The sequence below is a fragment of the Methylocystis borbori genome (assembly GCF_036576025.1).
GTDB classification, from domain to species: domain Bacteria; phylum Pseudomonadota; class Alphaproteobacteria; order Rhizobiales; family Beijerinckiaceae; genus Methylocystis; species Methylocystis borbori.
Genome location: NZ_JAZHYN010000017.1, coordinates 1 through 54,645 on the forward strand (window position 1 = coordinate 1; position 54,645 = coordinate 54,645).

Below are 54,645 nucleotides of genomic sequence, written 5' to 3' on the forward strand. Positions count from 1 at the left end.
GCGCGGCGCGCGCTCGGGGCTCGGCGCCGGCCTCTTCGAGCAGGGCGGCCTCATCGTCGACGGCGGGCGCGGGCCCAACACAGCGACGCCGCCCGTCATCGCCCGGGCGGAATTTCCGCAAGAATGGCGCGCGATCGTCGTCTGCGACCCGGAAAGCGTCGGCCTGCACGGAGCCGACGAGCGCGAGGCTTTCGCGGAGCTGCCGCCATTCGATCCCAGCGTGAGCGGCGAACTCTGCCGCCTCGTGCTGATGCAGGCGCTGCCGGCGCTCGCCGAGCGCGAGCTTGCGCCCTTCGGCGCGGCGGTGACGCGCATTCAGGAGATCGTCGGCGATTATTTCGCCCCGGCGCAGGGCGGGCGGCGCTTCGCCAGCGCCAAAGTGGGGGCGATCGTCGCGCGGCTCCTGGCGCTCGGCGCGACCGGCGGCGGCCAGACGTCCTGGGGGCCCACGGGCTTCGCCTTCGCGCAGAGCGAGGCGGAAGCGGCGCGCCTTCTCGCGCAAATCGGACCGGAGGCCCGCGCGCAGGGTCTCGACGTCTCGATCCGCCAGGGCCTCAATCGCGGCGCGAAGATCGACGCGGTTTATGGAAGAGTGGCGTGAGGAGACCGCACTCGCGCCGCAATTTCGTGGCGCCTTATGCGCCATGTCGAGCTTTTCGCTTCTTCGTCCCGCGCTCACTTGCGCATTTCTCGCCGGTTTCGCCGGCGTGGCCCCGGCGCAGGAAGCGCCCGCGAGCGGCGGCGCCTGGATCGGCCGCCTGTTCGACGCCGCGAAACTGCGCTCCGCCCCCGCGCCGACGCCTGATTTCGTGCACGATTCGCGGTCCGAACATCTCGAATACAGGGCCTTCGATGCGCCGGCCGACCGCAAGGCGGGGCGCAAGACCGCCGCCGAGCTAAGGGCGGACGGCGCCGGCCTCGACGCCGCCCTCGCGGAAAACCGCCGCAAGGCGGCGCGGGTCGCGACGCCCGACGCGCCCAAGAAATAACCAGTCCTGCATCGAGGGCTTGCTCGAAGGGCGCCGCGCGGTCGAAATAGGCCGATGCGCCGCTTTCCGCTCCTGGCCCTTTCGCTGATCCTCCCGCTGCTCGCGGCGGAGGGCGCCGCCGCGCAGGCGAGCCGCTCCGTCGTCGCGATGACGCTGACGCAGACCGATTACGGCGGCGGGCGCGTCTATCTCCCCATGCGCTTCGGCAATGTCGCCGGCGCGATGCGCCTCGATACCGGCGCCACCACGACGCGGCTGCGGCGCGCGCCCTGGAACAAGGATTTCCCCATCGTCGGCCAGAGCCGCTCCACCGGCGCCTTCGGCCAGACGACGCTTTGCGAGGACGTGGAGGCGGCAAATGTCGCGCTGAAGGCGAGCGAGGGAAACGACATTGCGCGCGGCAAATATGAGGTCGCGCGCTGCGCGGCGGACGACGGCGACGATCTCCTCGGCCTCGATTTTTTCAAGAACGCCCGCTTCACGATGGATTTCGTGCGCCGCGAGATGGTTTTCTTTGGGCCGCCGTTCGGCGGGAACCCCCGCCCCTTCCGCCGGCTCGGCCCGGAAAAGCGGCTCGTCGGCGTCGACTTTCGCTCAGGCGCCCTCACCGTCATCGGGCTCTTCGACACGGGCGCGGAAATCTGCGCCGTCGACCGCGCCTTTGTCCTGAAACACAGGCGGCTTTTTGCGCCGACGAAGGAGAGGATCGGCGCGAGCGAGGCGTCGGGACGGAAATTCGCGTCGCGCCTCTTCAAGATCAAGGAGATCGATCTCGGCGCCGGGCGCATCGCGCGCGACGTCTATGCGCTCGTCTATGACTTCGGCCCCTTGCGCGCGGCGCTCGGCCGCGAGACGAGCTTCATTCTCGGCTTCAACCTGCTCAGCCAATTCGCCTGGGAGCTGGATTTCCGCGCCGCCGACGCGCCGCTGTGGGACGCGCGCGGAAAGTAAAAGACGCGCGGCAAAGGCCCGGCATGGCGTTTGCCAGCACTCCCGAGACATGGGATGCTTGCCTTCGTCATGACCTCAGACGCTCCTCCCCCCGATTTCGCCCAGACGCATCCCGGCCTCAGCGTGCTGCGCATGGCCTCGCTCATCGCCGAGGGCGAGGAGGGGCCGGACGAGGAGACGCTCGATCTCCTCTTCGAGCAGGTCGAGGCCGGCCATCTCGTTGACGTGGCGCCCGCCGACATGTGGCCGGAGCTCACGCGCGGGCTGATGGGCCGCGCGCCGTCGAAAATGATCGCGACATTGCGCGACAGCGGCGCGCTTGCCTGCATCCTGCCCGAGGTCGTAGCGCTCTTTGGCGTGCCGCAGATTTCCGAAGCGCCCAACGATGTCGATATCGGCGAACATTTGCTGGAGTCGCTCGACGAGGCGGCAAGGCGCAATGCGCCGCTCGCGGTGCGTTTCGCGCTTCTCGTGATGAATGTCGGCAAGGCGGATTCGCCGCGCGAACATCTCCCCGCCCATTACAAGCATATCGAGCGCGGCGGTCCGCGCATCGAGGATATCGCCGCGCGCTTCGGCGCGCCGGAAGAATGCCGCGACCTCGCCATGCTGGCGCTCGCCGAATGCGAGCGCGTGCATCGCACCTCGAAAATGCGCGCGGGCCCCGTCGCCGCCATGCTGGAGCGGCTTGACGCTTTCGACAATCCCGCGCGTTTCGAGCGGCTGATGAGCGTCTGCACATGCGACTATTGCGCTTATGAGGGCCGCGCGGGACAGGCCTATCCGAAAGCGACGCTGCTGGAGATCGCCATCAAGGCCTGCGCCGATATTGAAGCGACGGATTCCGACGAGGAGCGATTGAACGCCCGCGCCGAAGCCATCGCGCGGGCCTTTCGCTCGGAGCGCTGGTCGAGCGAATTGGCGAGCGAATAACGGGCGCCGGCGATATTTCCTTTTCGTCAGTTCGGCGCGCCGCCCCCTCTCCCCGACCCGAAGTCGGCTGTTGCCGACTTCGGTCTTCGATGCGCAAGTCGGAAACATCCGACTTGCGACGGGGAGAGGTTTGTGCGCCCGCGCCGAAGTCATCGCGCGGGCCTTTCGTTCGGAGCGATGGTCGAGCGAATTGGCGTAGGGTTGCCTCTGAATAAAGGTCTGTATTGCGCCAAATTTGGACCTTCGAACGAGGTTCAATAGTGACAATTGTGGAGCGCTCAAGGCGTCTTTAAAATGCGATGACCACGCGTGCGTGCCTTATTTGTTAAAAATGATCGGGAGATCGAGAAATGCAGAACAGTCCTGTTTCTATTTCGATTTCTGGAACACATATACGTCCATGTAGATATCGAGTGATTTTTGTTTTTTAACTTTGCTATTCTTACAAGCCTTCAACGTCACGTTAAAGAGCGAGCGAGCAGCATGACCTCAGGACGCTGGCGCGCATATCACCTGGCCCGCGCCGCGCATAGACGTGTAGCCGGCGGCAATGATGCCAACGACACGACGAAACTCGCCAAGAGCGCCGATAATCTAGACGCCATACGCAAGAGTGTCGAAGACGCGACCTCGGTCAGCGCCGGCCTCTGGCTCTCGTATCTCTTCGTTTTGTTCTATTTCGCGGTGGCGGCCGGCGCGGTCACGCATACCGATCTGTTGCTGATGAACCCAGTCAAGCTGCCGTTCTTAAACATCGAGCTGCCGCTGCTCGCATTCTTCTTTCTCACGCCGTTGCTCTTCCTCGTCTTGTATGCGTACACGATGGTGCACTTCGTTCTTTTGGCGAAGAAGGCGCTTCGGTTTCACAACCGGCTCTATGACCAATTTCCGGGGGACGATGACCGAAGCATATCGATTCGCGATGGCCTGCGGCGGCAACTGCCAAGCAACATCTTCGTGCAGTTTCTCGCCGGACCGAGCGACGTTCGCAATGCCGGCTTTGGTCGTCTTCTGGAACTCATCGCTTGGACAACGTTGGTCCTTGGGCCAGTCACGCTTCTCTTGCTGCTCCAGATCCAATTCCTACCTTACCATGATGGCCTCATCACTTGGACGCAGCGCTGCGCTGTCATGGCTGATCTTTTGATCATCTGGTGGCTGTGGCCCAAAATTCTTGCCGGGAGCGGCGATTTGCGCGGATGGAGCTCATGGACGACATGGGCGAACGCTTCGATCGCACTCGTAGCGAGCGGGGCCACCTTTCTGTTCTCATGGACGGTCGCGACGTTCCCGGGCGAGTGGCAGGAGGCGCCTCTGAAATGGTTCGCTTTGATCGAGCCGGTGCGGATTAACGCAGCGATCTTCAATGGCGAAGTCAATGACATCACCCGGCGCCGCAACAGCTGGCTCTCGAACACACTCATCCTGCCAGGTTTTAGTCTCTATGAAGCGCGGAGGAGTGAATCGAAGGAGCATTCAATCGACTTGCGCGGCCGCCATCTTGAAGGCGCCATCTTCAGGGAAGCGAATTTCGGAGAGAAAGCCGATTTCACCGGGGCCTATCTTCAAGGGGCATCACTCACCAGTGCTCGGCTTCTCGGGGCATCGCTGGATAAAGCATTGCTCCATGGTGCGTCTCTTGAGGGAGCCCGACTACAAGGTGCGTCGTTCAAGGATGCCTGGCTACAAGGCGTGTCGCTTGAAGTCGCACACATAGAGGGCGCCACGTTCCTTAGAGCAGACCTTCAAGGCGCATCACTCGATATGGCGTTTGCTCAGGGCACATGGTTTAGGGGCACGCAACTTGAGGGCGCATCGTTTTGGTTCTCGAATCTTCAGGGGGCTTCGTTTGAAAATGCAGTTCTTATCGCCGTGGATTTCGAGAACTCCTATCTCTGGCGCAGCCAGTGGGGAGAGCCACGCGGCCCAGACGGCCTTCACACCCTGCGGGCCGACGGCGTGCACTGGAGCCCGATCGCAAACTACATGCTCGCGAGCGATTACGGAAACGAAATGCTCTCTTCCACAGGATACCTACCCTGGAGCGACGACTCATATGGATTGTTGAGAAAAGAGATTGAAAGCATTCCCGAGGGGGATCACCGGACCTGGGCGCTCAAGCGGATCAGCCAGCTCGATTGCCGCGACACGAGCCTCACTCCCCTTTGCAATCAGGCAACCTCGCCCCCGCCGAAAGTTTTCGTGAGTATCGTCGAGCCGCGGGAAGACGCCTTCTATCTGGCTTTCGCCGACGAAGTGGTCAGGCTCGTGTGTAACGATCCGCGGAAGCGAGAGTTCAGAGCTATGAGGATGGATCATGTGTCGCCGTTCGAGTTTAACGCGATCAACACTCTGCGCGGGCTGATAAGCTATCGATTCAATCGCTTCTTCTCCGAAAGGTCGAAACTCGTATCGCGCTTCCAGCAGCCCGATTGCTGGGTCTCGAAATTGTTGACTGACAACGACAAGGCCAAGCTGAAGGAGTTTTTAAGATAGGCCGCGATGACCGCTTCGGGTCAGAAGCGGGCGCTCGAATACCTCGACCCTCGCCTGCCGCTGCTGGTGCCGATAAAAAACGCGCTGGATGTGTCGGAGGGAATGACCCACCCTCGCTAGGGTGAATGCTAGCGCTCGATTAAACTCTATTTGGAGAATCGCGGAGCGCCGCGCTAAAAATCGCGCGGCGCTTATTGTCTCATGAGCGCGATGGCGTCGCTTCTCGATCACAGAAACGATCCAAAGAAGGCGCCGCCGATTCCCGCCAGCACGGCCGTGGCGACGACCCCCGGCAGGCCAAACAGCGCGCCGCCGATTCCAGCGCCGATGGCGGCGCCGACGATCGCGCCGACAGTCGCCATTGTCATGTGTTCTCTGGCTGATATCATCGTATCCTCCATCACATGCGCCCCTCGTTGCAGGGAGGCGTCATAGGGACTTAGAGCCGGCTTGGCGGTGGGCAAGCCCCTCCAAAATAGGCTAAACTCCCGTTTCGCTCCCTTCGGAACAAACACTGAAATGTCGGATTTCTATCGCATCAAGCGCCTGCCCCCTTACGTCTTCGAGCAGGTAAACCGCCTCAAGGCGCGCGCCCGCGCCGGGGGCGCCGACATCATCGATCTCGGCATGGGCAATCCGGACCTGCCCGCGCCCAAGCATGTCATCGACAAGCTGGTCGAGACCGCCGGCAAGCCCCGCACCGACCGCTATTCGGCGAGCAAAGGCATCGCCGGGCTGCGCCGGGCGCAGGCCGCCTATTACGCCCGCCGCTTCGGCGTCTTGCTCGATCCCGAGTCGCAGATCGTCGCGACGCTCGGCTCCAAGGAGGGCTTCGCCAATATGGCGCAGGCGATCGCCGAGCCCGGCGACGTGGTGCTCGCGCCCAACCCCTCCTACCCCATCCACGCCTTCGGCTTTCTCATGGCGGGCGGCGTGGTGCGCTCCGTCTCCTCCTCGCCGACGCCGGATTATTTCCGGGGGCTGGAGCGGGCGATCCTGCATTCGATCCCCAAGCCGATCGCGGTCGTCGTCTGCTACCCGTCCAATCCGACGGCGGAGGTGGCGACGCTCGATTTCTACAAGGACCTCGTCGCCTTCGCGAAGAAGCACGAGATTTTCGTGCTCTCCGACCTTGCCTATGCCGAGGTCTATTTCGACGACAATCCGCCGCCCTCGGTGCTGCAGGTGCCGGGCGCGATGGATGTGACGGTCGAATTCACCTCCATGTCGAAGACATTTTCGATGGCGGGCTGGCGCATCGGCTTCGCGGTCGGCAATGAGCGGCTGTGCGCGGCGCTGGCGCGGGTGAAGAGCTATCTCGACTACGGCGCCTTCACGCCGGTGCAGGTCGCCGCCGCCGCCGCGCTCAACGGGCCGGACGATTGCATCAAGGAGATGCGCGCGATCTATAAGAAGCGGCGCGACGTGATGGTCGAGAGCTTTACGCAGGCGGGCTGGCCAATCCCGGCGCCGCGCGCCTCCATGTTCGCCTGGGCACCGGTGCCGGAGCGCTTCCGCAATATTTCGAGCCTCGAATTCTCGAAGCTGCTGATCGAGAAGGCGGACCTCGCGGTGGCGCCGGGCGAGGGCTTCGGCGAGCATGGCGAGGGCTATCTGCGCCTCGCGCTGGTCGAGAACGAGCAGCGCATCCGCCAGGCGGCGCGCAATCTGCGCCGCTTCTTCGAGACGGCGGAGAGCCATCTTCATAATGTCGTGCCGCTGCAGGCGCGGGGGTGAGGGATCGTCCAACTATGTTTCCGTCATTTGGACACGTCCGTCATCGCGCGCGTAACGATGATCGGGCGAGAGGAAAGCGCAATGCGCGCGACCATGAAGAAATCCCGGCGCCGGAATTTACGCTCGACATCCTGCTCGCGGGCATGACGCCAGACAAACTTCATGAAGAAGAGGATTTCGGCGCTCCTGTCGGCCGCGAGGCGCTATAGTCGACAATTGACGCAAGCATGGGGCTTGTCATTCCAATCTACTCGAACAACTCGGATGTCATTCCCGCCGCACGCTTTGCGCGCGAGCGGGAATCCAGAGCAATGGTCATGACTCTTGTCGCGATTCTGGATTCCCGGTCAGGTCTTCGACCTGCCGGGAATGACAGGCCGAGCAATCAATCGGATTTCGCATGATCCGCTCGACTTATGTACAGACCATGGCGCGCTACAGTCGCTGGCAGAACGGGAGCCTTCGCGCCGCTGCGGACGGCCTGTCGGACGAAGCGCGGCGAAAGGATCGCGGCGCTTTCTTCAAATCGATTCATGCGACCCTCAGCCATCTTCTCTGGGCGGACCATATGTGGCTGAGCCGCATTTCCGATGGCCCCAGGCCTTCGACGCCGCTGAGCGAATCGGGCTCCTATCGCGACGAGTGGGACGCCTTGAAACAGGACCGCATCGCCTGCGACGAAAGGCTGATCGCCTGGGCGGACGCCGTGAGCGACGACTGGCTCGCCGGCGATCTCGTCTGGCGTTCGAGCCTGATGCAAACGGATGCCGTCAGGCCGAGATGGCTTGTCGTCAGCCACATCTTCAATCACCAGGCCCATCATCGCGGCCAGATTCATGCGATGCTGACGGCCGCGGGCGCCAAGCCGCAGGACACCGATCTGATCTTGATGGAATCGCGCGCGCCTTAATCGCCGATCAGGTTTTCCAGGAACCCCACGAGATCGTCGGTCGCGAAATCCACATGCGGCTCGGAGCCGTCGGCGATCTCCCACGCCTCGCGCTCGGGGCCTTCGTCATGGGGCGGCAGCACCAGCACCGTCGTCATCCCGCGCCGATGCGGCACGACGAGATTGCGGACGATATCCTCGAAGATCGCCGCGCGCTTCGGCTCGATCTTCAATTTGTCGAAGAAGCGCGCATAGGCGCCCTCGTCGGGCTTGGCGATGAAATCGGCTGCGATGATGTCGAAAATATCCTCAAAAAGATGATCGATTTCGAGCTGCTTCGCCGTCTCGATCGCGTGATGGCGCGAGCCATTGGTGAGGATGAGCTTTCTCCCCGGCAGCGCCGCGATCGCCCGCGCCAGCGAATGATCGGGATCGAGAGATGAGCGGTCGATGTCGTGGACGTACGAGAGATAGGTCTCGGCGTCGACGCCATGCTCGGTCATCAGTCCGCGCAGCGTCGTGCCGTAGCGCTCGTAATAATGTTTCTGCAAGGCGCGCAGCGACAGGGCGTCGAGGCCGAAGAGCCGCATCATGAACAGCGTGATGCGCATGTCGATCTTCGGCCAGAGATCGGCGGTCTGCGGATAGAGCGTATTGTCGAGATCGAACACCCAGGTGTCGATATGGGCGAAACGCTCTCTCGCCCCGCTTGCCGGGAGAGGGAGAGGGGCCTGGGGTTCGTTCACGGGCGCCGCTCGATCCTTTTCATGCTGCAAGCAGCATCGCCAAAAATCCCCCGCCCCTCGCCTAACCTCTCCCGCAAGCGGGGAGAGGACTAGCGCGTAATCAGCGTGCCGGCGCCGTGATCGGTGAGCAACTCGATCAGCACGGCGTGCGGCAGCTTGCCGTCGAGGATGACGACGCCCTCGACGCCGCGCTCGATGGCGTACATGCAGGTCTCGACCTTGGGGATCATGCCCCCCGTAATCACGCCATCGGCGATGAGGCCGGGAATGTCCGCGACCTTCAATTCCTCGATGATGCGCTTGTCCTTGTCGAGCACGCCCGGCACGTCGGTGAGGAAAATGAGGCGCTTGGCGTGGAGCGCGCCGGCGATGGCGCCGGCGAATGTATCGGCGTTGACATTATAGCTCGCGCCGTCCGGCCCCTGCGCGACGGGAGCGAGCACGGGGATGAGTTCGCGGCCGAGCACCTGGTCGAGCACGGTGGTGTCGACCTTGTCGGGCTCGCCGACGAAGCCGAGATCGACGCCGTCGGAGCGCTCGAGCTTCTTCGCCGTGAGCATGCGCCCGTCCTTGCCCGTAAGCCCGATGGCGCGGCCGCCTTCCGAATTGATGTAGCCGACGATCTGCTTGTTGATGGCGCCCGCGAGCACCATTTCGACGACGTCCATCGTCTCCTCGTCGGTGACGCGCAACCCGTCGGCGAATCGCGATTCGACGCCGAGGCGCTTGAGCATCGCGCCGATCTGCGGCCCGCCGCCGTGGACGACCACGGGGTTTACGCCGGATTGTTCGAGCAGCACCATGTCGCGCGAGAAATCGCGCGCCACCGCGTCGTCGCCCATGGCGTGGCCGCCATATTTCACGACGACGATGGCGTCGTCATAGCGCAGCATATGCGGCAGCGCCTGCATGAGAATACGGGCTTGCTGGAGCGCGGTGTCGACGGTTTCGGTCATGAAATTCTCGTGGTGCGCGGCCTCTTCCTATCGGAAAGGGCTATAGCGCCCCACCTAGCCCGGGGCGTCCGTCGCATTCAAGCGTTTCGTTCGGAAAGAAGCCTTGCGATCGCCCCGCGCAGCGCGCCGATCCCCTCGCCGCTGTGCGAAGAGGTGAAAATCACCTCCGGAAAGGCGGCGGGGCGTTTGGCGAGCGTTTGCGCCGTCGCGGCGACAACAGCCGCGCGCTCGGCCGCCTTTAATTCGTCATGCTTGGTGAGCGCGATCTGATAGGAGACGGCCGACTGGTCGAGGAGATCGAACATCTCTTCATCCAAGGGCTTTACGCCGCGCCGCCCGTCGATCAGCACGAAGACGCGCGCCAGCGACGCCCGGCCCTTAAGATAGTCGCGCATCGATTGCGACCAGTTCGCGACCTTCTCCTTGCCGACGGCGGCGTAGCCATAGCCGGGCATATCGACAAGCCGAACGCGCTCGGCGCCCGGCGCGCCGCCAAGCGCGAAGAAATTGAGCTGCTGCGTGCGTCCCGGCGTGTGTGAGACGCGCGCGAGCGTCTTGCGCCCGGTGAGGGCGTTGAGCAGCGAGGATTTGCCGACATTGGAGCGCCCGGCGAAGGCGATTTCCGGCGGTCCTGCGGGCGGCAGGTCGCTCGCCTTGGCGCTCGCGAAAATAAAGTCGCAAGGACCGGCGAAGAGACGGCGGCCCTGTTCCACGAAATCTGTTTCTACGGCGTCTTGCATGGGATCGGCAGTCGGCAATGGGCGGTCGGTTTGTCTTCCGCCGAGCGCCTGAGCCCGACCGCCGCCTTTATGCGCGCTGGAACGTCTTGCGCAGATTGTCCCAGAACTCGAACTTCACGCCCGCGCGCTTCATGATCACGCCCTGCTGGGCGATGGAAAGCAGATTGTTCCACGTCCAATAGATGAGCAGGCCGGAGGCGAAGCCGCCGAGCGTGAAGGTGAAGATCACCGGCATCCAGGCGAACATCGTCTTCTGGATTTCGTCGGCAGGCTCGGGGTTCATCTTCATCTGCAGCCACATGGAGACGCCCATCAGGAGCGGCCAGACGCCAAGCGCGAGATAGGGGCCGAAGATCGCGACATGGGTCGGGTCATAGGGCAGCAGGCCGAAGAGATTGAAGATATTGGTGGGATCTGGCGCCGAGAGGTCCCTGATCCAGCCGAAGAAGGGCGCGTGACGCATTTCGATCGTCACGACGAGCACCTTATAAAGCGAGAAGAACACCGGAATCTGCACGAGCACCGGCAGACAGCCGGCCGCCGGATTGACCTTCTCGCGCTTGAAGAGCTCCATCTGCTCCGTATTGAAGGCGTGTTTGTCGTCGCCGTATTTTTCCTTCAGCTCTTTGATCTTGGGCTGAATCTCCTTCATCTTGGCGATCGACTTGTAGCTCTTGTTGGCGAGCGGCAGGAAGGCGAGCTTGACGATCACCGTCACCGCCAGAATGGCGAGGCCGAAATTGCCGAGGAGCTTGTAGAGAAAATCGATGAGCCGGAACATCGGCCGGGTGATGAAGTAGAACCATCCCCAGTCGATCAGGAGATCGAAACGCTTCAGGCCCGGATTGACCTTATAGGCGTCGAGCGTGTCGACTTCCTTGGCGCCGGCGAAGACATAGGTCGTCGCCTCGGTCGAAGCCTCCGGCTCGATCGTCCGCGCCTCGCCGACCGTATCGGCCTGATAGGTCTTCGTCGCCGCGCCCATCGCGGCGTAGCGCGCCTCGATGGCGGCGTTCTGATCGGGCGCGACGACGGCGCCCCAATATTTGTCGGTAAAGCCAACCCAGCCGCCGACGCCCTTGAAGGTTTTGACGGCGTTCGGCTCCTTTTCGATCTTGTCGTAAGCGAGCTCTTCGCCCTTGTCCCCGATGACGCCGATGAAGCCTTCATGCAGGGCGGCATAGCCGGCGGACGGCGGATGGCCGACGCGGGTCACGCGCGAGTAGACGTAAAGCGTCACCGGCTTGCCCGACTTGTTCTCGACGCGGTCCTTGACGGTGAAGAGATATTCGTCGTCGACCGAAACGATCCGCTTGAAGAAGAGGCCCTGGCCATTGTCCCAGGAAAGCGTCACCGGCTTTCCCGCGGTGAGCCGGTCGGAGTCCGCCGTCCAGAGCGTTTCGGTCGTCGGCAGAACCGGCGCGTTTTCCGTCTCGGCGGTGAGATAGCCGAGTTCGGCGTAATAGGGATTGGGGCCGCCTTCGGGCGAGAGCAGCGTGATGATCGGGCTCGTCGGGTCGACGGTCTCCCGATAGTTCTTCAAGGAGACGTCGTCGACGCGCGCGCCTTTCAGCGCGATGGTGCCCGAAATCGATTTGGTGTCGATTTGGAGGCGGGGGCTGGCGGCGAGCGCCTCCTCGCGCGTCCTCGGCGTGGCCTTTACCGGCGCGACCGCTTTGTCCGGGGCGCCGAGCTGGGGAATCTTCGCGATCCGCGCCTGCTCGGACTGGGCCTTGCGTTGCTTGTCCATCTGCGGGAAGGCATAGAAATAGTCCCACAGGCCGATGAAGACCATCGACAGCGCCGCGGCGAGGAGCATGTTTTTCGTGTTCTCTTTCATGGCTCCCTAGGCCTGTCTTCCTGTTTACGCCGGGGCTTCGCCGCGCCGCGATCGTTCAATTTGGCGAGACCTTCGGTCATTTGGGCGACGAGATCGGAAAAATCGGCGGCGAGCGTCGCGCTCCGCGCGACAAAGACGTAGTCGCGGCCCGGCTTCGCGCCAAGGGCGCCCCCGAGCCGCAAGGCTTCCCTCAGCCGGCGGCGAATGCGGTTCCGGCCCACGGCGCCGGCGGTCTTTTTCGTGACGGTGAGGCCAAAACGGGCGGGCGCTTCGTCGCCGTCGCGCGGCGCCGCCTGCAGGGTGAAGGCCGGCATGGCGAGGCGCGCCCCGACGCGCGAGACGCGCATGAAGTCGCGGCGCCGGCGCAAGACCTCCGGACGCGGCGACCGCTCTTCCTCGGCAGGGCCTTGCGCCCTCATTGAGCCCTCCGCCTCATGCGCGGCGGAGCCGGCTTAGGCCGAGAGGCGCTTGCGCCCGCGCGCGCGCCGGGCGGCGATGACGTTGCGGCCGCCGACCGTCGCCATGCGGGCGCGAAAGCCGTGACGCCGCTTACGCACGATCTTGCTGGGCTGATAGGTCCGTTTCACCGTCGTTCTCCGCTTGGCGAGGCGCGAACCGCCCCGCCCTTCTTTATCGCGCGCTAGCGCCGCCCAAGGCCGCGCCGCGTTTCTTGAAAAATCCGTTCGGCCTGCCCGCTGCGCCCGACGCAGAAGGCGGGGCGAAGAAAAACATTCGTCGCCCTTTAGGGGCGACGCCGAGTGAGCGCATATAGGGGGAAGCGCCTTTCCAAGTCAATGACGCGCGGACGGTCTTTCGCGCGAGAGGGCCGCCCTTTCGCGCCGGATTTGGAGCCCGCGCGCCGGCGCCGTTTGACTTACTAGACGACCGGTCGCATAATTCATCTCATGTCTGACCGCAATGCGACCGACGCCACGAAGAAGCGCCTCCTCGACCATGGCGTCGCGCTGATGCTGCGAAACGGCTATCACGGGACCGGCCTCGCCGAAGTGCTTGCGGCCGCCAAAGTGCCGAAGGGCTCCTTCTATTATTATTTCCCGAGCAAGGAAGAATTCGGCGCGCAGGCCGTCGAACATTATATCGCGCCCTTCATCAGGCGGCTCTCCGAGCATCTCGCAGCGGCCGACCGCGGCGGCCTTGACGCGCTCGCCGCCTATTTCAACGAGATGATCGGCGAACTCGAGGCCAATGATTTCGCTGGCGGCTGCCTGCTCGGCAATCTCATGGGCGAGATCGGGGGCGGCAGCGCGTCCGCGCGCGAGGCGCTTAAAAGAGCGGTCGATCGCTATCGCGACCTCCTCGCCAAGGGCCTTGCCCGCGCCCAGGCCGAAGGCGCCGCGCGCCAGGATCGCGAGGCGCGCGCGCTGGCCGACATGCTGGTCGACGGCTGGCAGGGCGCGCTTTTGCGCATGAAGGTGGAGCGCTCGGCCGCGCCGCTGCGGGCCTTCGTCGACGAGATGCTGCTCGGCTACTGCCGCGCCTAAGGGGAAGGATTAAGCAAGAGCCGCCTTTCGTGCGGCCAGATCATAGACGACTGGTCTAATACAACCAAGGGAGCATCCAAATGAGAAAAAGTCTCGCGCCGCTCATCCTCGCCGGCCTCCTCTGCGCAGGACCCGCCAGCGCCGAAATCCTCGCGGCGATGAATTACGAAAGCAAGGCGGGCGTCGAACCCCGGCGCGAAGGCATCGCCGTCATCGACATCGACCCCGCTTCGAAGGCCTTCAACACCATCGTGAAAGAGGCGCCGCTGCCGCCCGACTTCGTCGCCCATCACATCTATTTCAACAAGGGCCAGACCAAGGCCTATGTCACCTCGCTCGGCCGCAGCGCGCTCGCCGTCTACGATCTCTCGATCTTCCCCGAAGGCGTCCGCTTCGTCCCGGTCCCCGACTGCAAGGTCGGCGAGGACATGGTCTTCTCGAACGACCGCAAGCGCTGGTTCCTCAGCTGCATGGGATCGAGCAATATTATTGTCGGCGACGCTGAGAGCGACCTAACGCTCAGCGTGATCGCCGCGCCGGAGCCCGCGAAGGGCGAAGCCGCAAAACCTTTCATCAAACATCCGCATGGGCTGACGCTGAACGAAAAGCTCGATCTCCTCATCGCGACGAGCACGGTCAATCCGGCCGACTTCAAACAGGCGGGAGAAACCATCGCGCTGATCGAAGCCTCGACCGGCAAGCCGCTTGCGACGCATAAAGTGTCGGAGAAGCCCTCGCCCGCTGGCGAAGCGCCGGTCGAGACCGCCTTCATTCCCAATCGCGAGCCGCCCGTCGCCTACATCACCAATATGCTCGGGGCGACGCTGTGGACCGCGACATGGGGAAAGGACAAGAGCGTCGATCTGCGCCGCGTTTATGACTTCGCATCCATCGGACAGGGCGTTCCGCTGGAGATGGAGTTCAGCGAGAGCGGCGACAGGCTTTATGTCACGACCGCCAAACCCGGCGCGCTCAACATCTTCGACATCGCCGATCCGCAGGCGCCGAAGCTCCTCGCCAGCGCGCCGACGGCGCCCGGCGCGCATCATTTCGTCTTCTCGCCGGATCGCCGCTACGCCTTCGTGCAGAACAGCCTCCTCAACCTGCCCGATATGAGCGATGGTTCGGTGAGCGTCGTCGATCTCGAAGCCAATAAGCTCGTCGGCAAGATCGACGTGCTGCAGAAGGCGGGCTTCAATCCCAATTGCATCATCCTGATGCCCAAATGGCGCGAAGCGGAGGATTAATACGAAATTTCCGCCGCGCCCTTCGCTCGATGCGTCATTCCCGGTCAGGCCGAAGGCCTGACCGGAAAGCTGGAGCAATATCCAAAGCGGTTGTTGCGACTCTATTTTTCCGATCGCGCGCGCAGCGTGCGTCGGGAGTCATTCGACGCCAAAACGGCCTTGGCGTTTTCCCTCAATTTTTGTCTTTGCCTCGCCGAGTCGCGACGGCGTATAGATTGAAACGCCGCGTGATTCGCGCGCCTGTCTCGTGCCTTTCCCGACGTTGCGTGATGCGTCCGCCCGCATAGCGCCCAAGATTAAGATTTTGGGCTGAGTCTCGGGTCGAGGTGAAGGTTTATTAACCAATTCCGCTTACCTTCCACGGAAGGTCGGCGAGATCGCTGGACGAGAGCGCCAGCCAGCCGCCGACGCGCGCTTTATACGCGGCCGGTCGCGGACGATGGAGCTCGGTGGGGAACCAACATGCGCGTTTTATTGATTGAAGACGACAGCGCAACGGCTCAGAGCATCGAACTCATGCTCAAATCCGAGAATTTCAATGTCTATACGACCGATCTCGGCGAAGAAGGCATCGATCTCGGCAAGCTCTATGACTACGACATCATCCTGCTCGATCTCAATCTTCCGGATATGTCCGGCTATGAGGTGCTGCGCACCCTGCGCGTCGCCAAGGTCAAGACGCCGATCCTCATTCTTTCGGGCCTCGCCGGCATAGAGGACAAGGTCAAGGGCCTGGGCTTCGGCGCCGACGACTATCTGACGAAGCCCTTCCACAAGGACGAACTCGTCGCCCGCATCCACGCCATCGTGCGCCGCTCCAAGGGCCACGCTCAATCCGTCATCACCACCGGCGACCTCATCGTCAATCTCGACCAGAAGACGGTCGAAGTGAGCGGCGCCCGCGTGCATCTGACCGGCAAGGAATATCAGATGCTGGAGCTTCTCTCGCTCCGCAAGGGCACGACGCTGACGAAGGAGATGTTCCTCAACCATCTCTATGGCGGGATGGACGAGCCGGAATTGAAGATCATCGACGTCTTCATCTGCAAATTGCGCAAGAAGCTCGCCAACGCCAGCGAAGGCCGAAATTACATCGAGACGGTCTGGGGCCGCGGCTATGTGCTGCGCGAGCCGAGCGAAGCCGACGAGCGCATCACGGCTTAAGTCAGGCTGCCGGTCGAGACCCGACTAGCCGTAAATCACGTTGGCGGTCCAGCCTCACTAAGCAGAGGCGAGCGTTGAGGGATTCCCGGCGTGTTGGCCGCTCCGCTTGAAGGAAACATCGACTTCAACTTCCTCATCGAGCTTCCCAAGGATCGCGATCAGGCGATCAAGCGTAAAGCGTCCCAGCTTCGCGCCGCGAATGCGCGAGAACTCGGAATGGGAAACGCCCGTTAGTTTTTCCGCGTCGCGCGTGGAAAGCCGCCGTTTGTCGAGCGTCTGAATGATCCTCGTGGCGATGAGCGCGCGCGCCTGAGCAAGGCCGGCGTCTGGCCGTCCGAAATCGCGATAGACGTTGCCCGAGCCGTGAACCAATTCAAAATCGTCTTTGCTCATTTCAGCGCCTCCTTCAGCCGCTTCAGCCTCTCTCGAATAAGATCAACCTCCATTTGTGGGGTTTTAATCCCTGACTTTGATTTCTTCTGAAAAGCGTTGATCAACCCAAATGTCCTCATGAATCTTGAGAACATAGATTGCGTGGAAGGCGTCGCCTCGATGCTTCAACGCGATTTCAAACACCCCGCCGTCAAGGCCCTTGAACGGCTTCGCCCTGTCCGATTTTCCGCCCGCCGCCGCGATCGTCAGCGCGTCGAGCATGTCGAAGCGCCATCCTTTCGCAAGTAACTTTTGTGCGGCGGGGCGGCTCTGAGGGTGCAGCTATGATGCAGAAGTGTTGAGTTTTGCATCATCGTGTAAGCCTTGCTGTTCCTTAGCAACAGGCATACCTCTGAACGTATGCAATGCAACGAAGGCAAAGCTTGCGACGCCGTTCTGCGCCATCTGGAAGCCCGCGAGGGTGCAGTGCGGTCAAAAATCCGATGGCCTGAAGAAGAACACCATCAAGGACCGGTCGAGCTGGTCTGCAATATTGGGAGCACACTTTACGCCCTCGAACACACCTGCATCGAGCCGTTTGAAGGGCTCATAAAGCTCAACCAAGAAGCCGAACGGGTGTTCGGGCCGATTGAAATGGCAGTCAGTGTCGTGGTGCCGGATGGCGAAGTATGGAACCTGAGCCTCCCGGCACTGGGGCTTCAGGGAAAGTCTGGCCGTGAGATTCGACAGGCTCAAAAGGCGCTAATTGAATTCATCAAAAGCACAGCGCCAACGCTTCCGCTGCTCCCTTATGCCGACTATCGAAAAGGTCCGCCACCATTCAACATCGCAAACGTGCCGTTTCCGGTGACGCTGCACCGTTTCCGCTCGGAAGTCCCCAGCACCGTTCCCGGATTCAAGCGCCTGATGATTTCGCATGTTGTGGCAGGCAATGAGGAGACTCGCGAAGCTCAGCGCCAAAAGCGCATTGAGAAAGCATGCAATGCACGCCGTTTTGACAAGTTAGCGGTTTGGAAAACCCGCATGGGAGCACGGACAGTTCTGATTTTAGAAAATACTGATCTATTTCTTACAAATGAGGAAATCGCGGCACACAATTATCTTGATATTGTCGCCAACTGCTCCAACAGTCCTGACGAGGCCTATTTGTTTGAAACGGGCCTAAATAGCCGTTGGTATTTGTGGCCGCTACAGATTGGTAAACAAACGTTTTTTGATATCTATAGCGATGCGAAGCAGCCCTTTGGGGAATTCATACCTTCGGAGCTTGTCTCTGCGACGAATAGATGAGTCGTATACGGCTCATTATCGAACCGAATGCATGATCTCATACGGCTCCGGCCCTTGCCGAGAGCGGGACCACAAGCGACTAGAAGAATCCGCGCTGCCTCGCGCGGAGTCGAGAAAAGCCAAATTCCTCGCGGGCGGTGTTTCAGGCGACGGCGCTCTTAGCGTCGGGGCTCGCATCTTCCGCCGCCGCTTGCGCCGCCGGCGTCGCTTCTATCGTGACGAGTTCAGGTTCGCTTCTGACGCTCACCTGAAGGCCGCAGGCCTTGGCGACGAGGCCCGCGTAATAGGCCTGGATCGCGCGCGCGTCGATCGCGCCCTCTTCCGATTCGCCTTCGAGCAGTTGCGGCACGGTGGCGGCGATGCGGGCGTTGACGCCTTTCGCCTCGATCTTAAAGGAGACGCGCTCTTCCTCGCCGGCGGAGCTCACCGAAATGACGCCGCCGCGCGGAATGGCGGCGTCGGCGAGCAGGCAGAGGTTCAAGAGAAGCTTCACCTTATTCTTCGACATGAGGACGCGCGGCACGCTCCAGAAAAGCTGCGTGCGTTCGTCGGCGAGAAGCTGGCGCGTAACGAGCTCCGCGTCGCCGGTGTCGATCGATGCGCCCTTGGAGCCGGCCGCGCCGAAAGCGAGACGGCAGAACTGCAGCCGCGCCGACGCCTCATTGGCGCTCGATTTGATGAGCGCCAGCGCATGGCCGCGCATTTCTGCGTCCTTCTCCTCCTCCAGCACTTCGAGTCCATTGACGATCGCGCCCACGGGCGAGATGACGTCGTGGCAGACGCGTGAGGAGAGAAGGGCGGCAAGGTCAAGGGGATCGAGCGAGAATTGGGTCATGACGCCATCCGGGTAGCGCAGCGAAAAAGGGCGCGAATGTTGCGCAGGCTTCGTCCGCTCTTCCTAATCGTCGGCGCGGACGGGCTGACCCGGCGCGCGAATCACTGCAATCAGGCTAGAGAAAACTAACGGTCGCAGCAGGGAATGCAAATCGTGAGGACGTTAATTTGGGAAGGTCGCCGGCGATGACGCCCGATGACGCCTTTGAAACGAGCGACGCCGAAGCCGACGCGCTCGCGCGCTGTTTCGCGATGCTTGCGATTCGGGCCGGCGCGCTGGCGATGGAGATTTTCGCCGCGCCCCAAATCGAATCTCGAATGAAAGGCGATTCGTCGCCCGTCACCGAGGCCGACGAGCGCGTCGAGGAATTTCTGCTCAGCGAACTCGAACGGGCGCTCCCGGGCGTTCCCCGCCTGGCGGAAGAAAGCGCCGCGCGCGGCGCGCGCCTGCGCGAAAGCGACGCTTTTCTGCTGATCGATCCGGTCGACGGCACGCGGGAGTTCCTGGCGCGCAGCCCGGAGTTCACCATCAATGTCGCGCTCGCGGAAAAGGGCGCCCCCCGCATCGGCGCCGTCTACGCCCCGGCGCAGGAACGGCTGTGGTTCGCGGGCGCGCGCGGCTTCGAGACGCGGGCGGCGCCTGGCGGCGCCCTGCCCGCGGCGCAGGATTTTCAGCCGCTGCGCGCGCGCCGCCGCCCCGCGGACGGCCTCGTCGCGCTCGTGTCGAAATCGCATCTCGACCCTGAGACGAAGGAATTTCTCGCCCGCGAACCCGTCGCCCGCAGCCTCGCCATCGGCTCCTCGCTGAAATTCTGCCTGCTGGCGCGAGGCGAAGCGGACGTCTATCCGCGCTTCGGCCCCACCATGGAATGGGACACGGCGGCCGGCGACGCGGTGCTGCGCGCCGCGGGCGGCGCGACGCTCACGCCGAACGGCGCGCCGCTTCTCTACGGCAAATCCGGGCAAGGCTACAGGAACGGCCCCTTCATCGCTTGGGCGGACCCGGCGTCGATTTCCTCAAGCGCAACGCTTCCTTAACCGCGTTGCGCAACTCTCTGTGACGCAATCCGCCGCGTCCGTTTTGCGACGCATCGGCGCCGCGAGTCGGCCACGCTTCGCGCCCACTCGTGACGTCGGCGACTATCGTTCGCGTTCTTTGGAGTTCCGCGATCATGAGCGAATCGAAATCGAACGCCGCCTCGCGCCGCGACCTGTTGCGGCTTGCCGGCGCTTCCGTCTGCGCCCTGGCGGCGCCCCTGTCTTTCGCGCGCGCCGATGCGCGGCCGGAGGCCTATTCGAGCGACGAAATCGTCGATAACGGCCATCGTTTCTTCGGCTCGATCTCGCGCGGCCTCGCGGAGGGCGTCGAGCGCGCCTCGCGCGAATGGGGCCGGCCCAACGCCTATATCCTCGGCCAGGAGGGAAGCGGCGCCTTCATCGGCGGCCTGCGTTACGGCGAGGGCACCATGTATACGCGCAACGCCGGCAAGCAGCGCGTCTATTGGCAGGGCCCCTCGATCGGCTTCGACGCCGGCGCCGACGGCGACCGCACCATGATGCTCGTCTATAATCTTCCTTCGGTCGACGCGATCTATCGGCGCTTCGCCGGCGCCAACGGCTCCGCCTATCTCGTCGGCGGCTTCGGCTTCACCGCGCTCAATAATGAGGAGGTCGTGGTAGTGCCGGTGCGCTCCGGACTCGGCGCGCGGCTCGGCCTCAACCTCGGCTATCTGAAGTTCACGCCGGCATCGACGTGGAACCCGTTCTAAGAGACGACCCTCCCAGCGGCGCGCTTTTCTCCCCTCGCGCCGCAATGTAATGATGTCCGGCCATGAACGCGCAGGACATCATCGCCAAGCTCCGCGAAAACGAGGCCACTCTACGGGCGCGGGGCGTGACGCACGCCGCCCTCTTCGGCTCGCGGGCGCGCGGCGACAATCGGCCCGACAGCGACATAGACATTATGATCGAGATCGCGCCCGACGCTCCGGTCGGCGTCTATGAATATGTCGCCATCACGCAATTTCTGTCGGAGCTTTTCGAAAACCGGGTCGATGTCGCGAATCGCGGCAAGCTGAAGCCCCTCGTTCGCCCAGTCGCCGAGCGAGACGCGGTTTATGCTTTCTAACAAGGCGCGACTGGCGCTGTTCGACATTCGCGACAACGCCGCGCTCGCGCGCGAATTTGTCGAAGGGCTGGATTTCGCGCCTTCGCTACGGATCGGCGCGCGTTCTATGCCGTCACGCGCGCCCTCGAAATCATATCCGAGGCCGCGCGCCGCCTGCCCCAAGACCTGCGCGACCGTCACCCTCATCTGCCATGGCGCGCAATCATGGGCGCGGGAAATGTCTATCGGCGCGACTATGACAATATCGCCGAGGAGTTCGTCTGACGCACTCTCCACGAAGATCTTCCGGCGCTGATCGCGGCGGTGTCCGACGAGATCGCCCGTCTTGACCCACCATAACCTCGGCTGCGCCCGAAGAGCGGCCGGGCGTAAGACCGGCCTCCGCGGGGATTTTCACGCCGAGGCTTCCGCCGCCTCGCCGCTTCCATCCGTCACGACGAAGCTGCAAACGCCGCAGGCTTCGTCGCCGCGCTGCAGGCGCCAGCGGCAATGGGCGCGAATCGTGCAGGCATGGCCGCGATCCGGCTTGATCGGCGCGCCGGCGTCCTTCAGCAGCCCGACGATCCGGCCGATCAGGCCGCATGCCTCGCCGTTCCACTGGACGCAGCGGCTTTCGGCGCAGGACGACGAAAAGCGGAAGCTTTGTTCGGGCGCGCCCTGGACGCGCGCCGCGGCCAGGAAATATTCGTCCGCGACCAGCGTCGTGGCGAAATGGGCGAGGCGCCCATCCTCGCCGACCGCGCCGATCACGGTGGCGCCCGTCATCGCCGGCGCGCTGGGACAGCGCGTCTCGCTCATATCCGCTCCTTCACGAGCGCGCCGATCTTTTCGATGGGAGCCGCGAGATCCTCGAATTTCTCGCGCAAGACGAAGCCCATCCATTCGCGCGGCAGATAGACGACGCGCTTTCCGAGGCTCGGCTGCGCGCCAAGACGCGTCAGCACGGCGCCCTGAATGTCGGCCGCGATGGAGCCCTTAAGCTCGTCGGAGATTTTAAGATCGCCCAGATCGACGACGAAGCGCGTCATAGCCGTCCCCCCTCTAAAGAGCGCTCTCGGCGAAACCCGCCTCGACATGCGCGGCCCCATCTGGCGGCGGCGTCGGCGCCTTGTCGCCATGCAAATGGATGAGCGCGCGGATCGGAGCCGCGGACGCTTTGCTTTCGGAGCCATTACATGGCAGTGTCCCCTCCGCTGTCCGCCGGGGGCGCGGAGACGGCAAGGGATTGCGGGTCTTGATCGAGCAGGCGATGTATTTTGCGCTCGGCTTCCTCGTGGCCGGGCTTCTTACATTGATGTTTTTGCCGGCTTTTTGGCGGCGTGCGCTTCGTCTGTCGATGCGGCGGCTGCAAATGCTCGCCCCCATGTCGATGGAGGAGGTCGTCGCCGAACGCGACCTGCTGCGCGCGGAATTCGCCGTCCGCGAGCGCCGACTCGAACAGGAAATCGAGGCGATCAAGACGGCGAGAGCCGGGGCGCTCGCCGAGAGCGGCCGCCGCGCCGCGCATATCATCGAACTCGAAACGCGCATCAAGTCGGCCGAGGCCGACTGCCGCGACATGAATCAGCGGGTGAGCGAAGCGCAAAGAATCGTCGCCGAGCGCTCGGAGCTTTTGCTTTCCACCGAAATGGCGCTGCATGAACTCACCGAGCGCGTCGAGAGCCTCAGCCGCCTCGAACCCGGCGGAGAGGCGTTCGATCTGGAGCGCCAGGCGCCCCTGAACCGCGTCGCGGCCCATGAGGCGACAATGCTCGCGCTGCATGAGCGCAACGCCGAGATGGCGCATGCGGTGGAGGCGATGCGCGCCGATTACGCCCAGGCCGCGGCGGCGATCGCCAAGGCGACCGGACTCGAACAGGAGCTGGCGCGCGTTTCCGCCGAACTGGAGACCATGCGGACCTGCGGCCAGTCGCTTGCGGCGGAGCTCGACGCGACGCGCGCCGAGCTCAAGACGGCGCAGGAGCGCTACCGGAACGACGGCGATCATTACCAAAACGCCCTGCGCGCCGCCCGCGCCGAGTCGCGCGACAAGGCCGACAAGCTCGAATCGGCGCGCGCCGACACCGCCATGCTGCAGGGCGCGGTGGAGGCCCTGCGCGCCAATCTGCGTCGCGGCGGCAATGGCGCGCATCCGGCGAGCGGCGGGGAGGCGGCGAGCGAGGGCGACGTCGCCGCGCTGCGCGAGGCGATCGTGCAATTCGGCGACCAGGTCGCCGCGCTCGACGCGGGGACGACGGACAAGACCCAGGTCAAGCGCGCTCTGTAACGCCCCGTTTCAGCATGGAATTTATCCCCGACCGTTCATACGCCGGTCGCAACCGCTTGCCATGCTCAACGCAAAGCAGGAGCGCGCAAATGGTTTACTTGTTCGAGTTTTTCGCAGTCGAAGCCACCGGCAATCGCCTGTGCCTCAATACGACGAAGCGTCGCGTAAAGACGGCGGCGCTGGCCGACGCCTATGGTCAATCCATGATGCGAGATCTCGTCTTTGACGATCAAAAGGCCACCGTCTGCGTCATCAAGGATCAGGTTGGGCACACGCTTCGCGAGGTGCTTGCGAACGCTTAGCGCGCTTTCCGATCAGACGGAATCGTCTGATCGATAAGAAATCGCGCCAAAGCAAATAGGTCGGACCAAGTTCTGATCGAAAAAGTCCGTCAACTTTTTCGGAACTTGCTCTAATGGCCCCAAGGGCGATCTCCCGGCGCGCCGCCGCCTGACTTCTCGGCTTTCCCCGAGGCCTGTTGAGACTTGACCGCGCCGGCGCGCTTTGGAACAAAGACGGTGACATTCCCGTCTATCCCAAGAGACGCAATTGCTCTTCGCCGCCCTGTGCCTCGACAAGCCGGATCACGTCGATCTTCGGCTCTCCACCCGCGCCGCCCATCTCGCCTTTCTTGACGCGCATGCCGCACAGGTGAAGCTCGGCGGCCCCTTTCTCGACGCGGCCGGCGAGAAGCCCGTCGGCTCGCTCCTGATTCTGGATTGCGAGAATGAAGCGGCGGCGCGCGCCTTGCTTGCGCAGGACCCCTACGCCCAGGCCGGGCTTTTCGCGCAGGTCGATTTGCGGCCCTGGAAGCGCGTGGTGGGAGCGCAGATCTGATGGCGCATTGGCTCTTGAAAAGCGAACCCTCGAGCTGGTCCTGGGATCAGCAGGTCGCGGCCGGCGCCAAGGGCACCTTCTGGAACGGCGTGCGCAACCATTCGGCCAAACTCAATCTCATGGCGATGAAGAAGGGCGAGAAGGGCTTTTTCTATCATTCCAACGAAGACAAGGCGATCGTCGGGATCATCGAGATCATCAAGACCTATTATCCGGACCATACCGACGAGACGGGTAAATTCGGCATGGTCGACGTGAAGGCGGCAAAGCCTTTGAAAAGGCCGGTGACGCTCGCGGAGATCAAGGCCGAGCCGCGCCTCAAGGACATGGTGCTCGTCAATAATTCTCGCCTGTCCGTGCAGCCGGTGAGCGACGCGGAATGGGCCGTGGTGCTGGAGATGGCGGGGGAGAAGGCTTAAGCCCTCAACCCATACCCATTTGACCGCGCATGTCATTCCCACGCGCGCTATGCGCGCGATCGGGAATCTAGAAGCAAAAGCGGCATTCTCGGATCGATTCTGGATTCCCGATCAGGCCTTCGGCCTGCCGGGAATGACACGGCAAGCTAACTGCCCAACAGGACGCCGCGCCGAAGAGCGTCAGCCGCCGCTGTTCTTCGACTTGTCGCCGGCGATCTCGGGCTTTTCCGTCAGGCCGTTCTTGATCTTGGCCAGAATCTTCGGCAGCTCCTCGGGCTCCGGCCCGAGGTCGCGCGCATGGTTCCACTGGAACTGCGCTTCGAGCTTGCGGCCGACGCGCCAATAGGCGTCGCCCAGATGATCGTTGATGACCGGGTCCGAAGGCTTCAGGTCGATCGCCTTCTCCAATTCGCGCACGGCTTCATCGTAACGCCCCAGCCGGTAATAGGCCCAGCCGAGACTGTCGACGACATAGCCGTCGCGCTGTCTGAGATCGACGGCGCGCCGCAGCATTCTGAAGGCGTCGTCGAGATTGATCCCCTGATCGACCCATGAATAGCCGAGATAGTTCAGAACCAGCGGCTGGTCGGGATTGAGCTCCAGCGCCTTTTTGAGGTCCGCCTCCGCCGCCGGCCAGTTCTTGCGCCGCTCATTGGCGATGCCGCGATAATAATAGAGCAGCCACTGGCTGCGGTCGGCGTTGGGCTGCAGATCGAGGATGCGCGTATATGTCGAGGCGGCGTCGGCGAAAAGCTTGCGCGAACGCTGCAGATTGCCGAGCGCGGTCAAGGCCTCCTGATTCTTGGGATTGGCCTCGACGACGGCGGCGAGATGTTCGCTCGCCTCCTTCGACTTGCCGAGCGTTTCGAGCAGCAGCGCGGCCTGCACGTCGGCGTTGACCCGCAGCGGGCTGTCTTCCGGCACGCTGTCGTAAAGGTCGATCGCAGCCTCTTCCTGCTTCATGCGCTCATAAACGTCGCCGAGCGTGACGATCGCCAGCGCGTTCTGCGGCGAAAGATGGAGGGAGAGGCGCAGATAGATGAGCGAGGCGAGTTCGTCGCCCTGGCGGCCGCCGACCGCGCCGAGCCCGTAGAGCACCTCGGCGGCGCCGTCGTCGGCGCTTTTCACGAAAGGCGTGAGGGGGTTGCCTTGGTCGAGCGTCGCGAGCCCCGCCGTGGTGATCGGATGATTGGGCGCGACCTCGTCGAAGCTCTTATAGATGCGCTTCGCCTCTTCGCGGTCGCCATGCGTCGCCAGGAAACGGGCGTAAGCGTCGACGAGGCGCAGCGTATTGCGCTCGGCGCTATAGGCGGATTTGAACCGTTTCTCGGCCTCGGCCTTGTCGCCGAGGAGATCGGCGATCAGCCCCGCGTGATAGTCGCGGAAGACGACGAAGGCGTCGTCGTTGAGCGTATCGAGCGTCGCGAGCGCGCGCTTCTTATCCTTGGCGCCGGCGTAGCTCCAGGCGGCGAGCAGGGTCGAGGTGATGTCGCGGCGGCGGTCGCCGCTCCCCTTGGAAAATTCGGCCCGCGCGGCGGCGTATTTGCGGCTCTTGATGAGATCGACGCCGCGGGCGAGATGCGCGAGGCCGTTGGCGCGGTCATGGGCCAGCACGCGGGCGCCGAGCGGCATCGCCTCCGGCATATTGCCATTGGCGAGCGCGGCCACGAAGGCGCGGTCGACGAGATCGGCGTTTTTCGGATCGTCGCGCAGCGCCTCGCGGAAGAAGGTCGAGGCGGCGAGCGTGTCGCGCTCCGCCCCGGCGACGATCGCCGCGAGATAATTGCCGGAAAGGCTCGCCCCGACTTCGAAAGGCCGGGCCACGACGATATTTTTTTCGCGCGCGGCGAGGCTCGCCCCGCAGGAGAGCGCGAGGACGCCCGACGCGCCAAAGAGAACGAGAACGAAGCGCGACAAGGCGCGGCGCGCGCGAGGAGCGGCGGGCGCTGACAAGGATGCGGAATTTGGCACAGGCGCTTTCCTAAGGGGCGACGGTCCGAGCGAGACGCGAAAAATTGCGCCGCCCACAGCCCGGCCGCCGGGAGGGGCTAAAATCGCAGCCAAACATGGCTCTTTTGCGCCAGCCCCGCAAGGCGAAAGAAAGGGGGCCGGCAGAGTGGCGGCCTTGAGCGCTCCTTAACGCAACACCCCCAAGCCCCTCACCTTACCTCTCCCCGCAAGCGGGGAGAGGGGTCATCAACCCATCGCCCGCATGATCTACATTAGGACGCGGCGCTGGCCGCCTCTTCTCCCCGCCTGCGGGGAGAAGTGAGATGAGGGGCCAGGGGTTTAGCCCAAATGAAAGATCACGCCCCCCGGACGGCGGCCACGATCTTCTGCGCCGCATCGTCGAGATCGTCGGCGGGAATGACGTTCAGCCCGGACTCATTGATAATCTTCTTGCCGAGATCGACATTGGTGCCCTCGAGCCGCACCACGAGCGGCACTTTGAGGCCCACCTCCTTCACCGCCGCGATCACGCCTTCCGCGATGGTGTCGCAGCGCATGATGCCGCCGAAAATATTGACGAGAATGCCCTTCACATTCGGATCGGCGGTGATGATCTTGAAGGCGGCCGTCACCTTCTCGGTCGTGGCGCCGCCGCCGACGTCGAGGAAGTTCGCGGGAAACTCGCCATAGAGCTTGATGATGTCCATCGTCGCCATGGCGAGGCCGGCGCCATTGACCATGCAGCCGATATTGCCGGGCAGCGAAATATAGGCGAGTTCGTATTTGGAGGCCTCGATCTCCTTCTCGTCCTCCTCGCTCTTGTCGCGCAATTCGACGATGTCGGGATGGCGATAGAGCGCGTTATTCTCGAAGCTCGCCTTGGCGTCGAGGCAGCGCAGCTTCCCGTCCTTGGTCACGATCAGCGGATTGATTTCGAGAAGCTCCATGTCCTTGGCGACAAAGGCCGCATAGAGCTTTTCGACGAGCTCGCCCGCCTGTTTGGAAAGATCGCCCTTAAGGCCGAGCGCGTCGGCGACATGGCGGCCGTGATGCGGCATCAGCCCCGTCGCCGGATCGACCGAGAAGGTCACGATCTTCTCGGGCGTCTCATGCGCGACCTGCTCGATGTCCATGCCGCCCTCGGTCGAAACGACGAAGGCGATGCGCGAAGTCGCGCGGTCGATGAGCATGGAGAGATAGAATTCCTTGTCGATCGCGGCGCCATCCTCGATATAGAGGCGATTGACCTGCTTGCCCGTCTCGCCGGTCTGGATCGTGACGAGCGTCGCGCCGAGCATCTCTTTGGCGAAGGCTTCCGCCTCGTCGAGCGATTTGGCGAGGCGCACGCCGCCCTTTTCGCCGGCTTCGGCCTCCTTGAACTTGCCCTTGCCGCGCCCGCCGGCGTGTATCTGCGCCTTCACCACATAGACCGGGCCGGGGAGCTTTTCGGCCGCCGCCCGGGCGTCCTCGGCGCGCAGCACGGCGAAGCCGTCGGCGACGGGCGCGCCGAAGTCGCGGAGAATCGCCTTGGCCTGATATTCATGGATATTCATTGACTTGCGTCTCCTAGATCACGCTGCATTTGGGCGGAATCGCCCAAATGCAGATAACGTGATCGATTCCAAAAGTTTAGAGCGCTCCACGCGCAAAACCGGTTCCCACTTTTTCGCGAGCCGCGCTCTAGACGGAATCTCGCGCCGGCGCGGGCTCAATCGCGGCCAAAAGGCATGAGCGGCGCGGTTTCGTCAAGGCGGCGGGAGGACGCGGGGGAGCGCCCAATGGCGGGGGGAGATTTTCGGCTGCGCCGTCATGGCCGGGCTTGTCCCGGCCATCCACGCCGGGACGTGGCGCAATGGTTGCGCGGCGCGCGTAACGGGGTCGCGTGGATGGCCGGGACAAGCCCGGCCATGACGCGGAAGGGTTGCGCGTAAAATAAAATTATCCCCACCCCCAAAACCGCCCCCATACTCGCTCCCGCCTCGCCGACTGAAAGGGGCGTCGTCACGGGTCGGCGGCGCTGGCGGGGACGGTTAAGCGCAAGGCGGCGACCCTCGACCTTGCGTCGGGTTTCGCGCCGCTGGCCGTGCCGCCGCTAGATGCGTGGCGGGCGCATGATGGAAACGTCATGCGCGAAAAGGCTGGGCTGGAGAAGTTAAGGCCGCACGCTGGGAACGACTACCGAAACGGGAAACGTCCTGCGGCCTAGAGCAAGTTCCGAAAAAGTTGACAGACTTTTTCGATCAGAACTTGCTCCAGCTTATTAACTTGGCGCGATTTCTTATCGATCAGACGATTCCGTCTGATCGGAAAGCGCGCTGCGGCGCATATGAGGCCCTTGCGACGCGCCCGTATCGCGCAAGCGATGTGGGAAAGAAGCGGCGCCGTCTGGCGCCGTGTCTGGCGGAACGGCGTCTTCCATCCGGGGACGTAGCGGCTGTCGGGAAAGGTGCGTCGTGGAAAAAGACCGTGTCCGGGATGTCTCAATGGCTCCGACGCGCATTCTACTTTCATCGCTCTCGGCCGAGTAACGGGGCCGAGGCGTCCCGGACCGCCCTCTTCCAACCCGCGTCGAAAGACGGCGGGAGATTTGATGCTGCGCGTTACCCTTCGATCGGCGTCGGAGTCCTCGTGCTTCGAGACGCCTGCTGCGCAGGCTCCTGCTTATGGTCGCCGCAAGGAATGAAGCGCGAACCCAAGGCCCCTCACCCTGAGGAAGCTCCGCAGGAGCCGTCTCGAAGGGCGGGGCCCGAAGTCGCTAGCGCGGATGATCCCTCGCTCGTCAAGGCTTGCCGCTGGTGGGAAGGCGGGCGCCGTCAAGTTCCGCGTAGGTGAAAACCGCGCCGTCGATTTTCGCGCCGGTAAGATCGGCGCCGCTCATTTTAGCGTATTCGAAATGCGCCCCGCGCAAATCGGCGCCCTTGAAGCTTGCGGAGGTCAGCACCGCATGAGCGAGATTGGCGCCCGAAAGATCGGCGCCGTCGAAAGTCGCCTCCGTCAGATCGACGCGCACCGGAACCATGCCCTGATTGGCCGGATCGGCGCCAAGATCGGCCTTCGCCATTTTCGTCTTGACGAAACGCACGCCGCGCCCGCCGCCGATGATGCGCGCGCGCGAAAGATTGGCGGAGGAGAAATCTGCGCCCTCGATCAGCGCCGCGTAAAGCGTCGCCCCTTCAAGATCGGCGCCGGTCGCATCCGCCTTTTGCAGATCGGCGCGGGTGAGATTGGCGCCCGCAAGATCGGCGCCCGCGAGCTTCGCGCCTGCGAGCCTCGCCGCGAAGAAATCCGCGCCCTTGAGGCGCAGGCCGGAAAGATCGAGGCCTTCGAGATCGAGATTGGCGAGATCGAGCGCTTCTCCCGCCGCAATTCTTGCTTCGATTTGGGCGCGCGTCAGATCGGCGGCGACAGCGCCGGGCGCCGAGAGCAGCGACCACAGCGCGCCGGCGCAAAGAATTTTGAACGCTATGCGCATGTCCCCGCCTCGCTCGTCGATCGAAGCGCCATGGTAGGCGCAAGCGCCGCGCCTCGCTGCGGGAAAGAAAGCCCGGCGCGCGCCGGAAATCATCCCGCGCGCTGGAGCGCGTTCATGAACCAATAATGATTCATGAAAGCGCTCTAGTTTCTTGAATTGACGCATTTTCTACGCCGAACCGGCATCCGCTTCGGCGGAAAATGCTTTTGGTTGACTCCCCGCGCCACGCGCCTACAACCGCGCCCAACCTTAACGCTGGAAGCTCGGAATTTTCATGCCGCACACGGGATTGGAAACGCTCATCGCCGCCGCTTTCGAGGATCGCGCCAATATCACCCCCGAGACGCAGGGCGATATCCGCCGCGCGGTGGAGAGCGCGCTGCGTCTCCTCGACGCCGGCAAGCTGCGCGTCGCCGAGAAGATCGAAGGCGCGGAAGGCCCGGAGAGCTGGAAGGTCAATCAATGGCTGAAGAAAGCCGTGCTGCTCTCTTTCCGCCTCAACGACATGTCGGTCATCGCCGGCGGGCCCGGCGGCGCGACCTGGTGGGACAAGGTGCCCTCCAAATTCGTCGGCTGGGGCGCGAGCGAACATAGCGCGGCGGGCTTTCGCTCCGTTCCCGGCGCGATCGTGCGCCATTCGGCCTATGTCGCGCCGGGCGCGATCTTGATGCCCTCCTTCGTCAATCTCGGCGCCTATGTCGACAGCGGCACGATGGTCGACACATGGGTCACCGTCGGCTCCTGCGCGCAGATCGGCAAGAATGTGCATCTTTCGGGCGGCGTCGGCATCGGCGGCGTGCTCGAACCTTTGCAGGCCAATCCGACCATCATCGAGGACGACTGTTTCATCGGCGCGCGTTCGGAGGTGGTCGAGGGCGTCGTCGTCGGCAAGGGCTCGGTGCTGTCCATGGGCGTCTTCATCGGCGCCTCGACCAAAATCGTCGATCGCGCCACGGGCAAGGTGCATGTCGGCTATGTGCCGCCCTATTCGGTCGTCGTCTCGGGAAGCCTGCCCGGCAAGCCGCTGCCGGACGGCGCGCCCGGGCCGTCGCTCTATTGCGCGGTCATCGTCAAGACGGTCGACGCGCAAACGCGCTCCAAGACCGGCATCAACGAGCTTTTGAGGGATTGATGGACGCCGAGCGCATCCGCTTTCTCTACCGCACGGAAGAGGGCCGCATCGACCGGGCGACCTGGCGGCGCGGCGCAGGCGCGCTGCTCGCCATTCTGGCGCCTTTGACGCTGATCTGGCTCGCGCTGTCGCCCTATGCGGCGCATGACCTCGCCCAGCGGCCGCTCTTTGCGCCCGAAACCGCGGCGGCCTATTTCTATGTCCTGTTTTACGCCTTCGCCGTGCTGCTCCTCGCCATCAGCTTCGTCAATCTCTCGGCCAAGCGCTTTCGCGACCGTGGGCGGACGCCGCCGCTCGGGCTGGCAAGCCTTGCGCCGCTCCTGGCGCTGCTTTCCGGCGCGGCGCATTTCCTGCAGCCGCGCGTCGCCGAAGTCATGTCGCGCTGGTATGTTTGGGGCGTGGATGCGGCTCTGGTCGCCGCCATCGTCTGGACGGTCTATGAGCTGGGTTGGCGGGATAACTAGCCGAGCTTGACAAGGAGTAGGCTCGCGCCGATTTTTCTGACCATGACGACGCCCATTCATATCGACGCGCGCTGGGACGACGAGGCGCATGTCTGGATCGCGACGAGCACAGACGCGCCCGGCCTTGTCGTAGAGGCGGACTCCTGGAGGTCGATGATCGACGAAGTTCGCGCGGTCTTGCCCGATCTGCTCGAACTTGACGCAGCGCACGCCCGAGACGTTTCGCTGACCTTCAAGGCGGAGACGCATCTCGCGCTCGCCGCAGGCTGATGGCGAATTTCTATCCTCAGATCGTCGCGCTGCTTGTCGCCGCGGGGTGCAAACTGGTTCGGCCTGGCAAGGGTAGCCATGAAATCTGGCATAGTCCGATCACGAATAGAAATTTCTCATTGCCTCGAACGACGAAATCGCGCCATACCGCGAATGAGGTCTTGAAACAGGCTGGTCTGCCGAAAGCCTTCTGAATGCCCCCTTCCCGCGCCATTAGTCTCACTCGCGAACTCATCCGCCGCCGCTCGGTGACGCCGGAAGACGCCGGCGCGCTCGATGTGGTCGAAGAGGCGCTCAAAGCCGCAGGTTTCGAGACGCATCGCTTAACCTTCTCGGAGCCCGGGACGCCCGACGTCGACAATCTCTTCGCGACGATCGGCGCGGGGCGCCCGCATCTCGCCTTCGCCGGCCATACCGACGTGGTGCCGCCAGGCGATCTCTCCCGCTGGCGCTTCGATCCTTTCGCGGCGGAAATTGCGGACGGGCGTCTCTATGGACGCGGGGCCTCCGACATGAAAGGCGCGATCGGCGCTTTCATCGACGCGGCGCTCTCCTATGTCGAGAAGCATCGCGCGCCGAAAGGAAAGCTCTCCTTCCTCATCACCGGCGACGAGGAAGGCCCTTCGATCAATGGCACCGTGAAGCTTCTCCGCTGGGCGCAGGCGCGCGGCGAAACATTCGATCATTGCGTCGTCGGCGAGCCGACCAATGTCGCGAGGCTCGGCGACACGATCAAGATCGGCAGGCGCGGCTCGCTCAACGGGCGCCTTCGCGTTATTGGCAAACAGGGCCATGTCGCCTATCCGCATCGCGCGGAAAACCCCGCGCCCATCATCGCGCGCATCGTCGGCGCGCTCTCGACGCATGAGTTCGACAAGGGCACGGCGCATTTCGACAACACCAATCTCGAATTCAGCACGATCGACATCGGCAATCCGGCGGTGAACGTCATTCCCGGCGAAGCGCGCGCCGAGTTCAACGTCCGCTTCAACGACATTTGGACGCATGACTCGCTCAAGGAACGCATTCTAAAGGTCATCAAGGAGACGGCGCCGGACGCGACTGTCGAGGTCGAATTTCCGCCCTCGAACGCCGTCTCGTTCATCACCAAGCCCGGCCCTTTCACCGAACTCGTTATTGAGGCCGTGCGGCAGGCGACGGGTCTGACGCCCGAGCTTTCGACGACGGGCGGGACCTCCGACGCGCGCTTCATCACCAATTATTGTCCGGTGCTGGAGTTCGGCCTCACCAATGAGACGATCCACGCCTTCGACGAGAATGCGCGCCTCGCCGACATCGACGCGCTGAGCGCGGCCTATTTCAAAGTGCTGGAAAATTATTTCATGCCCTGAAGCGGGGCGTTGGCCGCCTCAGGCGAAAGCTGGATTGAGCCCTTTCGCCGCTTCGATCAATACGCGCACGGAGGCGACGGATTTCTCGAACATGGCGCGCTCGGAAGCGTCGAGATCGATCTCCATCACCCGCTCGACGCCATTAGCGCCGATGACGACCGGGACGCCGACGTAAAGGTCCTTCACGCCATATTGGCCGGTGAGATAGGCGGCGCAGGGCAGGACCCGGCGCTTGTCCTTCAGATAGCTTTCGGCCATGGCGATCGCCGCCGTCGCCGGCGCGTAATAGGCGGAGCCCGTCTTGAGCAAGCCGACGATCTCGCCGCCGCCCTTGCGGGTGCGGTCGACGATAGCGTCGATGCGCTCTTGCGTCGTCCAGCCCATGGCGACGACATCTGGGAGCGGCACGCCGGCGACCGCCGAGTAGCGCACGGAGGGAACCATGTCGTCGCCATGCCCGCCGAGCACGAAGGCGCTGACGTCCTCGACCGAGACATTCAATTCTTCAGCGAGGAAATAGCGGAAGCGCGAGGAATCGAGCACCCCCGCCATGCCGACGACGCGCTGCGTCGGCAGGCCCGAGGCCTTCTGCAGCGCCCAGACCATCACATCGAGCGGATTGGTGATGCAGATGACGAAGGCGTTCGGCGCGTATCGCTTGACCCCTTCCGCCACCTTGGCGATGACGCCGAGATTGATGGTGAGCAGATCGTCGCGGCTCATGCCGGGCTGGCGCGGCACGCCGGCGGTGACGATGACGACGTCGGCGCCCTCAATGACGGAATAGTCGGCGCCGCCGGCGAGCTTCGCGTCGTAGCCCGCGACGGGAGAAGATTGCGCGAGGTCCAGCGCCTTGCCCTGCGGGACGCCGTCGACGATGTCGAAAAGAACAATATCGCCCAATTCCTTGAGGCCTGCGAGATGGGCGAGCGTTCCGCCGATATTGCCGGCGCCGATCAAAGCGATTTTTCTTCGCGACATAATTAAGCTCGTGCTGGACTTCTCATCAAACTGCTAGCGCGCTTTTGCTGCGGAGGGAAGACATCTTGCGGTTTCGGCCCGGATATCTCGTCTGCCGCTCAAGATCGGGGCGCCCGCGCCCGGCGCCTGATTTGCACGCAACAGGCAAAAGGCCTGAAGAGGCGCGCCGGACTCCGCGGCGGACGGCCGAAAACCGCCGATCCGCCGATGAGCGCTGGACAGGGGGGAGCGCATTTGATATTCGCACCGCTCGTTCGAAAAGCGCCGCCCGTCGCGGCGCTCCCGGACGGGCGCATAGCTCAGTTGGTAGAGCAGCTGACTCTTAATCAGCGGGTCCAAGGTTCGAGCCCTTGTGCGCCCACCACATAACTAATTGATATTATTATTTCAGCTGAGAACGGCGCGGCCCTTCCAGCGAAAATCTCGACAGAGGATCCGGCGAAGACCAGCCCACAACCGTTGTCCACAGGGACGCCCCGCCGCGTGGTCACGCGCCTCGAACGCCATTCATCGCGGCGTGCGGATGTTATGGCTCATATTGGCAAAAAATTCGCTCTTCGCCTGGTTCGCCGCCTCCGCATTCTTCTTAGCTATTTGAAATGCGCGCACGGACCGTGCCGCGCCTAAAAGAAAAATCCGTAAAGGATGCGCGTGACGCCTTCGAAGCGATGATCGCCATTCGTAAGGACCGTTACAAAAATGGCGCGGGCAAGTTGCCCGAGAATTGAACGCGGCCCCGTTCAGCTCCGACCGCCCATCCTCGGATCGATAGCCCCCTACGGAACAAAAAACCGTGAGCGAGGTTTTGTTTCCATCGACGCTCAAGCGACGGGAGATGGACATGGACTGGAATGTGATCGAGGGCAATTGGAAGCAGTTTGTGGGTACGGTCAAAGAGAATTGGGCAAAACTCACGGATGACGATATCGCAAAGATCGAGGGGAAACGTGAGCGCCTTGAAGGCTTCATTCAGGAAAAATACGGCTACGCTAAGGACAAGGTGTCGGCTGAAGTCGATGAATGGCTCGCTTCCCACAAATGAGCGCTTTGTCGCGTTAGAGGTCTCCTTTCACTTTATGCAGCGAGATCTTTTTGCGTGGCGAAAGGGCTTCGAAATGGCCGCCTCATAGACGCCTCAACCTCCGCCAACGCCGCTGAGTTTTTTTATGCACGCCAGGGCAGGAATTATCCACGCGGCCGCGCATCTCTTTATCGGATTTGTGGTCATCCTCGCGTTGATCTACGGGCGGGCGGTTTTATTGCCACTCGCCCTTGCCGCATTTCTGGCCTTTATATTGACGCCGATCGTGAGCTGGCTCGCTCAACTCCGATTTCCGCGTCCGGCCGCGGTAGCGGTGGTGATGGCGGCATTTATCGCTTTAACGTTGCTGGCCAGCGCCGTCTTCAGCTCGCAGGTGCTCGAACTGACGGGCAGCCTATCGACATATCGAAACAATATTTCGGAGAAGTTGAGAAGCTTCTCCGGTTCCTCCACTCACACAATCGCGCTCAAGCGCGCCGCGGACGCAATCGACGGACTCCGTCATGAATTCCAAGCGCAGATCCCGAAAGCGTCCCCAGACGATCCCATTCGGGTTGTCGTGGAAAAAGAGTCTGCGGCGGGATTTTCAGGAATATTGAGCGCTCTGCAATCCACGCTCGGACCGCTGGAGGCGATGGCGTTGACGCTCCTTTATGCGAGCGTCCTCCTCACCGAGCATTATGACATTGTCGACCGCCTGGTTCGATTGGCGGGCGCCAATTACATCACCGAATCGACCGCCGCCCTGTACGAGGCAGGCTCGCGCATCTCGCGGCTTTTTCTATCCCAGGCGGTCATCAATAGCGCGTTTGGCCTATTCATTGGGATCGCGCTTTGGTTGCTCGGCATTCCCAACGGGCCATTGTGGGGAATGAGCGTGGCGGTGCTCCGCTTCATACCCTGGTTCGGCGTCGTATTAGGCGCGGGGCCGCCTATCCTGCTCGCGGCGGCCATCACGCCGCATTGGGAGCTTGTATATGCGGTGCTCGGGCTATTTGCGGGCGGCGAGTTCGTCCTCTCTCATGTGATCGAACCGCGCGCGCTCGGCCGTCATACCGGCCTTTCGCCGCTTGCGGTGATCGCAGCGGCGAGCTTCTGGTCTGTCGTCTGGGGTCCCGTTGGCGTCGTTCTCTCCGCCCCTCTTACGGTCGCTCTCGTGGTGCTTGGGGATTATGTGCCTGCGCTAAAATTTCTAAGCCTTCTGCTTGGAGACCGGGCGCCCCTATCGCCGGCGCAGGAATATTATCGTCGACTGCTGTCGGGCGATTCCGCCGCAGCGGTGGAGCGATTCGAACATACGATCGAAGGACGGTCGCCGGTAGACGCCGCCGATCTGATGGTGTTGCCGGCGCTGCGCCTGGCCGCCAATGATTACAGAGATGATCGGGTCAGCGCCGCCAAGGCGCAGGAGCTCGCCGAAACGATGGAGGATTTTCAAGATATCATCTTGAACGCCTTCACCGACGAACGCCGAGAAACGCCCCCCTCCTCCGCGGACCGCGCGCCCTGCGTGGTTTTGCCGGCCCATGGCCCGGTGGATCGCATGGCGGCGTTTTTTACCGCCTTCATGCTTTCGCATTTTTCACACGCCCGGGCGACGGCGATCCGGGAAAATAGCGGCATGATGGCGCTCTCCTCTTTGAAGAAGGAGGAGCCTCCGGAAACAATCGATACGATCCTGTTAGTGTCGGTCGGGGGCGTCGCGCAGACGCATATGCGCCTGCTTGCGCGCCGGGCCGCGGCGGATTTTCCGCAAAGCCGCATTCTCGTATGCGACTGGGGAGACGCCCCAGCCGAAATCGAGGCGGAGCGGGGTTTGCCGGAAAGAATCGTCCGCTGCGAGAGCTTATCGCAGGCGAGCAGATTGCTGGCTTATGCATATAGCGCACGGAAATCCGAACCGCCGGCTCCTGCGACGCCGCCCAACGCCGCCTCCGCGCCCGTCAAAAGATCTGTCGCCTAACGTCTTTGGACACACCCCAGAACGTCGACGATGTGATTCGGCCAGGGTCGCGCTTTAGCGGGCGCGACGCGCAGTTCCGGGAACATTGCTCCGGTTCAAAAGTTAGGTTGAAGAGAAACAACTCGGAGGTCCCCAATGACATCTTCAACCCTTGAGAAGTCGGAAAAAGCTCTTTCCGAAGCAACATCGCTGATCACAGAGAAAACCTCGGCGGTTGCGCAGAAGATCGGCACGGCGGTGGATGTGGCCGTCGAAAAAGCGGGTGAAGCGGTGGACGCCGCGAAAGAAAAAGGAGCGGACACCAAAGAACGGGCCGACGAGGTTTTTTCCAATATTCAAGACGCGATTGCGAAGTCCGCGAAGGGTCAGCCGACGATGACCGTACTTCTCGCGGTGGGCGTCGGTTTCCTGCTTGGCGCCTTGTGGAAATCCGGCCGCTGAGGAGCCGTTCCATGATTATCGAACCCCTCTTCGAACGCATCGAGCTCAAGTTTGACGAGATGGCCCTCCGCTTGTCGGGCAATATGCTTGTCGTCATCCCGCTTATTATCGCAGCGGGATTCGCGACAGCCGGCGCGGCGATAACCTTGGTAGATTTATATGGGCCGGCGAGGGGATATTTAATATTGGCGGCGGGCTTCGCCGTTTTGGGCCTTTTTATGTTTTTGCTGCAGCGTCGTCGTCTGGTCCGCGTTGAAAATGAAAGGGTCGCCAGATTGGCGGCGATCGCCGCGGAGGACCCCGTCAACAAATTTCTCGCGCGCGCCCAGCATTTCGATTTGCCGACGCTGCTGGCGGATGGCGCCAAATCCACAGCGCCGCTCGTCGCGAAGTTTCTGATGCGCGAAGGGCCGAAGAACCTTGGTCTGGCTGTAGGCGCAGGCATTGGTCTCTACGTCGCCCAAAAAATCGTCGATATGATGTCTTCGACACGCGAAAGCTGACCCTTCCGTCTTCGAAATTCGACGGCGATCAAGCGAAATAGCAAAACCCCACCTCCGCGCGCGGTGGATAGCGTTCCTATTCGCTACGCCTTCGGCGTTCCTATTTTCAAGTCGCTATACGCCGATGCGGAGCGACGCGCGCATTATCGACTTTTAGCCATTAGAGTGTTCACTAGTGAACAGTCTCTTTCAGCCCGATCACATATGATCAATGAAATTTCTCGCTCAGGATTCTATTTCTCATGCCGCTTCTCCACTCCAAAGCCGGGCAGAGATCATTGGCTGCTTTGGCGGCGGGAGCGTCTGTCCTCGTTTTCACCGTGGGCGCGGCGATCGTGCTGGACGAATCGACCAAACTTCATATGGAGAGGCTGCTCCAGCTCGAAGATCTTCGCCACGCGGTGCTTGGATCGTTGAGCGTTCTCAAGGATGCAGAAACTGGACAGAGGGGGTTTTTGCTCACGGAGCAATCCGAATATCTCGCGCCTTACGAATCCGCTATGACGCGCGAAAAGGGCGTGTTTGAAGAATTAGCCCGCATTTGCGCGATTCTTCCGGAAGTATGCGGAGATGATCTTCTTCGGCTCCAAAAAGTGAGAAATGAGAAGCTTGCCGAGCTCAGAGAGACGGTGGAGCTTTCGCAGAACGGCGATCGCACGCGCGCGCTCTCGATTTTAGCCATGCATCGCGGAAAGCTATTGATGGACGAAGCGCGCGAACGCGTTTCGAAGATCGTCGAGCGCGCGGAATCACTCATTAACGGGGAATCCTCGCTGCTTCAGGAAGCCACTCGTCGAGTTCGCTGGATCAGCATGACGGGAGCCGTCCTCATCGCGGGATTTGCGATCATGAGTTTGCGGATATTAAATTCTTTCGTGAACGACGCGATCAAGGCCCGCGAGTTTGCGGATGCGTTGAACGCGAGTCTCGAAAAGCGGGTGGCGGAGCGGACCGCCGATCTTTCTCGCGCCAACGAAGAAATCCAACGCTTCGCCTATGTCGTTACTCACGACTTGCGAGCGCCTCTCGTAAACATCATGGGTTTCACGGCGGAGCTCGAACGCAATATTGAAGCGGTAAGACCGTTAGCCGCGCATGTCGCGGCTGCGGATAAAGAGATTTTTGAGGATGCTCTCTTTCATGAAATCCCGGAGGCTTTGAGTTTCATTAGATCGTCGACGAACAAAATGGACGGGCTCATTGGCGCGATCCTAAAACTCTCGCGTGAAGGTCAACGCAAACTCTCGTCCGAACCCATTGACGCAAATGCTCTCTTCGAACGAGCGACGGCGGCTCTCGCTCATCAAATTACGGTCAGCGACGCCGAAGTGACGATCGCGCCTGCTCTTCCCTCAGTGATATCGGATCGATTGGCGCTAGAACAAATTTTCACGAACCTCCTGGACAACGCCATTAAATATTCGAAGCCCGGCGAACCTAATCGTGTGACGGTGAGTGGCTTCGTTGACAAAGGCGGGTTGGCGGTTTTCGAAATTTCGGACTTGGGACGCGGGATTGCGTCGAGCGATCACGATCGCATTTTCGAAATGTTCAGACGCGCGGGCCGAGGCGACGTCGAAGGCGAAGGAATCGGCCTGGCCCATGTGCGTGCGACCGTGCGTCGCCTCGGCGGCGATATCACCGTTGATTCCGAACTCGGCCAAGGGGCGCGCTTCCGCGTAAAAATCCCCGTGAATGGCGTCCTCTCCCAAGGAGATAAATAACGTGAGCGAGAATGGGAAACCGGTAATCATCGTCATGGTCGAAGACGACGAAGGACATGCGCGCCTGATCGAAAAAAATATTCGAAGAGCAGGCATTCAAAATATGATCGTCCCCTTTGCAAATGGGGAAGCGGCGCTCGATTACCTTCTCGGCGCGGATCGAACGGGTTCCGCAAACACAGGTCGGCAATTGCTCATACTGTTAGATCTCAATCTTCCGGATATGTCGGGGATCGAAATTCTAACGCTGATTAAGAAAAATTTTCATACGGCGCGAGCGCCTGTGATCGTGCTAACGACGACCGACGACCAGCGCGAAATCCAGCGCTGCTATGATCTTGGCGCGAATGTCTATGTAACAAAGCCGGTCGACTATGAGTCTTTTTCCCACGCGATCAAGCAACTTGGCCTCGTTCTTTCCATCATGCAAATCCCGATGGGAGACTGAATCATGGCTGGCCGCTGCCTCCTATTGGTTGACGACGACCAAATCCTGGCGCGTCTTGTGGAGAAAGGACTCAATCGTTTAGGGTTCACCATTGTCTCTGTCGGCACGTTAGAGGCGGCCACTGAACTCCTTCAGCGTCGCGATCGTCATTTCGACGTTATAGCTCTTGATCATCAGCTTCCCGATGGCAGCGGCCTGGATCTGCTGCGGCTCATGGGACGCGACGCTCGGCAACCGCCTATCGTCTATTTCACGGGCTCGGCGGACACTGACATCGCCGTGGCCGCGCTAAAAGCGGGCGCCGTTGATTATGTCCCCAAGGTGCTGACCGGGGAATTTATCGAGCTTCTTGTGAATTCGCTCAACGCCGCCATAGCGGGCGCCGAGTTGCGTCGGGCCAAGGAGGCTGCAGATTTAGAAGTTCGGGAAGCGCGCGACCGCGCCGAGCTTTTGTTGCAGGAGGTCAATCACCGCGTCGCGAATTCACTTGCGCTCGTGGCGGCGCTCGTTCGGATGCAGGCTCACGCCAACCCTCAGGTCGCCGACCTTCTTAAAGAGACAGAGACGCGCATTACCGCGGTCGCGGACATCCATCGCAGTCTCTACGCCGCTCATGACTTAAAACATATCGATCTCGCCGCCTATCTTTCACGGCTTCTTGCAGACCTCGAGCTCGCGCTCGGATCGATCGGGGGCAATAACCACCGCATGCGGCTTGAAGCGTCGGCGATTTCGTGCACGGTCGACAGGGCGATTTCAATCGGCATGATCGTAACGGAGCTTGTCACGAACGCTTTTAAATATGCGTATCCCGAAGGGATCCAAGGAGAGATTAGGGTAAAGCTCCATGGCCTCGGCGATGATCTGGGAGGCGAAAGATCAAGAGCCGTGCTTACCGTTGAAGATGACGGGGTGGGCCTGACCTCGGATGCTCAAGCCCATGGCACGAGGCTGGGCGCGAAAATTATTTCGATGATGGCTTCTTCGTTGAATGGAGCTTTGCATTTCCGAGCCGTTCCGCGGGGCGTCTGCGCGCAAGTAGAATTTGACTTAAACTGAAGACTGTTTCTTCCCCGGCAGCGCAAGATCGGCTTGGGGACGGACGATCTCCCGCTTATCGAGGCGCAATAAAACTGGCGACGCGCGCCGCCGGGGCTGCGTCCCAACTGAAGACAACGCCGCCTTTAGCAGCGGGTAGGCATTAGGAAACATTTTTATTTCTGCTGAGTTTATATGTCTGTTCAATAGTGAACAGAGGTCTTCGATGCCGAGATCAGGGAAACGCTCCGCCATGCGTCCAAAGCGTCCGGACAGCAATCTGTTGCAAGCGCTTCGGAACGAAGACTTCGCGCTTATTGAGCGTTTCTTGATGGAGGAGGTCAGAGAAAGCGAAGACGTTCTTTACAATCCCGGAGACAACATTGCGAAGGTATATTTTCCGCTGGGACCCAGCCTCGTTTCATATCTGGTTCCGAATATTGAAGGCCGCGATGTGGAAACCGTGCTTGTCGGGAGAGAAGGCGCCGTCGGCGGCATTGTGAGCTCTGGTTTCCTGCCCGCCTACTGCCGCATCATCGTCAAATACGGGGGAAATTTTGCATGCGCCACGGTGAGCAGCATCCAGGCGGCCAAAGAGCAATCAATCTCTTTCAGACGCCTCTTTGCGCGATACGCAGACTGCCTCATGGCTCAGATGTTCCAAGCGACCGCCTGTAACGCCATCCACTCCATCGAGCAACGTTCCGCAAAATGGCTCATCGCGGCCATCGATCGGACAGGGAGCGACACAGTCCCCTTAAGCCAAGAGCAATTGGCTTCTCTGCTGGGGGTGGGACGAAGCTATACAAGCCGCGTCATTCAAAATCTGAAGGCGGACGGCGTTTTGGAGACCGCCCGGGGTAAGTTGACCGTCAAGAATAGAGATCTGCTTGCAGCGAAAGCTTGCGATTGCAACGAGAGCATCAAAAGTCATTTCGAGGTAGTTTTAAGAGGGGTGTACCCCGATTGACCCGCTATCCTCGATGCGTCAGCTCTAGCGCGCGCAGCGCCCGAGATTCGCAAAGCCGCCACGGCCGCTATTGCGCCGACGAAGGAAGCGACTTGGGGACTGACCATTGCGCCAACCTTGCCTGATCCAGCTTTCACTCCGCAATTGAACGCGCGAGAAAATGGGAGGGGCTGACCCCGATCATTCTCAGGCCCTCCGTGACGCCTTGCGTTGGAAAAAAAGCGCCTGACTGATGGTCGCCTTGAGCGTTTCGTTCCTGAAAGGCTTGCTGACCAAAAAGGCCGGCTCGGGGCGCTCGCCCGTCAGCAGGCGTTCGGGAAAGGCGGTGATGAAGATAACGGGCGCCTCGAAGCTTGCTAACAGTTCGTTGACGGCGTTGAGGCCGGAGCTTCCATCGGCGAGGCGCACGTCGGCGAGAATGAGCCCCGGCCGCTTCTTCGACGCGAGCTCCACCGCCTCCCTATGGGTGCGCGCGACGCCCATGACGCGATGACCAAGATCCTCCGCAATGAATTTGATATCATGTGCAATGAGAGCTTCGTCTTCGATAATCAGAACATCTGTGGCGACGAGCGCGGCAATCTCCCGGCCCGCCTCGGAAAGAAGCTGATCGACGTCTTTTTCCCCCATATCCAGGATCGCGGCGACATCTGAAAGAGAAAAGCCTTCCACTGTCTTAAGAAGGAAGGCTTGCCGCGATCTTGGCGTCAAAAGGCTGAGGTTGCGCTGAGCGGCCGATACATTTTCATCGAGCCGTGGGCTCATATTCAGGGGAATCGCGCCCCATGATTTCATAAACAGGCGATAGAGCCCGACTTTGGGCGGCGTCTCCGCCGGAAATGCGTCCGGGTTAGAAATAAGCGCCTCGAGTGTAGCGACGACATATGCGTCTCCGCTCTCTTGGGCGCCGCAGAGCGCGCGCGCGAAGCGGCGTAGATATGGCAAGTGAGGCGCAAGCTCCTCAGATAAGCTCATCGCTGCGAAATCCTGTTGCTGATTGGTCGGAAAAGAGAAAATAGGATGAGGGTTCGCGATCGGCAATGGGACATCGTTCGTACGCGCATACCCATGCGGGATCGTTCGGAACGCGTCGTCGGTCCCGCAGAGGCGGCCGTCCGGCTACCGGCTCTTGTCCCTTCTTCTTCCTTGGAGATTTCTCGACGCGCTTCGATGGCGGTCGCCAAAGCTTCAGACGAACCTGTCTACGCTTCCCGAAGCCGCTGCTCCCACCCGATTCATGACCGCCCCCATGAATGAGTTGCGCGCCACTCATAGCCTTCGACTGTCCGCTAAAAACTTCTATTGAAAGAAAATAAATCGGCGTCCGGATCGATCCCGCCGGCGAGCGTCGTTGACAGAATTTGTGACGCCATGGCGGAGAAAGTGATGCCGTTGCCGCCATAACCCATCGCTGCGTAGCAATTTTTCATGCCGGGAATAGCGCCGATCGTCGGGGTTCCCGTTTCGGATTTCCCAAAGTTGGCGCACCATTGAAAGGCGGGCGTCGTGTCCAGCTGAGGAAATATTTTCTTCAGCTTCATCGAGATTTTTTGAATTTTTTCATCCATCAACGCATCGCGCATCGGCTCGTCGGAAAAGTCTTCGTCTTCCCCTCCGCAAATTATTCTAAAATCGGGGCTGACTCTCATATAGAGATAAGGGTCCGACGCTTCCCAGATGAAACAATGCTCCGGCCAAAGACGGCGCGGCTGGGGTCGAGTCGCGAGCGCCCAAGTCGATGCGATGCTTTGCCCTGGATGAGGAATGCCCTTCACCCATTCGTACCCCGTCGCGAAAACGAGGGAAGACGCCTTGAGCGTTTCTCCACTGGCCATTTCCAGGGTGACCCGATGAACGCCGCAGTCCACGCCGATAACCTCGTAAGGCGCAAAAATTTTCGCGCCGCGCGTGAGGGCGGCATGTAAATAGCCAGCCGTGAGGCGCCGAGGATTGGTGGCCATATTATCATAGGTCAAAATCGCGGCGCGGCCCTTAATTCCAAAACGAGCCCGCACCGCCTTTGCGTCGAGAAACGCATTTTCAAAGCCGGCCTCTCGGCGCGCCTCATATTCATGGAATAACGCGTCGGGATCGAGTTCGTCGCCGTCTAAAAGGAGAGAGTCGCGATTGACGCAATCCGCAGAAACGCCGAGCGCGCGCGTACGTTCGCGCAATGAGTCAAGAGTCAGCTTCGAGCGTCGCCAGACGCGCGTGGAGCGCTCCTTTCCGATTTGCTTCGATAACTTGGATAGGGGAACGTCGATCTCATATTGCACCAAAGCCGTCGAAGCCGGCGTCGACCCGAGCACGGCGCCTCGCCGATCGATAATCGCGACATCGAGACCTTTTTCGGTCAAAGCTTCAGCTATCATTGCGCCGCTCACGCCGGCGCCAATCACAATCGCGTCGAAAGAGGGGTGGCCCTTAATCCTTTCAACGGTCACGCGCTTCATTGACCAACTTTGCCATAAGGAGCGCCCCGTTTTGAGTTGTCTTCTTCGAGTAAGAGCCATGTCTAAATTTCCCTATACAAATAATTTATGTCCCCGTTCCAAATGTCCAGCGCGATGCAACGAACCCTTTATGCGCAAGCTGAGCCGCTTAAGTTTAGCGATATCCGGCGAGCACGCGATATTTTTGCGAACGTCTGACCCTTAAATGGCCCAAGCTAGCCTCCTTGAGGCCTTTTTGATTGGGATTGGGGAACACCGACGCCTTCACGAGGTTGAAGGATTAATTCGCGCTGTCTTGAACCGAGCGGGAAATATCGACGGTGGTGTTTGGCTGATGCTGGACGCACTCGAAGGGCGGGGCCGCGTCTTGGCAGTTAAAACTGGGACGAAAATCCCAAACGAGATCTAATGGATGGCGCTCCAGCGCCTGCTTTGTTGGACGGACGCCCATCATGCGCGAGTTTCGTTGCGATAAATGTTCGAGCCCAGTCTATTTTGATAATCTTATTTGCCTTACCTGCGCCCACACTTTGGGATTTTGCGTTTCCGATCTGTCCATGAAGGCGCTGCAAAAGTCAGGCGACGCCTGGCTTTCGCAGAGCGGGCAAGTCGTTACTCTTTGTGAAAATTTTCAATATGGCGCCTGTAACTGGCTATGCCATTCGCCGCAGGCGCGCTATTGCGCCGCCTGCCAATACAATAGAACCATTCCCAACCTCCAAAGCCCCGAAAATTTGCAGGCGTTTAAGAAGCTGGCCCAGGGCGCGCGGCGGCTTTTTTACGCCGTGCACAGATGGGGGCTTCCCGCGCCGACGAAAATCGAAAATCCCAGCGAAGGAATCGCATTCGACTTTCTTGAGGACCAAATCGATGAATCGGGAAATTTGCGTAAGGTTATGACGGGGCATGACGCCGGACTCATCACGCTGGCCGCGTCAGAGGCGAGCGACCTCGAGCGACTGAAGCGTCAGGAAGCTTTGAACGAAAAATACCGAACCGTATTGGGGCATTTTCGACATGAAATAGGCCATTACTACTGGGATAGGCTGATCGGCGTCGATCGCCGCCGGCTCGACGCGTTTCGCGTGATCTTTGGCGACGAGCGCGTTGATTATGCCGAGAGCCTGAAAAGGAACTACACCGATGGCCCGCCACAGAATTGGGCCGACCTTTACGTCAGTTCCTATGCCTCGTCGCATCCCTGGGAGGATTTCGCGGAAAGCTGGGCGCATTATCTTCATATGGTCGACACGTTAGAGACCGCGAGCGCTCTAGGAGTCGTTTCCGTAGGGACGGAAGAAAACACCCATCCATATTTCGATCCTTATCTCGAAAAGCAATTTGATAAAGTTTGGAGCGCCTGGCCAGTGCTCGCGGTGAAACTGAATGAGATAAATCGCGCCATGGGCATGCCGGATATTTATCCTTTCGTGGTCAATGAGGTCATAAAAAGCAAAATCGAGTTTGTGCATAATCTGATCAAAGAGCCGAACAGAGACGGGCCGTCGAATCCGTAGATTTTTTTCGCAAAGACATCTGACTGGCTTGATCTAATCGGCATAAGCATTCTCGCGCGGGATAAGCCGGAATTTCGGGTCAACCCGAGTGCGTGAGGAACAAAATGACCCGTGGTCTGTTACCCCGGCAGGCGACATCCATCGAGAGAGCTTTGCCATGCCGAAATCCAAAAATGCATTGGATGCCATCGACTTGTTAAAAGCCGACCATCGCGGAGTCGAGGATTTATTCGCAAAGTTCGAGAAGGCGTCCCGGAAGGAGCAGAAGCAAAAGCTCGCCGCGCAAATCTGCGCGATACTCGTCATTCATTCCACCATCGAAGAGGAGATTTTCTACCCGGCATGTCGGGGGAAAATAGATGATGACTTGTCCAACGAGGCTTATGTCGAACATGACGGCGCAAAAGTTCTCATCGCTGAGATTGCTGCAAGCAAGCCCGCTGATCAATTTTACGACGCGCGCGTGAAAGTGCTTGCGGAGATGATCAAGCATCACGTTAAAGAGGAGGAAACGCGGCGGCCTGTTCGCCCAGGCTAAACAGGCTGACCTCGATCTTCGGGTGCTTGGCGCTCTGATGGCCGATCGCAAAGCGGAGCTTGAAGCGCAAATCAGGACATCCGGATTGCCGAGTCCGGAAATGCGGACGATGCACGAGGCTGGCGGACAAGAAAGTTGATGCGATCGGAACTGATTGCCGTCAGCGTGAGCATTCTCGGCGAACTGAGCCGCCGGAGCTCAGAGGGGAACTTAAGGGCGTCGGTCGAGTTCAATTCAGGTCAATAGCAATCAGCGAGGGACTGCAATGCGTAAACTTCTTCTCACAGCGACCTGCATCGGCTTCGCCTCGGCTCTCTTCATGAGCCCCGCTGGCGCGGCGAATTGGGATACTATTCAGGGGCAGTGGAAGCAGGCAGCGGGCAAAGTGAAGGAAAAGTGGGGCAAACTCACCGACAATGAAATCACCGAGATCAATGGAAAGCGCGAGCAGCTCGAAGGCCGTCTCCAGGAGCGCTACGGCTATACGAAGGAGCAGGTCAAGAAGGAAGTCGATGACTGGCTGAACGGGATGTAAGGCCCCTCCTCTATGCCCAGCTTTCAGGCCGGGCCCCTCTCTGCCCGCAATCAGGCGAGGACGACCTTCGAAAGGTCGGCGCCCGCCCTAGCGCAGACATTGCGCGTGTCGACGACGAGCTTGGCCGCCCGGCAGAGCGCCACATAATCGATCTCATCATGGTCGGTCGCGATGAGAGCGGCGTCATAGCCGCCGATCGCGTCAAGGCTCCATTCGATCGACTTCTGGCCGATAAGGTCTTTATGTTCGCGCATCTGAGGCACGACGGGGACGAAAGGGTCGTAATAGTCGGCCTTGGAGCCTCTGTCGCGCAACAGATCCAGAAGGCGAAGGGACGGACTTTCCCTTATGTCGTCGATGTTCTTCTTATAGGAGAGGCCGACGACAAGAATGCGGGAATTCTTCAGTCCGCGGCATGAAGAGGCGTCAAGCGCCCTCGCCAGTTCGTCGATCACATGGTTCGGCATGCGGCTGTTGATCTCGCCGGCGAGTTCGATGAAGCGCGTATGCTGATTATATTCGCGCGCCTTCCAGGTGAGGTAGAAGGGGTCGATGGGAATGCAATGACCGCCAAGACCCGGCCCCGGATAGAAGGGCATATAGCCGAAGGGTTTGGATTTCGCGGCCTCGATCACTTCCCAGACATTGATGCCCATTGCGGCGAACACGACCTTGAGCTCGTTCACAAGCGCGATATTGACGGCGCGAAAGACATTTTCGGTGATCTTGACCGCCTCGGCCGCCGCGGCCGATGAAACCGCGACGGTTCGCGGCACGAAGGCGCCGTACAGGGCTTCCGCAACGGCGCGCGACCCCGCATCGTCGGCGCCGACGACTTTGGGAATCCGCGCCGTCGAATATTCCGGATTGCCCGGGTCCTCGCGCTCGGGCGAATAGGCGAGGAAGAAGTCGCGGCCCGCTTTCAGGCCGTCCCTTTCAAGGATCGGCCGCATGACGTCATTCGTCGTGCCGGGATAGGTCGTCGACTCGAGAATGACGATCTGTCCCGACCTGAGCCGGCGCGCGATGGTCTCGGTGGTGGAAACGACATAAGCCAGGTCCGGCTCCATATGTCGCGTCAGCGGCGTCGGCACGCAGATCAAAATCGCGTCGGGTTCCGCAAGGCGGTCCATATCCGCCGTCGCTTCGAGAAATCCCGCCGTGCGAAGCTCCGCGATTTGCGCGTCGCCAATGTGCTTGATGTAGCTTTTGCCAGCGTTGAGCGCCTCCGCCTTCGCGGGATCAGTGTCGAACCCCAGAACGCGAAGGCCGCCGCCGCCGAATGCGAGCGCGAGAGGCAAGCCGACATATCCCATGCCGATAATGCCGACCACAACCTGCTTCCGACCGATGCGTTCGAGGAGACCGCCAATTTGGCTATGCGCGTCGGACATTGTCGAAGCTCTCCGCGAAAGCCGCCATATTTTCTGTCTCGACCGGCCTATGCTCGGGATTCATTGATCGAGAGGGAAGGCGCGGCGGCTCTGACGCAGATAGCCCAGAAGCGGAGGCGGGCGCAACGCTCGTCGCCGCCGGCGCGGGCACGGTCTATGCTTGAGGTCGCCGATAGCTGATTGCCGGCGATATCCACCGGCCCGCCTTGTTCCAAAGGCGACGTTTCCCTTCCCCTAGCCGGAGGATATTGCGATGACGACAGCGAGCGGCGACGCCGTTTCGAACGCATCATTCGATTGGAGCGCGACGGACGCCGACTATATGTCGCCTGCCTATCTCCGAAATCATTTCCGGCAAGCCTTCGGCAAATTCGACAAGGGAATCTATTGGTTGCGAGCGCCGGCCGGCATGGGCAAGACCCAGTTCATTCGCGGCGTCACAGGCAAGCGTCCGGCGAAAGACCCGACCAAGACCGAAGGGATCGACAGTTCGATCTCCGCCGACGCCCGGTCGATCGCCTTTCATATCCCCAAGGGAGAGGCGATCGGCCCCCGCCAGTTCGTTGACGGGTTGAAATCAGCCTTTGACAGCGAATTCGCCCTCGATGCGGAGGAACGGGCCCAGACGGGCGCCGCCCTGCGCTATGACAATCCCGCCGCGGCGCGGGAGGATTTCGTCGCCTGGCTGGCCCGTCTGCGCGACTGCGCGGCGGCGAAAGGCGCCAAGCGCCTTCTCGTCTGCATCGACGGCCTCGATCTTCTGACGGAGCCGGAGCCCGGCGCCTCCGCCGAAAATTTTTCGCTTCTCGAATTGCTGCCCTCGGCGCCCGAGCTTCCCGCAGGCGTTACGCTGCTCATCAGCTCCCGTCCTGCGGCAGACTGGCCTCCCGGACTCTTTGAGCGCGCGCAGGCGAGGATCGGCGTCGGGGAAGGCCTCACTGCGCTTGATCTGTCGTTGCAGGAGAAAGCCTATATCGAGCTGTTGCAGCGCTATTTCACCGAACGGTTGAGACCGCTCTTTCGCAGCCGCGCGCAGGCGCATCTGCGCGAGCTCCTGGAAAACAAGACTCCCTTTGAGAAAGGCGGGCGCGACGCGAGGCTCACCAACGATCCCACCCTGCGCGACGGACTGAAGGACGACTGGAAAAAACTCACCAATAAATTTCCCCGATGGACGGGCGAGCAGCTTCCCATAACGCCGATCGTCGAAATTCTCGATCAGCGCGACAAGCTGTGGATCGATATGATCGATAGGACCGAATCTCGTTTCAGCTATATCGCCGCGCTGACGGCGCGCCTTCTCGACGGCTCGTTCGCGGTGGAACAGGTAGAGGGTCTGCCCAAGGGCGAAGCCATGCTTGCGAGTCTCGGAAGCGCCCCGCAATAGAGCCCGCTCCGCACAGACGCCAGCCATTCTCGTTCTTTTTTTATCGAAGCCGATGGCCGGTTGAAATGAAGGTCTCCATATAAACTGGGTTATAGCCAGAACTCAGGCGCTGTGGTCGATCATTATAGCGACCGCACCTGACTCGCTACTCAGTGAGTGAGGAGAGTTTGATCATGCAATCTCTTAAAGTCCTTCTCATCGCATCGCTCGCAGCCTTGCTTCCGCATTTGTCCTTTGCGCAAAGTTGCCGCTGGGACGGAACCGCGCCCTGGTGCGCCGGCGCATGTGGAGGAGGCGAAACCGAAGTCTTTCGCGCATCCGATCTCCCGCCCCACTGGAAGGACGCCTTTCCAGCCATCCAAAACACAAACTTCGGATCGGCGTGCGCTCTCGGCACGAAAACGTTGTGCTGTCCTGCATCGGCAGGCTCGGAATGCCGCTGGGACGGCACGGCGCCCTTCTGCGATGGGGAGTGCCGCGCCGGAGAAGTAGCGGCGTCGCCGCCGCCAGGCATACCGAGCGGGAACGCATGCGTCACGGGGAGTAAGAAGTGGTGCTGTCGCGCCACCCGTACAGGCTCGACAAGGCAGGCGCTTACCACAAACCCGAAACTCTCGTTGTTCGCGGCGATTTGGGATAAGTCGGACGGACCTGCCTGGCAGGCGCGCCACGGTCTGACCTCGGCCCAGTATCAGCAAACCTTCGATGAGTTGACGACGCAGGGTTATCGGCCCGTCGACGTGAGCGGTTACAGCGTTGGCGGTCGCGCAACTTACGCGGCGATCTTCGAACGACGCTCCGCTCCCGAGTTTGCTGCTTTCCACGGATTGTCGAATGCGCGTTATCAAGCGGAATTCGATCGTCTCACGCGCGCCGGGTTTAAGCCGGTTCACATTGCTGGGTACGCCGTTGGCAGGCAAGACCGATACGCCGCTATCTTTGAAAAATCTGGGTCCCAAGGGTGGGCCGCGCGACACAATATCGACGCCGCGACATTCCAGCGCGAGTTTGATCGCTGGACGGGTCAAGGCTACCGTCTCGTCGCGGTCAGCGGATACAACGTCAATGGGCAAGATCGCTATGCTGCGATTTGGGAAAAGCGGGCGTCGCCCCCCTGGCAAGCGCGGCATGGCTTGACCTCGGGCCAATATCAGCAACAGTTTAACGAACTAGCCAGCCAAGGCTATCGCGTCGTCCAGGTCAATGGCTGGCGCGCGGGCAATGAGCCGCATTTTGCGGCGATCTGGGAAAAGGTCGACGGCCCGGCGTGGCAAGCGCGACATCAAATGCTAGGCGACGGCTATCAAGAGGAATTCGACCGACTGCTCAAAGAGGGCTACCGACTGCGCGATGTCAGCGGCTATCACATGTATGACTAGAGCGCGCTGTGAAAAAGCGGAATCCGATTTTTCGCATAAAGCGCGTTCTGAACTTATAAAAAGATCGCGTCAGCTGCATCTCTGGACGATTCCGTCCAAATGCAGCTGATGATCTAAAAGGCCGGCGGCATTTTCTCGGCGCTTCCATCGCGCTTGTTCGCTAAAATCGCGCCGCGGCTCGCGGCGATGCCCCGGCCCGTCGAGCGCAAGCTGCACGTTCAAGGATGCGGATATGAATGAGCCGGATAATGCGGAGATCGAAGCCGCGATCGAGAAGCTTGTCGACGTCTTCTATACCCGCGCGCGGCAGGATGCGCTGCTCGGCCCGATCTTCGAAGCCAAGGTGCAGGACTGGGACGCGCATATGCGCCTCGTCGCGGATTTCTGGTCCAAGATTCTCTTGAAGACGAACCGCTACGCCGGCCAACCTTTTCCCGCGCATCTGCAATTGCCGATCGAACCGCGTCATATCGACCATTGGCTCGCGCTGTTCTCCGACACGACGGAAGCCATCCTGCCGGAGCCCTATGCGCAGACGGCGCTCGAAAAGGCGCGAATGATGGGCGAAAGCTTCAAGGCCGGCCTTTTTCCCTTCATCGACAAGGAGGGCAGGCCTTCGCGTCATCCGCCCGCGTAAGCTTTCGCCGTTCCGGCGATGCGCTCCCCCGTGGGACCGTTGCTTTGTATTTTCGATATATAAACAGATTTTATATTGAGGAAAATCGCCGAAATATACGCTCTATGGATATCTTCTTAAAACTATTCCTAAAGTCATTTAGATAATATAAAAAGCAAATCATGCTACGGAAACGCCATATTGATCGATGTTAGTCTTTATGACAATAACTCCGACGTTGTATGATCCTTAACAGAGCGAAGGCGAGCGAATAAGCCGGCCGCCTCGACGACGCCGCGCCGGTTCGAAGATCGGACAGGCTGACGACCAGCCGGGGATGCTTGCGCCTTTGGGGAGTTCAAAATGCTGATGAGGCATTTCTCCTATTTCGTCACGCTCGCGCGGGAGAAGCATTTCGCGCGCACGGCGGCAGTCTGCAACATCACCCAGCCGACTCTCTCGGTCGCTATTCGCAAGCTCGAAGATTATCTCCAGGTTCGCCTCATCGTCAGGGGCCAGCGCTTCGTCGGACTGACGCCCGAAGGCGAAAAGGCGCTCGCATGGGCGCAGCAAATTCTGATCGACTACGACAGCATGCGGGAAGAAGTCGCGAGCTTCCGTCATGGCCTCACTGGAACATTGCGCCTTGGCGTTATTCCCGCCGCCATGCCGGCGGTGGCTTTTCTGACGGCGCCTATAGCGGCCGAGCATCCCGCGGTCTCGATTGACATACAATCGATGACATCGCGCATGATCCAGCGCGGCCTCGACGCCTTCGAACTCGACGGCGGCGTCACCTATCTCGAAAATGAGCCGCTCGAAAATGTGAGGAGCGCGACGCTTTACGAAGAGCGATATGTCTTTGTCGCGCGGCGGACGAAAGCGCGAGAGAAGGCGCGCTCGATCGCCTGGACCGATGCGGCGAAGGAAAAACTGTGTCTCTTAAGCCGCGACATGCAGAACCGGCGCATTCTGGACAATCTCGCGAAGTCGATCGGAGTCGCGATCCAGCCGGCGATCGTCTGCAATTCCTTTCTCGGCGTTTGCTCGCATCTGCGCTGCGCGGATTACGCCAGCATCGTCCCTCACACTTTCTTCAACGTCTTCGGCGCCGCCGCCGATCTCGTTTGGCTCGATCTTGTTCGTCCCGCGCATAGCCAAAAGATCGGGCTTGTGGTGACCGATCGCGAGCCTGCCTCCCCTCTCGCAACCGCGCTGCTCAAGGCGGCTTCCGCCATGAAGCTCGAGCGCGACTTCGGAAAGCCGCTCACGACCCATTGATTGGGGTTGTCTATCAGCCGTTAGCTCCAATTTATTTGAACCAAGACGTTCGTCATTTCACCGTGACGCCGTTCGAACCGGCGCGAAGACGATAAAACCGACCAAGCCGGCCGAACCGCAAGGGCGATGATCGAAAAGCCGATGTCGATGCGCATTCGACAAATCCTCTTGATTTGCTGGACCCGTTTGACATCCCCACGCGCCCTTGCCGTCTCTAAAGGAAGGAACGCTCAAATGGCCAAGGTTGTATGCGTGCTCTATGACGATCCCGTCGACGGCTATCCGACATCCTATCCGCGCGACGATCTGCCTAAGATCGACCGCTATCCCGACGGCCAGACGCTGCCCACGCCCAAGGCGATCGACTTCAAGCCCGGCGCGCTGCTCGGCAGCGTATCGGGCGAACTGGGCCTGCGAAAATATCTCGAAAGCAATGGCCACACGCTTGTCGTCACCTCCGACAAGGACGGCCCCGACTCGGCGCTGGAGCGCGAATTGGCGGACGCCGAAATCGTGATCTCGCAGCCCTTTTGGCCGGCCTATCTCACCGCCGAGCGCATCGCCAAGGCCCCCAAGCTGAAACTCGCGCTCACGGCGGGCATCGGCTCGGACCATGTCGATCTGCAGGCGGCGATCGATCGCAAGATCACGGTCGCGGAAGTGACCTTCTGCAACTCGATCAGCGTCGCCGAACATGTCGTGATGATGATCCTGAGCCTCGTGCGCAACTACATTCCCTCCTATCAATGGGTGATTAAGGGCGGATGGAACATCGCCGATTGCGTGACGCGCTCTTACGATCTCGAGGGCATGCATGTCGGCACCGTGGCGGCGGGCCGCATCGGCCTTGCAGTGCTGCGCCGTCTCAAACCCTTCGACGTGCATCTGCATTATTACGACCGTCACCGCCTGCCCGAGTCGGTTGAAAAGGAGCTCAATCTGCATTGGCATCCTAATGTGGAGGACATGGTCAAGGTCTGCGACGTGGTGACGATCAATTGCCCGCTGCATCCCGAGACGGAGCATCTCTTCGACGACAAGCTTCTCTCTAAGATGAAGCGCGGCGCTTATATCGTGAACACGGCGCGCGGCAAGATTTGCGATCGCGACGCGATCGTTCGCGCGCTCGAGAGCGGCCAGCTCGCGGGCTACGCCGGCGACGTGTGGTTCCCACAGCCGGCGCCGAAGGATCATCCCTGGCGCGCCATGCCGCACCACGGCATGACGCCGCATATTTCCGGCACGTCGCTCTCCGCGCAAGCGCGCTATGCGGCGGGCGTACGGGAAATATTGGAATGCTGGTTCGAGGGACGTCCAATCCGCGACGAATATCTCATCGTCGACGGCGGCAAGCTCGCGGGAACCGGCGCGCATTCCTATAGCGCCGGCGACGCCACCGGCGGATCGGAAGAAGCCGCCCGCTACAAGGTCGCCTGAC

58 protein-coding genes, 1 tRNA gene and 1 pseudogene are annotated in these 54,645 nt (G+C 61.2%); 41 read left to right on the forward strand and 19 right to left on the reverse strand.

The genetic code is table 11. The features are described from left to right. From V3H18_RS07505 to V3H18_RS07525, 5 genes and pseudogenes are all read left to right on the forward strand, one after another. Window positions 1-601 (forward strand): annotated as a pseudogene (locus tag V3H18_RS07505) (GHMP kinase); the annotation flags it as partial. A gap of 43 nt (window positions 602-644) precedes the next feature. Next, on the forward strand, window positions 645-989 hold the full coding sequence (locus V3H18_RS07510) for a hypothetical protein (protein WP_332081384.1): 345 nt from the start codon (window positions 645-647) through the stop codon (window positions 987-989). A gap of 54 nt (window positions 990-1,043) precedes the next feature. Beyond that, the gene (locus tag V3H18_RS07515) at window positions 1,044-1,940 is read left to right on the forward strand and encodes a pepsin/retropepsin-like aspartic protease family protein (RefSeq protein WP_332081386.1); all 897 of its coding nucleotides are present in this window, start codon (window positions 1,044-1,046) and stop codon (window positions 1,938-1,940) included. 69 nt (window positions 1,941-2,009) lie between these two features. Further along, window positions 2,010-2,873: a tRNA nucleotidyltransferase gene (locus V3H18_RS07520; RefSeq protein WP_332081387.1), complete on the forward strand. Its 864-nt coding sequence runs from the start codon at window positions 2,010-2,012 to the stop codon at window positions 2,871-2,873. 483 nt (window positions 2,874-3,356) lie between these two features. Beyond that, entirely contained in the window at window positions 3,357-5,369 is a 2,013-nt protein-coding gene (locus V3H18_RS07525; RefSeq protein WP_332081388.1) for a pentapeptide repeat-containing protein, read from the forward strand. Window positions 5,370-5,596: 227 nt separating this feature from the next. On the opposite strand, the gene V3H18_RS07530 is transcribed toward V3H18_RS07525, so the two are convergent. Beyond that, a complete protein-coding gene (locus V3H18_RS07530; protein ID WP_332081390.1) occupies window positions 5,597-5,737 on the reverse strand; it encodes a hypothetical protein in 141 nt (46 codons plus the stop codon). 151 nt (window positions 5,738-5,888) lie between these two features. Between V3H18_RS07530 and V3H18_RS07535 the strand changes: the two genes are divergently transcribed. Together V3H18_RS07535 and V3H18_RS07540 are read left to right on the forward strand one after the other, a co-directional pair. Next, entirely contained in the window at window positions 5,889-7,106 is a 1,218-nt protein-coding gene (locus V3H18_RS07535) for an LL-diaminopimelate aminotransferase (RefSeq protein WP_332081391.1), read from the forward strand. 400 nt (window positions 7,107-7,506) lie between these two features. Further along, on the forward strand, window positions 7,507-8,016 hold the full coding sequence (locus tag V3H18_RS07540) for a DinB family protein (RefSeq protein ID WP_332081392.1): 510 nt from the start codon (window positions 7,507-7,509) through the stop codon (window positions 8,014-8,016). On the opposite strand, the gene V3H18_RS07545 is transcribed toward V3H18_RS07540, so the two are convergent. The 6 genes from V3H18_RS07545 to rpmH all read right to left on the reverse strand — a co-directional run bounded on the left by V3H18_RS07545 (window position 8,013) and on the right by rpmH (window position 12,864). Then, the gene (locus V3H18_RS07545) at window positions 8,013-8,741 is read right to left on the reverse strand and encodes a pyrimidine 5'-nucleotidase (RefSeq protein WP_332081393.1); all 729 of its coding nucleotides are present in this window, start codon (window positions 8,739-8,741) and stop codon (window positions 8,013-8,015) included. The genes V3H18_RS07540 and V3H18_RS07545 overlap by 4 nt on opposite strands. A gap of 89 nt (window positions 8,742-8,830) precedes the next feature. Beyond that, window positions 8,831-9,697, reverse strand: a complete 867-nt coding sequence (gene argB / locus V3H18_RS07550) for an acetylglutamate kinase (protein ID WP_332081394.1) — start codon at window positions 9,695-9,697, stop codon at window positions 8,831-8,833. A 77-nt stretch (window positions 9,698-9,774) separates the two neighbouring features. Next, window positions 9,775-10,437: a ribosome biogenesis GTP-binding protein YihA/YsxC gene (gene yihA, locus V3H18_RS07555; RefSeq protein WP_332081395.1), complete on the reverse strand. Its 663-nt coding sequence runs from the start codon at window positions 10,435-10,437 to the stop codon at window positions 9,775-9,777. Window positions 10,438-10,504: 67 nt separating this feature from the next. After that, a complete protein-coding gene (gene yidC / locus V3H18_RS07560) occupies window positions 10,505-12,277 on the reverse strand; it encodes a membrane protein insertase YidC (RefSeq protein ID WP_332081397.1) in 1,773 nt (590 codons plus the stop codon). Continuing rightward, window positions 12,274-12,696, reverse strand: coding sequence for a ribonuclease P protein component (rnpA, locus tag V3H18_RS07565; protein ID WP_332081399.1), 423 nt, complete (start codon window positions 12,694-12,696; stop codon window positions 12,274-12,276). The genes yidC and rnpA overlap by 4 nt, the downstream gene beginning before the upstream one ends. Window positions 12,697-12,729: 33 nt before the next feature. After that, the gene (rpmH, locus tag V3H18_RS07570) at window positions 12,730-12,864 is read right to left on the reverse strand and encodes a 50S ribosomal protein L34 (RefSeq protein WP_116638084.1); all 135 of its coding nucleotides are present in this window, start codon (window positions 12,862-12,864) and stop codon (window positions 12,730-12,732) included. A 318-nt stretch (window positions 12,865-13,182) separates the two neighbouring features. On the opposite strand from rpmH, the gene V3H18_RS07575 reads away from it, so the two are divergent. The 3 genes from V3H18_RS07575 (at window position 13,183) to ctrA (ending at window position 16,190) form a co-directional block, all read left to right on the forward strand. Continuing rightward, a complete protein-coding gene (locus V3H18_RS07575) occupies window positions 13,183-13,779 on the forward strand; it encodes a TetR/AcrR family transcriptional regulator (RefSeq protein ID WP_332081401.1) in 597 nt (198 codons plus the stop codon). Window positions 13,780-13,859: 80 nt separating this feature from the next. Continuing rightward, complete coding sequence (locus tag V3H18_RS07580; RefSeq protein ID WP_332081402.1) at window positions 13,860-15,026, forward strand: hypothetical protein; 1,167 nt, start codon at window positions 13,860-13,862, stop codon at window positions 15,024-15,026. A gap of 462 nt (window positions 15,027-15,488) precedes the next feature. Next, window positions 15,489-16,190 carry a response regulator transcription factor CtrA gene (gene ctrA, locus V3H18_RS07585; protein ID WP_332081403.1) on the forward strand — a complete coding sequence of 234 codons (702 nt, stop codon included), beginning with the start codon at window positions 15,489-15,491 and terminating at the stop codon, window positions 16,188-16,190. A 57-nt stretch (window positions 16,191-16,247) separates the two neighbouring features. Here the strand turns inward: ctrA and V3H18_RS07590 are convergent, their stop codons facing one another. Then, window positions 16,248-16,583, reverse strand: coding sequence for a helix-turn-helix domain-containing protein (locus V3H18_RS07590; protein ID WP_332081405.1), 336 nt, complete (start codon window positions 16,581-16,583; stop codon window positions 16,248-16,250). A gap of 63 nt (window positions 16,584-16,646) precedes the next feature. Next, window positions 16,647-16,844 (reverse strand): hypothetical protein, encoded by a 198-nt coding sequence (locus tag V3H18_RS07595; RefSeq protein ID WP_332081406.1) that lies wholly within the window; start codon window positions 16,842-16,844, stop codon window positions 16,647-16,649. 204 nt (window positions 16,845-17,048) lie between these two features. On the opposite strand from V3H18_RS07595, the gene V3H18_RS07600 reads away from it, so the two are divergent. Continuing rightward, window positions 17,049-17,873: a hypothetical protein gene (locus V3H18_RS07600; RefSeq protein WP_332081407.1), complete on the forward strand. Its 825-nt coding sequence runs from the start codon at window positions 17,049-17,051 to the stop codon at window positions 17,871-17,873. A 142-nt stretch (window positions 17,874-18,015) separates the two neighbouring features. Here the strand turns inward: V3H18_RS07600 and chpT are convergent, their stop codons facing one another. After that, a complete protein-coding gene (gene chpT, locus V3H18_RS07605) occupies window positions 18,016-18,708 on the reverse strand; it encodes a histidine phosphotransferase ChpT (RefSeq protein ID WP_332081408.1) in 693 nt (230 codons plus the stop codon). A 185-nt stretch (window positions 18,709-18,893) separates the two neighbouring features. Here chpT and cysQ point away from each other — a divergent pair, with 185 nt between their 5' ends. The 4 genes from cysQ (at window position 18,894) to V3H18_RS07625 (ending at window position 21,099) form a co-directional block, all read left to right on the forward strand. Further along, the gene (gene cysQ, locus V3H18_RS07610) at window positions 18,894-19,745 is read left to right on the forward strand and encodes a 3'(2'),5'-bisphosphate nucleotidase CysQ (protein WP_332081409.1); all 852 of its coding nucleotides are present in this window, start codon (window positions 18,894-18,896) and stop codon (window positions 19,743-19,745) included. A gap of 134 nt (window positions 19,746-19,879) precedes the next feature. After that, complete coding sequence (locus V3H18_RS07615; protein WP_332081410.1) at window positions 19,880-20,476, forward strand: DUF1134 domain-containing protein; 597 nt, start codon at window positions 19,880-19,882, stop codon at window positions 20,474-20,476. Between the two features lie 62 nt (window positions 20,477-20,538). Beyond that, entirely contained in the window at window positions 20,539-20,835 is a 297-nt protein-coding gene (locus V3H18_RS07620; RefSeq protein ID WP_332081411.1) for a nucleotidyltransferase family protein, read from the forward strand. Between the two features lie 54 nt (window positions 20,836-20,889). Then, window positions 20,890-21,099 carry a HepT-like ribonuclease domain-containing protein gene (locus V3H18_RS07625; protein WP_332081454.1) on the forward strand — a complete coding sequence of 70 codons (210 nt, stop codon included), beginning with the start codon at window positions 20,890-20,892 and terminating at the stop codon, window positions 21,097-21,099. A 129-nt stretch (window positions 21,100-21,228) separates the two neighbouring features. Here V3H18_RS07625 and V3H18_RS07630 read toward each other — a convergent pair whose 3' ends face one another. Both V3H18_RS07630 and V3H18_RS07635 read right to left on the reverse strand, forming a co-directional pair. Continuing rightward, window positions 21,229-21,633 (reverse strand): hypothetical protein, encoded by a 405-nt coding sequence (locus V3H18_RS07630; protein WP_332081412.1) that lies wholly within the window; start codon window positions 21,631-21,633, stop codon window positions 21,229-21,231. Further along, on the reverse strand, window positions 21,630-21,863 hold the full coding sequence (locus V3H18_RS07635; RefSeq protein ID WP_332081413.1) for a hypothetical protein: 234 nt from the start codon (window positions 21,861-21,863) through the stop codon (window positions 21,630-21,632). Before V3H18_RS07635 ends, V3H18_RS07630 begins: the two co-directional genes overlap by 4 nt. Before the next feature lie 197 nt (window positions 21,864-22,060). On the opposite strand from V3H18_RS07635, the gene V3H18_RS07640 reads away from it, so the two are divergent. The 4 genes from V3H18_RS07640 to V3H18_RS07655 all read left to right on the forward strand — a co-directional run bounded on the left by V3H18_RS07640 (window position 22,061) and on the right by V3H18_RS07655 (window position 24,357). Next, window positions 22,061-23,101, forward strand: coding sequence for a coiled-coil domain-containing protein (locus tag V3H18_RS07640; RefSeq protein ID WP_332081415.1), 1,041 nt, complete (start codon window positions 22,061-22,063; stop codon window positions 23,099-23,101). Window positions 23,102-23,190: 89 nt separating this feature from the next. After that, window positions 23,191-23,403 (forward strand): hypothetical protein, encoded by a 213-nt coding sequence (locus tag V3H18_RS07645; protein ID WP_332081417.1) that lies wholly within the window; start codon window positions 23,191-23,193, stop codon window positions 23,401-23,403. Window positions 23,404-23,650: 247 nt separating this feature from the next. After that, the gene (locus tag V3H18_RS07650; RefSeq protein WP_332081419.1) at window positions 23,651-23,938 is read left to right on the forward strand and encodes a YciI family protein; all 288 of its coding nucleotides are present in this window, start codon (window positions 23,651-23,653) and stop codon (window positions 23,936-23,938) included. After that, window positions 23,938-24,357 (forward strand): EVE domain-containing protein, encoded by a 420-nt coding sequence (locus V3H18_RS07655; protein WP_332081420.1) that lies wholly within the window; start codon window positions 23,938-23,940, stop codon window positions 24,355-24,357. The genes V3H18_RS07650 and V3H18_RS07655 overlap by 1 nt, the downstream gene beginning before the upstream one ends. 180 nt (window positions 24,358-24,537) lie before the next feature. Here V3H18_RS07655 and V3H18_RS07660 read toward each other — a convergent pair whose 3' ends face one another. The 3 genes from V3H18_RS07660 to V3H18_RS07670 all read right to left on the reverse strand — a co-directional run bounded on the left by V3H18_RS07660 (window position 24,538) and on the right by V3H18_RS07670 (window position 29,779). Beyond that, window positions 24,538-26,274 carry a tetratricopeptide repeat protein gene (locus tag V3H18_RS07660; protein WP_332081421.1) on the reverse strand — a complete coding sequence of 579 codons (1,737 nt, stop codon included), beginning with the start codon at window positions 26,272-26,274 and terminating at the stop codon, window positions 24,538-24,540. Between the two features lie 389 nt (window positions 26,275-26,663). Beyond that, window positions 26,664-27,860, reverse strand: coding sequence for an ADP-forming succinate--CoA ligase subunit beta (sucC, locus tag V3H18_RS07665; protein WP_332081422.1), 1,197 nt, complete (start codon window positions 27,858-27,860; stop codon window positions 26,664-26,666). Window positions 27,861-29,086: 1,226 nt separating this feature from the next. Then, window positions 29,087-29,779, reverse strand: a complete 693-nt coding sequence (locus V3H18_RS07670; protein ID WP_332081423.1) for a pentapeptide repeat-containing protein — start codon at window positions 29,777-29,779, stop codon at window positions 29,087-29,089. A 274-nt stretch (window positions 29,780-30,053) separates the two neighbouring features. Between V3H18_RS07670 and dapD the strand changes: the two genes are divergently transcribed. The 5 genes from dapD to dapE are packed head-to-tail and all read left to right on the forward strand — an operon-like array spanning window position 30,054 to window position 32,997. Further along, entirely contained in the window at window positions 30,054-30,911 is an 858-nt protein-coding gene (gene dapD / locus V3H18_RS07675; protein ID WP_332081424.1) for a 2,3,4,5-tetrahydropyridine-2,6-dicarboxylate N-succinyltransferase, read from the forward strand. Then, window positions 30,911-31,375: a hypothetical protein gene (locus V3H18_RS07680; RefSeq protein WP_332081425.1), complete on the forward strand. Its 465-nt coding sequence runs from the start codon at window positions 30,911-30,913 to the stop codon at window positions 31,373-31,375. The genes dapD and V3H18_RS07680 overlap by 1 nt, the downstream gene beginning before the upstream one ends. A gap of 42 nt (window positions 31,376-31,417) precedes the next feature. Continuing rightward, on the forward strand, window positions 31,418-31,645 hold the full coding sequence (locus V3H18_RS07685; RefSeq protein ID WP_332081426.1) for a DUF1902 domain-containing protein: 228 nt from the start codon (window positions 31,418-31,420) through the stop codon (window positions 31,643-31,645). Continuing rightward, window positions 31,645-31,839, forward strand: coding sequence for a type II toxin-antitoxin system HicA family toxin (locus tag V3H18_RS07690; protein ID WP_332081427.1), 195 nt, complete (start codon window positions 31,645-31,647; stop codon window positions 31,837-31,839). Before V3H18_RS07685 ends, V3H18_RS07690 begins: the two co-directional genes overlap by 1 nt. Then, window positions 31,840-32,997: a succinyl-diaminopimelate desuccinylase gene (dapE, locus tag V3H18_RS07695; protein ID WP_332081428.1), complete on the forward strand. Its 1,158-nt coding sequence runs from the start codon at window positions 31,840-31,842 to the stop codon at window positions 32,995-32,997. Window positions 32,998-33,015: 18 nt separating this feature from the next. On the opposite strand, the gene mdh is transcribed toward dapE, so the two are convergent. Further along, window positions 33,016-33,978 carry a malate dehydrogenase gene (gene mdh, locus V3H18_RS07700; RefSeq protein ID WP_332081429.1) on the reverse strand — a complete coding sequence of 321 codons (963 nt, stop codon included), beginning with the start codon at window positions 33,976-33,978 and terminating at the stop codon, window positions 33,016-33,018. A 288-nt stretch (window positions 33,979-34,266) separates the two neighbouring features. On the opposite strand from mdh, the gene V3H18_RS07705 reads away from it, so the two are divergent. From V3H18_RS07705 to V3H18_RS07745, 9 genes are all read left to right on the forward strand, one after another. Beyond that, window positions 34,267-34,342 (forward strand) — tRNA-Lys (locus V3H18_RS07705). A 477-nt stretch (window positions 34,343-34,819) separates the two neighbouring features. Next, window positions 34,820-35,020 (forward strand): CsbD family protein, encoded by a 201-nt coding sequence (locus V3H18_RS07710; RefSeq protein WP_332081455.1) that lies wholly within the window; start codon window positions 34,820-34,822, stop codon window positions 35,018-35,020. Between the two features lie 124 nt (window positions 35,021-35,144). Next, window positions 35,145-36,983 carry an AI-2E family transporter gene (locus V3H18_RS07715; protein WP_332081430.1) on the forward strand — a complete coding sequence of 613 codons (1,839 nt, stop codon included), beginning with the start codon at window positions 35,145-35,147 and terminating at the stop codon, window positions 36,981-36,983. A gap of 135 nt (window positions 36,984-37,118) precedes the next feature. Continuing rightward, on the forward strand, window positions 37,119-37,424 hold the full coding sequence (locus tag V3H18_RS07720) for a hypothetical protein (RefSeq protein WP_332081431.1): 306 nt from the start codon (window positions 37,119-37,121) through the stop codon (window positions 37,422-37,424). Next, the gene (locus V3H18_RS07725) at window positions 37,406-37,927 is read left to right on the forward strand and encodes a hypothetical protein (protein WP_332081432.1); all 522 of its coding nucleotides are present in this window, start codon (window positions 37,406-37,408) and stop codon (window positions 37,925-37,927) included. Before V3H18_RS07720 ends, V3H18_RS07725 begins: the two co-directional genes overlap by 19 nt. A gap of 242 nt (window positions 37,928-38,169) precedes the next feature. Beyond that, on the forward strand, window positions 38,170-39,651 hold the full coding sequence (locus V3H18_RS07730) for a sensor histidine kinase (RefSeq protein WP_332081433.1): 1,482 nt from the start codon (window positions 38,170-38,172) through the stop codon (window positions 39,649-39,651). Continuing rightward, the gene (locus V3H18_RS07735; RefSeq protein ID WP_332081434.1) at window positions 39,623-40,099 is read left to right on the forward strand and encodes a response regulator; all 477 of its coding nucleotides are present in this window, start codon (window positions 39,623-39,625) and stop codon (window positions 40,097-40,099) included. Before V3H18_RS07730 ends, V3H18_RS07735 begins: the two co-directional genes overlap by 29 nt. 3 nt (window positions 40,100-40,102) lie before the next feature. Then, window positions 40,103-41,158: a sensor histidine kinase gene (locus tag V3H18_RS07740; RefSeq protein WP_332081435.1), complete on the forward strand. Its 1,056-nt coding sequence runs from the start codon at window positions 40,103-40,105 to the stop codon at window positions 41,156-41,158. A gap of 205 nt (window positions 41,159-41,363) precedes the next feature. Further along, window positions 41,364-42,107 carry a Crp/Fnr family transcriptional regulator gene (locus tag V3H18_RS07745; RefSeq protein ID WP_332081436.1) on the forward strand — a complete coding sequence of 248 codons (744 nt, stop codon included), beginning with the start codon at window positions 41,364-41,366 and terminating at the stop codon, window positions 42,105-42,107. A 186-nt stretch (window positions 42,108-42,293) separates the two neighbouring features. Here V3H18_RS07745 and V3H18_RS07750 read toward each other — a convergent pair whose 3' ends face one another. Both V3H18_RS07750 and V3H18_RS07755 read right to left on the reverse strand, forming a co-directional pair. After that, the gene (locus tag V3H18_RS07750; protein ID WP_332081437.1) at window positions 42,294-43,082 is read right to left on the reverse strand and encodes a response regulator; all 789 of its coding nucleotides are present in this window, start codon (window positions 43,080-43,082) and stop codon (window positions 42,294-42,296) included. 314 nt (window positions 43,083-43,396) lie between these two features. Continuing rightward, entirely contained in the window at window positions 43,397-44,560 is a 1,164-nt protein-coding gene (locus V3H18_RS07755) for an NAD(P)/FAD-dependent oxidoreductase (protein WP_332081438.1), read from the reverse strand. 452 nt (window positions 44,561-45,012) lie between these two features. Between V3H18_RS07755 and V3H18_RS07760 the strand changes: the two genes are divergently transcribed. The 3 genes from V3H18_RS07760 (at window position 45,013) to V3H18_RS07770 (ending at window position 47,150) form a co-directional block, all read left to right on the forward strand. Continuing rightward, the gene (locus tag V3H18_RS07760; protein ID WP_408631771.1) at window positions 45,013-46,077 is read left to right on the forward strand and encodes a zinc-binding metallopeptidase family protein; all 1,065 of its coding nucleotides are present in this window, start codon (window positions 45,013-45,015) and stop codon (window positions 46,075-46,077) included. Window positions 46,078-46,234: 157 nt separating this feature from the next. Further along, window positions 46,235-46,615 (forward strand): hemerythrin domain-containing protein, encoded by a 381-nt coding sequence (locus V3H18_RS07765; protein ID WP_332081440.1) that lies wholly within the window; start codon window positions 46,235-46,237, stop codon window positions 46,613-46,615. Window positions 46,616-46,934: 319 nt separating this feature from the next. Next, complete coding sequence (locus tag V3H18_RS07770; RefSeq protein WP_332081456.1) at window positions 46,935-47,150, forward strand: CsbD family protein; 216 nt, start codon at window positions 46,935-46,937, stop codon at window positions 47,148-47,150. A 50-nt stretch (window positions 47,151-47,200) separates the two neighbouring features. Here V3H18_RS07770 and V3H18_RS07775 read toward each other — a convergent pair whose 3' ends face one another. Beyond that, complete coding sequence (locus V3H18_RS07775; protein WP_332081441.1) at window positions 47,201-48,544, reverse strand: nucleotide sugar dehydrogenase; 1,344 nt, start codon at window positions 48,542-48,544, stop codon at window positions 47,201-47,203. Window positions 48,545-48,797: 253 nt separating this feature from the next. Between V3H18_RS07775 and V3H18_RS07780 the strand changes: the two genes are divergently transcribed. The 5 genes from V3H18_RS07780 (at window position 48,798) to V3H18_RS07800 (ending at window position 54,644) form a co-directional block, all read left to right on the forward strand. Beyond that, on the forward strand, window positions 48,798-49,931 hold the full coding sequence (locus tag V3H18_RS07780; RefSeq protein WP_332081442.1) for a hypothetical protein: 1,134 nt from the start codon (window positions 48,798-48,800) through the stop codon (window positions 49,929-49,931). A 617-nt stretch (window positions 49,932-50,548) separates the two neighbouring features. After that, window positions 50,549-51,310: a hypothetical protein gene (locus tag V3H18_RS07785; protein WP_332081443.1), complete on the forward strand. Its 762-nt coding sequence runs from the start codon at window positions 50,549-50,551 to the stop codon at window positions 51,308-51,310. A gap of 232 nt (window positions 51,311-51,542) precedes the next feature. After that, a complete protein-coding gene (locus V3H18_RS07790) occupies window positions 51,543-51,947 on the forward strand; it encodes a group III truncated hemoglobin (protein ID WP_332081444.1) in 405 nt (134 codons plus the stop codon). A gap of 342 nt (window positions 51,948-52,289) precedes the next feature. Beyond that, the gene (locus V3H18_RS07795; RefSeq protein WP_332081445.1) at window positions 52,290-53,207 is read left to right on the forward strand and encodes a LysR family transcriptional regulator; all 918 of its coding nucleotides are present in this window, start codon (window positions 52,290-52,292) and stop codon (window positions 53,205-53,207) included. Window positions 53,208-53,441: 234 nt separating this feature from the next. After that, window positions 53,442-54,644, forward strand: coding sequence for an NAD-dependent formate dehydrogenase (locus tag V3H18_RS07800; protein WP_332081446.1), 1,203 nt, complete (start codon window positions 53,442-53,444; stop codon window positions 54,642-54,644). The last annotated feature ends 1 nt before the right edge of the window (window position 54,645 follow it).

Excerpts from the sequence above, each read along its gene's own strand:
- V3H18_RS07775 (WP_332081441.1), bottom strand. The coding sequence starts at position 48,544 with ATGTCCGACGCGCATAGCCAAATTGGCGGTCTCCTCGAACGCATCGGT.
- V3H18_RS07575 (WP_332081401.1), top strand. The coding sequence starts at position 13,183 with ATGTCTGACCGCAATGCGACCGACGCCACGAAGAAGCGCCTCCTCGAC.
- rnpA (WP_332081399.1), bottom strand. The coding sequence starts at position 12,696 with ATGAGGGCGCAAGGCCCTGCCGAGGAAGAGCGGTCGCCGCGTCCGGAG.
- V3H18_RS07740 (WP_332081435.1), top strand. The coding sequence starts at position 40,103 with ATGGCTGGCCGCTGCCTCCTATTGGTTGACGACGACCAAATCCTGGCG.
- mdh (WP_332081429.1), bottom strand. The coding sequence starts at position 33,978 with ATGTCGCGAAGAAAAATCGCTTTGATCGGCGCCGGCAATATCGGCGGA.
- V3H18_RS07765 (WP_332081440.1), top strand. The coding sequence starts at position 46,235 with ATGCCGAAATCCAAAAATGCATTGGATGCCATCGACTTGTTAAAAGCC.
- yihA (WP_332081395.1), bottom strand. The coding sequence starts at position 10,437 with ATGCAAGACGCCGTAGAAACAGATTTCGTGGAACAGGGCCGCCGTCTC.
- V3H18_RS07720 (WP_332081431.1), top strand. The coding sequence starts at position 37,119 with ATGACATCTTCAACCCTTGAGAAGTCGGAAAAAGCTCTTTCCGAAGCA.
- V3H18_RS07655 (WP_332081420.1), top strand. The coding sequence starts at position 23,938 with ATGGCGCATTGGCTCTTGAAAAGCGAACCCTCGAGCTGGTCCTGGGAT.
- V3H18_RS07595 (WP_332081406.1), bottom strand. The coding sequence starts at position 16,844 with ATGCTCGACGCGCTGACGATCGCGGCGGCGGGCGGAAAATCGGACAGG.
- yidC (WP_332081397.1), bottom strand. The coding sequence starts at position 12,277 with ATGAAAGAGAACACGAAAAACATGCTCCTCGCCGCGGCGCTGTCGATG.
- V3H18_RS07780 (WP_332081442.1), top strand. The coding sequence starts at position 48,798 with ATGACGACAGCGAGCGGCGACGCCGTTTCGAACGCATCATTCGATTGG.
- V3H18_RS07735 (WP_332081434.1), top strand. The coding sequence starts at position 39,623 with ATGGCGTCCTCTCCCAAGGAGATAAATAACGTGAGCGAGAATGGGAAA.
- V3H18_RS07690 (WP_332081427.1), top strand. The coding sequence starts at position 31,645 with ATGGCGAATTTCTATCCTCAGATCGTCGCGCTGCTTGTCGCCGCGGGG.
- V3H18_RS07755 (WP_332081438.1), bottom strand. The coding sequence starts at position 44,560 with ATGAAGCGCGTGACCGTTGAAAGGATTAAGGGCCACCCCTCTTTCGAC.
- V3H18_RS07790 (WP_332081444.1), top strand. The coding sequence starts at position 51,543 with ATGAATGAGCCGGATAATGCGGAGATCGAAGCCGCGATCGAGAAGCTT.
- V3H18_RS07515 (WP_332081386.1), top strand. The coding sequence starts at position 1,044 with ATGCGCCGCTTTCCGCTCCTGGCCCTTTCGCTGATCCTCCCGCTGCTC.
- V3H18_RS07615 (WP_332081410.1), top strand. The coding sequence starts at position 19,880 with ATGAGCGAATCGAAATCGAACGCCGCCTCGCGCCGCGACCTGTTGCGG.
- V3H18_RS07680 (WP_332081425.1), top strand. The coding sequence starts at position 30,911 with ATGGACGCCGAGCGCATCCGCTTTCTCTACCGCACGGAAGAGGGCCGC.
- V3H18_RS07770 (WP_332081456.1), top strand. The coding sequence starts at position 46,935 with ATGAGCCCCGCTGGCGCGGCGAATTGGGATACTATTCAGGGGCAGTGG.
- V3H18_RS07520 (WP_332081387.1), top strand. The coding sequence starts at position 2,010 with ATGACCTCAGACGCTCCTCCCCCCGATTTCGCCCAGACGCATCCCGGC.
- V3H18_RS07580 (WP_332081402.1), top strand. The coding sequence starts at position 13,860 with ATGAGAAAAAGTCTCGCGCCGCTCATCCTCGCCGGCCTCCTCTGCGCA.
- V3H18_RS07750 (WP_332081437.1), bottom strand. The coding sequence starts at position 43,082 with ATGAGCTTATCTGAGGAGCTTGCGCCTCACTTGCCATATCTACGCCGC.
- cysQ (WP_332081409.1), top strand. The coding sequence starts at position 18,894 with ATGACGCCCGATGACGCCTTTGAAACGAGCGACGCCGAAGCCGACGCG.
- V3H18_RS07760 (WP_408631771.1), top strand. The coding sequence starts at position 45,013 with ATGCGCGAGTTTCGTTGCGATAAATGTTCGAGCCCAGTCTATTTTGAT.
- V3H18_RS07685 (WP_332081426.1), top strand. The coding sequence starts at position 31,418 with ATGACGACGCCCATTCATATCGACGCGCGCTGGGACGACGAGGCGCAT.
- dapE (WP_332081428.1), top strand. The coding sequence starts at position 31,840 with ATGCCCCCTTCCCGCGCCATTAGTCTCACTCGCGAACTCATCCGCCGC.
- V3H18_RS07715 (WP_332081430.1), top strand. The coding sequence starts at position 35,145 with ATGCACGCCAGGGCAGGAATTATCCACGCGGCCGCGCATCTCTTTATC.
- chpT (WP_332081408.1), bottom strand. The coding sequence starts at position 18,708 with ATGACCCAATTCTCGCTCGATCCCCTTGACCTTGCCGCCCTTCTCTCC.
- V3H18_RS07535 (WP_332081391.1), top strand. The coding sequence starts at position 5,889 with ATGTCGGATTTCTATCGCATCAAGCGCCTGCCCCCTTACGTCTTCGAG.
- sucC (WP_332081422.1), bottom strand. The coding sequence starts at position 27,860 with ATGAATATCCATGAATATCAGGCCAAGGCGATTCTCCGCGACTTCGGC.
- V3H18_RS07530 (WP_332081390.1), bottom strand. The coding sequence starts at position 5,737 with ATGACAATGGCGACTGTCGGCGCGATCGTCGGCGCCGCCATCGGCGCT.
- V3H18_RS07620 (WP_332081411.1), top strand. The coding sequence starts at position 20,539 with ATGAACGCGCAGGACATCATCGCCAAGCTCCGCGAAAACGAGGCCACT.
- V3H18_RS07670 (WP_332081423.1), bottom strand. The coding sequence starts at position 29,779 with ATGCGCATAGCGTTCAAAATTCTTTGCGCCGGCGCGCTGTGGTCGCTG.
- V3H18_RS07590 (WP_332081405.1), bottom strand. The coding sequence starts at position 16,583 with ATGAGCAAAGACGATTTTGAATTGGTTCACGGCTCGGGCAACGTCTAT.
- V3H18_RS07800 (WP_332081446.1), top strand. The coding sequence starts at position 53,442 with ATGGCCAAGGTTGTATGCGTGCTCTATGACGATCCCGTCGACGGCTAT.
- argB (WP_332081394.1), bottom strand. The coding sequence starts at position 9,697 with ATGACCGAAACCGTCGACACCGCGCTCCAGCAAGCCCGTATTCTCATG.
- V3H18_RS07645 (WP_332081417.1), top strand. The coding sequence starts at position 23,191 with ATGGTTTACTTGTTCGAGTTTTTCGCAGTCGAAGCCACCGGCAATCGC.
- V3H18_RS07745 (WP_332081436.1), top strand. The coding sequence starts at position 41,364 with ATGCCGAGATCAGGGAAACGCTCCGCCATGCGTCCAAAGCGTCCGGAC.
- V3H18_RS07730 (WP_332081433.1), top strand. The coding sequence starts at position 38,170 with ATGCCGCTTCTCCACTCCAAAGCCGGGCAGAGATCATTGGCTGCTTTG.
- V3H18_RS07630 (WP_332081412.1), bottom strand. The coding sequence starts at position 21,633 with ATGAGCGAGACGCGCTGTCCCAGCGCGCCGGCGATGACGGGCGCCACC.
- V3H18_RS07795 (WP_332081445.1), top strand. The coding sequence starts at position 52,290 with ATGCTGATGAGGCATTTCTCCTATTTCGTCACGCTCGCGCGGGAGAAG.
- V3H18_RS07635 (WP_332081413.1), bottom strand. The coding sequence starts at position 21,863 with ATGACGCGCTTCGTCGTCGATCTGGGCGATCTTAAAATCTCCGACGAG.
- V3H18_RS07540 (WP_332081392.1), top strand. The coding sequence starts at position 7,507 with ATGATCCGCTCGACTTATGTACAGACCATGGCGCGCTACAGTCGCTGG.
- ctrA (WP_332081403.1), top strand. The coding sequence starts at position 15,489 with ATGCGCGTTTTATTGATTGAAGACGACAGCGCAACGGCTCAGAGCATC.
- V3H18_RS07710 (WP_332081455.1), top strand. The coding sequence starts at position 34,820 with ATGGACTGGAATGTGATCGAGGGCAATTGGAAGCAGTTTGTGGGTACG.
- V3H18_RS07525 (WP_332081388.1), top strand. The coding sequence starts at position 3,357 with ATGACCTCAGGACGCTGGCGCGCATATCACCTGGCCCGCGCCGCGCAT.
- dapD (WP_332081424.1), top strand. The coding sequence starts at position 30,054 with ATGCCGCACACGGGATTGGAAACGCTCATCGCCGCCGCTTTCGAGGAT.
- V3H18_RS07510 (WP_332081384.1), top strand. The coding sequence starts at position 645 with ATGTCGAGCTTTTCGCTTCTTCGTCCCGCGCTCACTTGCGCATTTCTC.